Below are 57671 nucleotides of genomic sequence, written 5' to 3'. Positions count from 1 at the left end.
CAGAGTATCACTCACAACGATCGGTAAGGCTCGGCTGGGTCCGGTTATCCCTGTGGGACCGGTTGGACCCGTATCCCCGGTAGCCCCTGAACCAGGACCTGTAGGTCCCGTCACGCCCCTTGCTCCCGTCGTCCCTGTCGGTCCCTGCGGACCATATCCGGTCATCCCGGTGGCTCCAATTCCAGTCATTCCGGTTGCACCTGTGGGCCCTACCCCGTCAGGTCCTGTAACACCCGTTGCCCCCGTTACGCTCCCCGCTCCAGTTGCCACAACCACACCAGTCGGTCCAGTGGGGCCCTTAGGACCCTTCACCCCTTGTATGCCAGGACCAGTTGTTCCTGTCGGTCCAGTGCTGCCAGTCGGACCTTTAGGTCCCTTCGTACCCCGTGGACCTTGCGTACCCGTTGGCCCTGTCGGACCCACCTCCTCCTCGTCCGCCGCCACTCCTTGGACGGAGACTGCTGGGCGTCCGGCCAGCGGATTCGCCGCAATATTCTGTGAAGACAGAATCTGCAGCTCCAATTCAAAGAACTGCCCGCCCTGGCCGAAGCTGCCTGTAATCCTTGCATTCACATCCGCAATGAGTGCTTCCCCAGCATTGCCGCTGCCGATAAAGGGCTCGGTAAGGGTATAAATGATCTTTCCGTCTTTCAGCACCGATAGCCCGACGATCAAATGATAATTACCGGGCGCGGCGGGCTGGAACGACAGAGGCACACTAAAATCAATTTGGAAGAACGGATGACTCTCCTCCAGCAATATCGGACTTGCCATCCGGATTGCCGGTCCCGGACTTCCCAGTTGCACTGGAATTAATGATGACATATGGACACAACCCTTCTTTCACTTTATATTTGCTTGCCATTTGCGAACGGCAGTACTATTTAAACAACACCCCCAATACCAGTTTATGCTGCCTATAGATTGTCCAAGTCCATGATATGCAGAATATTTCATAGACCTCTCGGAGATCTGGCAACACCTAATATTCTATGCTTGTGAATCAGTCTGGCTTGGACAATTATCCTAATATTTCCAAAGAGGCCAATCCTCTCTCTGTTCTGAAACTTTTAGACGCGTCAAAGCGCCAGAATTCATTCTGGCGCTCGTTATACATTGATATTTTAATTAATCCTGATCAGTTGAATATTGGCAGAGAAGGTACCGTTTTCTCCTACAGGTTCAGTAGCATTTTCATTAACTAATCCCACAAACTGTGGTATACCTGTAGTTCCAATGATACCGCCCCCTGCCACAGTTGCAATTGTGCCTGCGCCCAATGCCGAAGTTGCTTGTGAACCAGGAACAGGAGCAATAAGAGCTTCACCTGCATCATAGGTGTACAATTGGAAGCTCATTGGTTCAGCGAAAACTTTCCCGCCAGTGACAAAGTATTGGACCAGAACTGTAGAATTGAGAGGTAGTGGAAAGTACTGATTTGAATCTGGATTCAAAATAATACTTCCGTCACTCGGCCCAGTAGAGGTCCAAGTCACCGCTTCGGGAAAAGCGCCAACTTGATCTGCTGTAGATCCAGCAGAAGCAAACTCTGCGAAGAAGGCCAGACCGGTTAAGCCAGTCATACCAGTCATACCAGTCATGCCGGTCATCCCGGTTAGACCGGTTACCCCAGTCAATCCAGTCAGACCCGTTAAACCGGTCAGACCCGTCATCCCGGTCTCTCCCGTCTCTCCAGTTAGACCGGTTACTCCCGTCATCCCGGTCTCTCCCGTTAAACCGGTCATCCCGGTCTCTCCCGTCTCTCCGGTTAGACCGGTTACTCCGGTCATCCCGGTCTCCCCCGTTAAGCCGGTCATCCCGGTCTCTCCCGTCTCTCCGGTTAGCCCCGTTAGACCGGTTACCCCAGTCAATCCGGTCAGACCCGTTAAGCCAGTCTCTCCCGTTTGACCGGTTATTCCCATTGCACCTTGGAGGCCCTGAATTCCCTGATCGCCTTGAGGACCTGGAGGCCCCCCGGGATTACCCGTAGCCCCTGTTGCGCCAGTAGGCCCTACCATTATGGAGGCATTGAGGACTGTCTCCAGCTTGTTGGTGAGAATGAATTCCTTCTTGACAATGTCCCGCATCATATTTCTTACACTATCGTTCATAGCTAATACATCGCCTATAGTCGCTTCAGGAGCTGTAATTCCAGGTAATGTACCCAGGATATATTGCAGCTTCTCCCCTTCGGCATTGATAATGTGGCTGAGTCCCAATTCTTCCATCGCAATGGAGGACAGCAGCAGGTTAACAGCATCATCCCTGGCAATGCTTATGGTTGGGGTGATGTTTGGCAGGTTCGCCTGAGACATGAGATCAACTCCTCTATTTTAGGTTGGGTTAGAGCAATTTAATAATGGATATCGAGCCTGTAATATCGCTAATTTCAGCGGGACCAGCATTAAACAAGAGTAGAGAATTAACTGTGGAAGCAGTAACGGTCGGAAAAATACTGCCCCCCACTGCCAGATTTGAAGTAGCTCCAACAGGCACCGAATTATTGGATATCGCTTCACTTGCTGGAATCGTGACACCGTTAAGAGCAAGGGCAATGCTCATACTTGCCCCTGTCGCAGCAATAGCATTTACTGCATAATGAACATAGTATGTGGCCGGTTCCAGACTAGCTCCAGCACCGTTATTCTGCAGAAAGTAACCGCCACCTGGGTTGATGGAGATAGCTGTTCCAGTGAAATAACCATTATCATTAAAGAGTATTGGACCACGTGCTCCTATCGGACCTGCTTCAGCACCATTGAAATAAGCCAACCACCGGTCATGAGCAGGCTCTCCTGTACCCCCGGTTGCTCCGGTCATTCCAGTCAATCCGGTCACTCCAGTTAGACCCGTGAGGCCAGTTAATCCTGTCTCTCCGGTTTGCCCTGTAACACCAGTTACCCCTGTAACTCCAGTCAGACCTGTGAGGCCAGTCAATCCTGCCTCTCCGGTTTGCCCTGTCATACCAGTTACCCCTGTAACTCCAGTCAGGCCCGTGAGGCCAGTTGCTCCCGTCTCTCCGGTTTGCCCGGTAACACCCGTTACCCCTGTCACTCCAGTCAGGCCTGTGAGGCCAGTTGCTCCCGTCTCTCCTGTAACTCCTGTTATGCCCGTAATACCACTAATTCCAGTGAAGCCGGTTGGACCATCGTCTCCAGTCTCGCCTGCTGGACCCGGCAGTCCTCGTGGACCTATCGGTCCCTCGTCTGGTCCTGTTACGCCTGTGGCTCCAGTACCGCCATAATCAACCGGTGCGGCAAGCAGACTCTCTAACTGGCTGGTCTGCAGCCAGGCGCTTTTGACCGTTTCCCCCAGCATACTACGGATACTATCAGTGATATCCTGAATATTAGAGATATTCACCACCGGAGCAGTTACTCCAGGAAGAGTGCCAAGCGCGTATTGCATCTTCTCCCCTTCTGCATTAATTACATGGCTAAGCCCTAACTCTTCCATGGCGATGGCTGCCATCATCATGTTGATGGCATCGCTACGGGTGAGTGTAATGGTAGGTGTAATGTTAGGCAGATTAGCTTGAGACAAATCAATCCTCTCCTTCCTTGATTAGAATAGTCCATCATATGCCGCTTTGAATGATTGGTTCAGCAATTCGTCCTGACTATGTAAGAAAAAACAATCTTTTTTTGCTCTACACATACACATGCATGAAGACCAGCCTGCAGCAGGCTGGTCTTCATGGGAGGCAAAAAATTAATGATCACAATTTATAAAAAGATCATAACAACTGGACTATGGTAACTTTAGCTACGTAGAACCCGCCTTCTTGTACTCCAATAATATTAGTAGTTACAGAAGTGCCTTCGTACATAAGTGCCAGTTGAATCGTCGCCGGCACAAAAGTCGCTAAAATATGAGTTCCATACAGATAAGTGGCAACCGTATTTATTGAAGCGAAAACTTGTGTTACATTGTCAAATGCACCATTAACAATCAATTCCAGACCGGCTGCTTTGGTATCAGTGGATTTAACATTAGCTTGATACAGAATCAAGTAGCTTCCGGGCTCTACCGTGAACACATCTGTATCATCAGATTGTGGTCCTATAGAATTCCCAGTAGTGGATTGTAAATCTATAGTAAAGTTCGGGATCGGGAAATGATCACTTGTTGCTTCAATACCCGCTCCATAGTACAAAAACTGAGCGTAGCTCTCGGATAAAACACCAGTCGCTCCCGTCTGACCTGTTGCTCCCGTTAACCCAGTGAGTCCTGTTACTCCTGTAACACCGGTGACACCGGTTACTCCAGTCACTCCTGTCTGACCTGTTGCTCCCGTTTCCCCCGTAAGTCCCGTCGCTCCGGTCAGACCTGTCACACCTGTCTGCCCTGTATCCCCCGGTCTACCTGAACCTCCTCGTATTCCTCCGCTGCCTTGAGGACCTCTTGCACCCGTTGTTCCCGTTGGGCCAGTTGTTCCTGTTTGACCTGTCGGACCTGTTAACCCTGTTTGGCCTATAACTGTACCAGTAAGCCCTGGTGGACCAGTCGTACCTGTAAGACCCGTCGCACCCGTCCCACCTGTCAGTCCCGTCGCTCCAGTTTCACCAGTCAGACCTGTTGCTCCGGTCTCTCCTGTGAGTCCCGTCGCTCCAGTCTCTCCGGTCAGACCTGTTGCTCCAGTTTCTCCCGTGAGTCCTGTCGCTCCGGTTTCTCCCGTGAGTCCTGTTGCTCCCGTCTCACCAGTCAGACCTGTGGCTCCAGTTTCTCCTGTCAGACCTGTCGCTCCCGTTTCTCCGGTCAGCCCCGTCGCTCCGGTCTCTCCTGTCAGACCCGTCGCTCCCGTTTCACCTGTCAGTCCTGTCGCTCCGGTCTCTCCCGTCAGCCCTGTTGCTCCCGTCTCACCAGTCAGACCTGTGGCTCCGGTCTCTCCTGTCAGACCCGTTGCTCCGGTCTCTCCTGTCAGACCCGTCGCTCCCGTCTCACCTGTGAGCCCCGTCGCTCCGGTCTCTCCGGTGAGTCCCGTTGCTCCGGTCTCTCCTGTAAGCCCTGTCGCTCCCGTGGCTCCCGTTTCTCCGGTCAGTCCTGTCGCTCCAGTCTCTCCAGTCAGACCTGTTGCTCCGGTTTCTCCCGTGAGACCTGTTGCTCCGGTCTCTCCGGTGAGTCCCGTTGCTCCCGTCTCTCCTGTGAGCCCTGTCGCTCCAGTTTCTCCGGTCAGTCCCGTTGCTCCCGTCTCACCTGTGAGTCCCGTGGCTCCCGTCTCACCCGTGAGTCCTGTCGCTCCCGTCTCTCCGGTTAGCCCTGTCGCTCCGGTCTCTCCCGTGAGCCCTGTTGCTCCAGTCTCTCCCGTGAGCCCTGTTGCTCCAGTCTCTCCGGTCAGACCTGTTGCTCCGGTCTCTCCTGTCAGACCCGTCGCTCCCGTCTCACCAGTCAGCCCTGTTGCTCCCGTTTCCCCAGTCAGCCCTGTTGCTCCCGTCTCACCTGTGAGACCCGTTGCTCCAGTCTCTCCGGTCAGACCTGTCGCTCCGGTTTCTCCCGTGAGACCTGTTGCCCCGGTCTCTCCGGTGAGTCCCGTTGCTCCCGTCTCTCCTGTGAGCCCTGTCGCTCCAGTTTCTCCGGTCAGTCCCGTTGCTCCCGTCTCACCTGTGAGTCCCGTGGCTCCCGTCTCACCCGTGAGTCCTGTCGCTCCAGTCTCTCCGGTTAGCCCTGTCGCTCCGGTCTCTCCCGTGAGCCCTGTTGCTCCAGTCTCTCCCGTGAGCCCTGTTGCTCCAGTCTCTCCGGTCAGACCTGTTGCTCCCGTTTCGCCCGTCAGCCCTGTCGCTCCGGTTTCACCCGTGAGCCCCGTCGCTCCCGTCTCTCCCGTCAGTCCCGTCGCTCCAGTCTCTCCCGTCAGACCCGTCAGACCCGTCGCTCCCGTTTCTCCCGTGAGCCCTGTTGCTCCCGTTTCTCCCGTGAGCCCTGTTGCTCCCGTCTCTCCCGTCAGCCCTGTCGCTCCAGTTTCTCCCGTCAGTCCCGTAGCTCCGGTCTCTCCCGTCAGACCCGTCGCTCCAGTCTCTCCGGTCAGACCCGTCGCTCCCGTTTCTCCCGTGAGCCCCGTCGCTCCAGTCTCTCCGGTCAGCCCTGTCGCTCCCGTCTCACCCGTAAGCCCCGTCGCTCCGGTTTCTCCGGTCAGCCCTGTCGCTCCGGTCTCTCCCGTGAGCCCTGTTGCTCCCGTCTCTCCTGTCAGTCCTGTTGCGCCCGTCTCTCCTGTCAGCCCTGTTGCGCCCGTCTCTCCTGTCAGCCCTGTTGCGCCCGTTTCGCCTGTCAGTCCTGTCGCTCCAGTCTCTCCGGTCAGCCCTGTCGCTCCAGTCTCTCCCGTGAGCCCTGTTGCTCCCGTCTCTCCAGTCAGCCCCGTCGCTCCGGTTTCTCCGGTCAGTCCTGTCGCTCCGGTCTCTCCGGTCAGACCCGTGGCTCCCGTCTCTCCTGTCAGTCCTGTTGCGCCCGTTTCGCCTGTCAGTCCTGTCGCTCCCGTCTCTCCGGTCAGACCCGTGGCTCCAGTCTCTCCCGTCAGACCCGTCGCTCCGGTCCCTCCCGTCAGACCCGTCGCTCCCGTTTCACCGGTGAGTCCTGTCGCTCCCGTCTCTCCGGTCAGACCCGTCGCTCCCGTTTCTCCCGTGAGCCCTGTTGCTCCCGTCTCTCCAGTCAGCCCTGTCGCTCCAGTTTCTCCCGTCAGTCCCGTGGCTCCGGTCTCTCCCGTCAGACCCGTGGCTCCAGTCTCTCCCGTCAGACCCGTCGCTCCAGTTTCTCCCGTGAGCCCCGTCGCTCCCGTTTCTCCCGTGAGCCCCGTCGCTCCAGTCTCTCCGGTCAGCCCTGTCGCTCCCGTCTCTCCCGTGAGCCCTGTCGCTCCCGTCTCACCCGTAAGCCCTGTCGCTCCGGTCTCTCCCGTGAGCCCCGTCGCTCCGGTTTCTCCGGTCAGCCCTGTCGCTCCCGTCTCACCCGTAAGCCCAGTCGCTCCGGTTTCTCCGGTCAGCCCTGTCGCTCCGGTCTCTCCCGTGAGCCCTGTTGCTCCCGTCTCTCCTGTCAGTCCTGTTGCGCCCGTCTCTCCCGTCAGACCCGTTGCGCCCGTTTCGCCTGTGAGTCCCGTTGCTCCAGTCTCTCCCGTCAGTCCTGTCGCTCCAGTCTCTCCCGTCAGACCCGTCGCTCCAGTTTCTCCCGTGAGCCCTGTCGCTCCAGTCTCTCCCGTGAGCCCTGTCGCTCCCGTCTCTCCCGTGAGCCCTGTTGCGCCCGTTTCTCCTGTCAGACCTGTTGCTCCGGTTTCTCCCGTAAGTCCCGTTGCTCCGGTCTCTCCCGTCAGACCCGTCGCTCCGGTCTCTCCCGTCAGCCCCGTCGCTCCGGTCTCTCCCGTCAGACCCGTCGCTCCGGTCTCTCCCGTCAGACCTGTTGCTCCAGTCTCTCCTGTCAGACCTGTTGCTCCAGTCTCTCCCGTGAGCCCTGTTGCTCCGGTTTCTCCCGTAAGTCCCGTCGCTCCAGTCTCTCCGGTCAGCCCTGTCGCTCCAGTCTCTCCAGTGAGCCCTGTTGCTCCCGTCTCCCCCGTGAGCCCTGTTGCTCCCGTCTCTCCCGTGAGCCCTGTTGCTCCGGTTTCTCCGGTCAGCCCTGTCGCTCCGGTCTCTCCGGTCAGACCCGTTGCTCCCGTCTCTCCCGTGAGCCCTGTCGCTCCGGTCTCTCCGGTCAGACCCGTTGCTCCCGTCTCTCCAGTCAGACCCGTTGCTCCGGTTTCACCCGTCAGCCCTGTTGCGCCCGTTTCCCCGGTCAGCCCTGTCACTCCGGTTTCTCCCGTCAGCCCCGTTGCTCCCGTCTCTCCGGTCAGCCCCGTTGCTCCCGTCTCACCTGTGAGCCCCGTCGCTCCGGTCTCTCCGGTGAGTCCCGTTGCTCCCGTTTCACCGGTCAGCCCCGTTGCTCCCGTCTCTCCAGTCAGACCCGTTGCTCCGGTTTCACCCGTCAGCCCTGTTGCGCCCGTTTCTCCCGTGAGGCCTGTTGCTCCAGTCTCTCCCGTGAGTCCCGTAGCCCCAGTCTCTCCGGTGAGTCCCGTTGCTCCCGTCTCTCCTGTGAGCCCTGTTGCTCCAGTCTCTCCGGTCAGACCTGTTGCTCCGGTCTCTCCTGTCAGACCCGTCGCTCCCGTCTCACCAGTCAGCCCTGTTGCTCCCGTTTCCCCAGTCAGCCCTGTTGCTCCCGTCTCACCTGTGAGACCCGTTGCTCCAGTCTCTCCCGTCAGACCCGTCGCTCCCGTCTCTCCCGTCAGCCCCGTCGCTCCGGTCTCTCCCGTCAGACCCGTCGCTCCAGTCTCTCCAGTGAGCCCTGTTGCTCCCGTCTCTCCCGTGAGCCCTGTTGCTCCCGTCTCTCCCGTAAGCCCCGTCGCTCCGGTTTCTCCGGTCAGCCCTGTCGCTCCAGTCTCTCCGGTCAGCCCCGTCGCTCCGGTTTCACCCGTGAGCCCTGTTGCCCCAGTCTCACCCGTGAGTCCTGTTGCTCCCGTCTCTCCCGTAAGTCCCGTTGCTCCCGTCTCTCCTGTCAGCCCTGTCGCTCCCGTTTCGCCCGTCAGCCCTGTCGCTCCGGTTTCACCCGTGAGCCCCGTCGCTCCCGTTTCTCCCGTAAGCCCCGTCGCTCCGGTCTCTCCCGTCAGACCCGTCGCTCCGGTCTCTCCCGTCAGACCCGTCGCTCCGGTCTCTCCGGTGAGCCCTGTCGCTCCCGTTTCTCCCGTGAGCCCTGTTGCTCCAGTCTCTCCCGTGAGTCCTGTCGCTCCCGTCTCTCCCGTGAGCCCTGTTGCTCCGGTTTCTCCCGTAAGCCCCGTAGCTCCAGTCTCTCCTGTCAGACCCGTGGCTCCGGTTTCTCCCGTGAGCCCTGTTGCTCCAGTCTCTCCCGTGAGTCCTGTCGCTCCCGTCTCTCCCGTGAGCCCTGTTGCTCCCGTCTCTCCGGTCAGACCCGTCGCTCCAGTCTCTCCCGTCAGACCCGTGGCTCCCGTTTCACCGGTGAGTCCTGTCGCTCCCGTTTCTCCGGTCAGACCCGTCGCTCCCGTTTCTCCGGTCAGCCCTGTCGCTCCGGTCTCTCCGGTCAGACCCGTCGCTCCCGTTTCTCCGGTCAGACCCGTCGCTCCCGTTTCTCCCGTGAGCCCTGTTGCTCCCGTCTCTCCGGTCAGCCCTGTCGCTCCCGTCTCACCCGTGAGTCCTGTCGCTCCCGTCTCTCCGGTTAGCCCTGTCGCTCCGGTCTCTCCCGTGAGCCCTGTTGCTCCAGTCTCTCCGGTCAGACCTGTTGCTCCGGTCTCTCCTGTCAGACCCGTCGCTCCAGTCTCTCCGGTGAGTCCCGTCGCTCCGGTTTCACCCGTGAGCCCTGTTGCCCCAGTCTCACCCGTGAGCCCTGTTGCCCCAGTCTCACCCGTGAATCCTGTTGCTCCCGTCTCTCCCGTAAGTCCCGTTGCTCCCGTCTCTCCTGTCAGCCCTGTCGCTCCCGTTTCGCCCGTCAGCCCTGTCGCTCCGGTTTCACCCGTGAGCCCCGTCGCTCCCGTTTCTCCCGTAAGCCCCGTCGCTCCGGTCTCTCCCGTCAGACCCGTCGCTCCGGTCTCTCCGGTCAGACCCGTCGCTCCCGTTTCTCCCGTGAGCCCTGTTGCTCCCGTCTCTCCGGTCTCTCCCGTGAGCCCCGTCGCTCCGGTTTCTCCGGTCAGCCCTGTCGCTCCCGTTTCTCCCGTGAGCCCTGTTGCTCCCGTCTCTCCTGTCAGCCCTGTTGCGCCCGTTTCTCCTGTCAGACCTGTTGCTCCAGTCTCTCCCGTGAGCCCTGTTGCTCCCGTCTCACCCGTAAGCCCCGTCGCTCCGGTTTCTCCGGTCAGCCCCGTTGCTCCGGTCTCTCCCGTCAGACCCGTAGCTCCAGTCTCTCCGGTCAGACCCGTCGCTCCCGTTTCTCCCGTGAGCCCTGTTGCTCCCGTCTCTCCGGTCTCTCCCGTGAGCCCCGTCGCTCCGGTTTCTCCGGTCAGCCCTGTCGCTCCCGTTTCTCCCGTGAGCCCTGTTGCTCCCGTCTCTCCTGTCAGCCCTGTTGCGCCCGTTTCTCCTGTCAGACCTGTTGCTCCAGTCTCTCCCGTGAGCCCTGTTGCTCCCGTCTCACCCGTAAGCCCCGTCGCTCCGGTTTCTCCGGTCAGCCCCGTTGCTCCGGTCTCTCCCGTCAGACCCGTAGCTCCAGTCTCTCCGGTCAGCCCTGTCGCTCCCGTCTCTCCCGTGAGCCCTGTTGCTCCCGTCTCTCCGGTCAGACCCGTCGCTCCGGTTTCTCCCGTAAGTCCCGTGGCTCCAGTCTCTCCCGTCAGTCCCGTTGCTCCGGTCTCTCCTGTCAGCCCCGTTGCTCCAGTCTCTCCGGTGAGCCCTGTCGCTCCCGTCTCACCCGTCAGACCCGTCGCTCCCGTCTCACCCGTGAGTCCCGTCGCTCCCGTCTCTCCGGTCAGACCCGTCGCTCCGGTCTCTCCCGTCAGCCCCGTGGCTCCAGTCTCTCCCGTCAGACCTGTGGCTCCCGTTTCCCCGGTCAGCCCTGTGGCTCCGGTCTCTCCCGTGAGACCTGTTGCTCCAGTCTCTCCGGTCAGGCCTGTTGCCCCGGTCTCTCCCGTCAGCCCCGTCGCTCCGGTCAGTCCTGTGGCTCCGGTCTCTCCCGTCAGCCCTGTTGCCCCAGTCTCTCCCGTGAGTCCTGTGGCTCCGGTTTCTCCCGTGAGTCCTGTTGCTCCCGTCTCACCAGTCAGACCCGTTGCCCCAGTCTCTCCCGTGAGTCCTGTGGCTCCCGTTTCCCCGGTCAGTCCTGTGGCTCCGGTCTCTCCCGTGAGTCCCGTTGCCCCGGTCTCTCCCGTCAGCCCCGTCGATCCCGTTTCACCCGTGAGCCCCGTCTCTCCGGTCAGTCCTGTTGCGCCCGTTTCCCCGGTCAGCCCCGTTGCTCCCGTCTCTCCCGTGAGTCCTGTTGCTCCCGTTTCACCGGTCAGCCCCGTTGCTCCAGTCTCTCCAGTCAGACCCGTTGCTCCGGTCTCTCCGGTCAGCCCCGTCGCTCCGGTCTCTCCCGTCAGACCTGTCTCTCCAGTTTCCCCGGTCAGCCCTGTGGCTCCCGTCTCTCCCGTCAGCCCTGTCTCTCCTGTCAGACCTGTTGCCCCAGTCTCTCCCGTGAGTCCTGTTGCTCCAGTCTCTCCGGTCAGCCCTGTCGCTCCAGTCTCTCCCGTCAGACCCGTGGCTCCGGTCTCTCCGGTCAGACCTGTTGCTCCCGTTTCCCCGGTCAGCCCCGTCGCTCCGGTCTCTCCCGTCAGACCTGTCGCTCCAGTTTCCCCGGTCAGCCCTGTGGCTCCCGTCTCTCCCGTCAGCCCTGTCTCTCCTGTCAGACCTGTTGCCCCAGTCTCTCCCGTGAGTCCTGTTGCTCCAGTCTCTCCTGTCAGTCCTGTGGCTCCGGTCTCTCCAGTCAGTCCCGTCGCTCCGGTTTCTCCGGTCAGCCCTGTCGCTCCAGTCTCTCCCGTCAGACCCGTGGCTCCGGTCTCTCCGGTCAGCCCTGTTGCTCCCGTTTCCCCGGTCAGCCCTGTTGCTCCCGTTTCCCCGGTCAGCCCTGTTGCTCCCGTTTCCCCGGTCAGCCCTGTTGCCCCGGTTTCTCCCGTCAGCCCTGTTGCTCCAGTCTCTCCCGTAAGCCCTGTCGCTCCCGTCTCACCCGTGAGCCCTGTTGCTCCGGTCACTCCTGTCAGTCCCGTTACTCCCGTTTCACCAGTGAGCCCCGTTGCTCCCGTTAGTCCAGTCGATCCGGTACCTCCTGAAAATCCCACGTTACCTCTACTACCCTGATTCCCTCTAGCGCCAGTTGTACCTGTAGGCCCTGTAGCCCCGGTTGTTCCTGTTGGTCCTGTACCCATTAGTTGTCAACTCCTCGCTGTTACGGAAATGCAATTCACAAAAAACCTAATATTATCCATTTTTATCAAGAAATTAAGAAACGGGTACTCATCCTCAGACAAGGAAGGTATCCGTTTCTTAATTTTATTTAATTGAGCGGGAGTAGATTTTTATAATTAGTTCAAGGCAAAAATAGTTACTTGACCCCAAATATTACCACCGGCCGGGGCATTTGGAATATCCGCTGTTACATTAGTACCAGCTCCAAGAAGCCATAACTGCATATATACATTTCCGTAACCACTGGTATCTACAAGCAACACTGCAGACACTGGACTCACAGGATTAGTTGTATCAGGCACCTCAACTCCAACATAATAATTAAAAGAATCAACAGAATAGCTGCTAGGATCATCGTAACTTAGTGCTACTCCAATCGCCGGTGCAGCACTACTCGTATAGGCAACATTAATGTTGAATGAGATATGGTAGAAATGCCCTCCAGGCAAAGTAAATGTATTGTTATCACTAGGGTCAGGGCCAAGCGTAATCGAATTTTCCGGATCAACATGTTGCGCGTTGAAATATCCGATAGGAGTATCAGGATTATCACCATACGTGTCTCCATTGATTACATATGTTCCGAAAATAGAAGTGATTGATCCTGTAATTCCAGTCATACCTGTCATACCTGTAATTCCTGTAAGCCCCGTGACCCCTGTAAGACCAGTATGTCCTGTGTGTCCCGTTAACCCTGTATGTCCAGTAAACCCTGCTCCTGTTGTTCCCGTGACTCCTGTCATACCCGTTAATCCCGTACTGCCTGCACCCGTCGTTCCCGTGACCCCTGTCATGCCCGTGAATCCCGTACTGCCTGCTCCCGTTGTTCCCGTCACCCCTGTCATGCCCGTGAATCCCGTACTGCCTGCTCCCGTTGTTCCGGTTACTCCCGTCATCCCTGTTAATCCCGTATTCCCCGGGGTACTTGCTCCCGTCGTTCCCGTCACCCCTGTCATGCCCGTTAATCCCGTATTCCCTGTGTTGCCTGCTCCCGTCGTTCCCGTAACTCCTGTCAGACCCGTATATCCTGTCGGACCTGTTGTTCCTGGTGCACCAGGCAACCCTCGAGTACCTGGACCCCCTCTTACTCCCCCGGTCCCTGGATTGCCCTTTGGCCCCGTTGTTCCCGTTGGTCCTGTCGGTCCAGTTGTTCCTGTTGGTCCTACTGGCATGATTATTTATCCCCTTTCAGCACTTAATTTCAATTTTCTTCTATTCTTGAAGGCTTCCGAAGCACAAGGGCAATCTCGCTGTTCTCCTTGAAGCTTTCAGGGAACGCGATAAACTCTCCGCTGATTGGATTACACCCAAGAATCGTCTCCTGTGCTGCCAGACGATTTCTCTTAACCTTCCAGTATGCCTGTTCTACTTCACCTTCTTGTAAGCATAGATTAAGAGACAGCATAGAATGCAGACTGGCTTGTGAACTCTTCATTGCAGCTAATGCTTCCCAGTCCTCTCCATCCAGTTCCTCGTAGGGATTCAGCCAAAGTACATAAGGGGATGTCAATAGCTCTTCTATCCTCGCCCAGAGCTTAGACGGTTCTTCCTCAGAGGGGAGAGTAAGAACCGTCGCCCCCAATTCACCAGCAAGCTTATTAGCGTCCTCTTCTATTCCAGCGTCGATCACAATCCACTGATCTGCGAACGGCTGCCAGTTGGCTGCCCACTTCCGCACAGCCGAGAACGGACCATCTTCCTTGCATAGCAATGTGATTACAGACCAGGAATTCTCCGGAGTTGTGTTGCAACGAAGGGAGCTTTTCTGCGGAGAAAGTGAAGAAATACTACAGTTACCCGAAGTAACATCTCCCACCGCCCGTAATTCTTCTTCCAGTTGCGATAGCTTCTCCGCCGCTTCTGTGAATGAAGGGGAATACTCCAGCGCCCTGCGGTACCAGATGCCGGCTTCACCGGACATACCGCGCAGCTCATAACAATTCCCGATATAATAGCAGGGGTAGAAGGTTCCCGCACCTTTGAGAACCATATAATGAAGAGCATTCTCTCCAAGCGTCAGACAATGCTCGAAAGCGGAGATCGCAGCCTCTACCTGGCCGATATGCATTAGAATGCAGCCCTTATACAGATGCAGGTCCACATAATCCGGGTAGAGGCTGATGGCCTTGTCAATGCCGGGCCAACCTTCCTTGAAGCTGCCCATCGCCACCAGACAGCCATACTTGAGCTTGTAAAAAAGCGACGGCGGCAATCTTGTCTGCCCCAGCGAAGCGGCAATGGCCAGATTAACCTGCTGGAAGGCCAGTGCATACTTCCCCACCCGCTGATATTCACTTGCTATATGGTAAAGACTCCACGGATCGGGGTTCGGATTATCTGTCACGGCCTCCTGCAGCAGCTTCAGATTGCGTTCATGTTTGGACTTCAGGGACGTTACGGATTGCAGATAGCCATAATGGAACAGCCGGACCGGAAGCTGGAACGGAGTGCTGGTATCTTCCCGGGTATACGTCTCGGGCCAACTTAATTGTTCATGAATGCCCCCAGTGAAGTGAACTCCCTCTCCGTTACGGAACAGACGGCACTGGGACAGCCGGTAAGCTTCATCTGCCTGAGGCCGGAACGGACCATTGAAATGGATCGTTTCCACAGAGGCCAGCTTGTGTTCCTGAAGAGTGCTCACCATTCGAAGCTTCAGCGCATCATTCACAGCGAGCTCTTCATCTGCATCCATCCACAGTATCCATTCCCCTGTTGCATGACGGAGGCTATAATTGCGGGCTTCCGCGAAGCTCTCCTTCCAGGGAAATTGAAGAATGGTTGCGCCGAAGCCGCAGGCAATGTCCATCGTCCTGTCACGGGAGCCTGTATCCACGACAATGATCTCATCTACCCCTTCGCGCACACTCGACAGGCAGCGCGCGATCCAGGGTTCTTCATCTTTGACGATCATGCACAGGGAGATCAGTGGGACGCTCGCCCTCGCTGTGTTCTGCCATAACGGGACTGCCTCCTTCCATAATGGATTTACCGGACTATGCGGACGAATCCGGTCAGGTGATTATACACATTGATTGACATCACCTCTTAACCTTATGACGGTTTCTGCCCGCATAGAACATTGTCGGATAAAGTCGGACAATCTAAATATGAAATCCTTGGGCGTTATCGGCATCAATCGCCGGGAATGTATTCCTTCCGTTTTTCATGGTCCGACGCTGGAAGCAAATGCTTCAGATGATCTGCAGCATCTTTACGGGCAACCAGAATGCCCCCGGGACCCGCCGCTACGATCACATCATCCAGCCCGACAAGTATGACCGGAACATCCAGCTCGTTGACAATCTGGCAATTCAAGGAGTCCGCACTGATGTGGCCCCATCCCAGAACCGAGGAGGCCAATTCTTCAGAGAGCGTGTTCCAGGTCCCCAAGTCCTTCCATCCGTCGTGATAGGGAACACAGATCAGACGGCTGTTGCCTTCCAGCACCTCCACATCGAAGCTGCTCTTGGGAAGGCGATGGTATTGCCTCTGCAGCTCTGCATAATCCATCGGGAAGCCAGCTGCTTCCAGCCGATTGAGCTGGTCTCTTAGCCGGAATGCGAAGATGCCGCAATTCCACATCGCCTGCTGCTCTAGCAGTGCCTCTGCCTCCTGCCTGTCTGGCTTCTCCACGAAGCAATCGACCTGTACATAGGCCGGATTTTCCAGCTTCCCTGGTGTAGCAGCGGTGGGAAGAGCCGGAACAATATACCCGTATTTTCCTGACGGACCATCCGGCTTTGCTCCAAGCAAGGCGATTTCCGCACCGGATTGCCGGAGTGCCTGATCGAGCTCTGTCAACTTGAAGAAGAAATCGTCGTTCACGTAAGCATCCACGGGCAGCACAATGACCGTCTCCTCCGGGGAAATCTTCTCCACCGAGTATAGATAGGCCGAAGCGAGGCTCACTGCCGGAAAGGTATCTCTGCGCCGTGGTTCAATGATGACCTTCGGAGCCGTTCGGAGCTGCTTGCGGATTAGCGTCTCTTGTCCGCTTGACGTTGCAATATAGACTTCATGACCGAGTCCCGCAGCTGATAACTGCCGCCAGATCCGCTGAAGCATGGACTCTCGTCCGCCTCCCGGAGCAGGCAGCACCTGAAGGAACTGCTTGCTCCGGATACTGCTGGAGAGCGGCCATAGCCGTGTGCCGGAACCGCCGGATAGAAGCACCAGCTTCATGGTTCATTCCTCCCTTCCTTTACTGGAAGTCGTCTGCAGTAAGATTGACTGCATTGAATTGCTCTTCGGTATCGCAAAAGGTCAACTTTCCGTTCTTTGTACGAGTATCCAGATATTGAGGTATTCCCGCTTTTCTCAAGCCGTCGCTCATGATGACATATTCATAGCGGTCGGTGCCATCGTCATACCGAACATGCTCCAGAATTTCACGACGCATCAGATAGGTGCAATGAATGACGTCAACCTGTACCAGACCTTTCACGTTCTGATACAAGTAATAGAAATACAAATCGTTGCTCTTGAAGTAACCATCTTCGTGCACCATATTATGATAGTTGGAATACAGACTGAGCGGAGCCTCTGCCACAGCAAGCAGTGGCCCGACAACTGGAAGATTCGTAGATAGCAGGCTCTCCATCGTATCTGAAGCAATAAAATTGTCGCAATCTGCAACAAAATAATGGGTGTTTCTTGATTTAGCCCATTCGATGGACTCTTGACGCAGCCTGCCGATTACTCTTAAGCGTTCATAAGTCCATTCATGCGGAGCATAGTCCTGTACAGGCTCTTCCACATCGCTGGTATTCAGATACACCTCATTGTATCTCTCGCCCACCCGTTCGACCCATTCTCTAAGAATCTCTTCGGTCCGGTCATTGTTGTTGTTGGTCCGAATGTACAATTTGATCCTTGAAGCCGGATAGGTCTGCCGCTCTATAAGTTCCAGATAGAGCGGCAGCACATGCGCCTTGTCCTTAGCTAATATAGCAACCGTTACCAGATCGTGTTCCATGATATCCCTCCAGTTAATAATGTTCTTTGCCGCCTTATATTTCTATTGCCTGGACGCAGCAGTCTCACGATCTCCGGCTGTTAACCGGGTGCTGATGGTAGCTTGGCTGATAATTCCGAAGAATGGACTTTGTCTTGGCTGCTCAATATCCTCCGGGTAGAGCCTTCCGCTATCCTGTCTGATCATATAACGGGCACCTTCTCCACAGCGCAGAGAGACCACTTGATATTGATGGAATAAGGACAGCTTCAGCCCATTGAATCTCCGGCGCTCATCCGCCGTGAGGATATCGCCTTCCTGCAGCCAGAGAATATAGGGCTCGGTTGCCATATGACAGATCCATTCCCGCAGCATTCGCACATCAGGCTCCCCTTTTACAGTGTAGACCTGCCGTGTATAGCGGGCTGCAGTTTGTGCAATGCGTTCATTGCCGGATGGGTTCAACACAATCATTTGTTCCGTTCCCCCTGCAAATGAAGCCAGCGTCTCTTCCAGTGCAGCCTCGTCGCCGGATGCAATAATTCCTGCGCATACCCCCACGGGTGGAGCGTAGATAATGCTATGGATATCCACCCCCCATTTCCGGAAAGCTTTCTGCTTGTTCTGCTGAAGAAGTGTAGTAAGATCGAAGGAAGGATCCTGCCCCATACTGGCATGACCGATATGGTGAATGAAGGAATCCAAGGCAACCAGCAGCTTATAGCCATGCTGGAGTGCCCGCAGGCATAGATCGTCATCTTCATAATTCCCCTGGCCATACCGTTCATCGAACCAGCCAATCTCAGACAGAACACTGCGTTTAACCAGCAAACAGAAGCCGATCAGGCGCCTGACCTCTTGCACTTGACCGCGCTTCGACTCACAGTACTCTGCCGCGAATGCCTCCATATCCTTGAGTTCACTATAAGTTACTGGTACAAGCTGATGTCCGCTAATGTAATTCGTAACAGGTCCTGCCATACCTACACTGCTATCGCTATTCAATGCATGAAGCATAGGCGCCAGCCATCCGGGAGGAACTACGGTATCATTGTTAAGGAACAGAATCGTTTCGCCTTCCGCCAACTCTCCTCCCTGATTGCAGCCTTTGGCAAATCCCAGGTTCTCCTGATTCTCAATCAGCTTCAGTTCAGGATAATGCGCCTTCAGGAATTGCACCGTATCATCACTAGAGCCGTTGTCAACGATAATGATCTCATGCTCCTCGGGTGTATTTCGCTTGATGCTCTCCAGACATTGAATCGTTAAGGGCAACTGATTAAGGGTGAGAATAATAATACTAGTCTTCACTGGACCAACTCCTTTTGTTCTTCAGGGACGTAGACATTAACCTCTACATGTTTATCCCCCAGCAACTTCGTATAGTAATCCCGGTTATATATGGCACTTGGATTCTCCGGATAGTGTCCGAAAGAAATTTCATTGCAAAAGTCAGCATAGGTGTGGTCACCCAGCTTATCGTAGCAGACACAGAGCTGCAGATTCGGAAGCCACGTACTTGCAGAATAAATCTCCGTTCCCGGTTCACTGATCTTAGGGAGAGATGGAGCAAGCTTGAACCAGTAGACTGCTTGTTCGTATTGCTCTAATTCCATGTAATAAAAGCCTATTCTACAGCACACATCCGGGCGGGGGAGATTGTAGTCAAACGTACGGCACAGGGCCAGGAGCTGCTCCTGCTTGTTCCCCAGCGCCCCATGGCCGTCTGCCAGCCTCAAGCAGGCCTGAATATTATCCTCTATCCAACCCTCGCCTTCGGACAAGAAGCGCTCATAGTTCTCCACCGCCTCACGATAGAAGCCATGATCGTATAGTTCATTGGAGTAATAGATCCGGTCTCTGGCAGTGAACGGCCTGCCTTCAGCTATCATTTTGCGGTAGATATCAAGGTTACGCTGCGTATATTCCTTGTCTTTCTTATGTGTAACACTTACATCACTCTCAAGCACCGGGGGTGTGACTTCGATATATTCATGAACAGCCCCGGTCCACCGGAACCCGCAGTCGCGTCTGATCAGACGGTTGCGTCTGAAGCTGTAGAGCGACTTCCCATGCTCATCCGTTATGAGAATATAAGACATGGATACGGCATGATATTCAGAAGTCATTGTAGCCTTCAGCGTCTTGAACCGCTCCCGGTCGATCTCCTCAATGACATCATCTGCATCCAGCCACATGATATACTCACAGGCTGCTTGGGCGAATGCATAATTGCGGGCGGCTGCGAAATCATCGATCCACTCGAAATCATAGATTGTGGCGCCATATTCAGCCGCTATCTCTTTGGTACGGTCTGTCGAGCCGGTATCCACGATGATGATCTCATCCATAATATCCGCGACCGATGACAGGCATCGTCCCAGGCTCTTCTCTTCATTGCGAACAATCATACACAAGCTGATGGTCGGCAAGTCTTCTCCTCCTTATTGCAGATTCTGAATATCCGGACTTACCGGATTTCTCGTATATATATATGCCGGTCATGCCGGATCATTCGGCCAGATTTGCCCGCATGAATTCCATTCCGGTTCATAAGCTAGTACAGACACCCCTGCAAAGGATCTTGTGACCAAGATTGAAGGAGGAGCATATGCATACGATCCCCCCCTCGCTATACTATCGTTTTTACCGTTATGGCCGCGGCTGCAGGATTGCCTCAGACGGTGTGTTATCGTTGCCAGAGCAGACGGCAATCGGCACTGGCGTAATGGTGCGGGAGGGCTACCGGTGGGAGATTCCCTCTCCCTCCAAGGACGGCTCACCCCGCATCTTAATCGGAGACCACTGTGAATGCAGCCGGTTCCTGACGATCACTGCAACGAACAAGGTAGAGCTGAAAGCGGATGTGATCACAGGTCCGCATGTGTATATTAATGACGCCAGGAAAAATTGGGAGAAGGGAGGTAACCCTTCTGACACGTTAATAATCGGTGAAGGCTCATGGATCGGAGCACACTCCTCTATTCTGGGCCCTGTGAAGATTGGCAAAGGCTGTGTAGTCGGTGCAGGCAGCGTAGTTCTTCGGGATGTGCCGGATTACTGTGTTGTTGCCGGCAACCCTGCTGAATTTCGCCGCATCTATGAGCCGTCCAGCGGAGAGTGGATCAGGGTAGATAGCGAGGCGGAGGCCCGAAGGGTATTGGAACGCAGAAGCAGGGAACCACTGCTATCCATTTGCATACCCGGACGGAATCAGGCTGTAGAGCTAAGACGCTGTCTGGAGTCGATTTATGCACAGATGGATGATGATGGATTAATCGAGGTCTGCGTCCTGGACGATGCTTCGTCCGAGGAGACCGCAGAGGTGGGGCACCACTATGGACAACTGTACCGAAGCTTCCGGTATCACCGCGACCCAGATCTTGCAGCAGGAGGCTCTCTTGCAAGTCAAGCTGCTGATAGGGGGCGCGGGAAATTCATTATGCTGCATGAGCCGGGAGACTCCTTCATGCCTAACACTCTTCTTCCTTTTCTGAACGTGCTGCATACTCATCCTGACTGTGCGATCATCCTGATTCAGCCCGTGTTCATCCGCAGCACTCCACAGCCTGAACAGCTGAAGGGACTATCTGAATTTGTCAGGCTTACATCATCCTATTCGTCCCCTCCTCTCCCTGTTGTTCTGAACCGAAAGGATTGGGAGCGTACTGCCGATTCTGTACAAGCCACAAATTTTCTGGACCCATGGGTATCCCGGCAACATGCACTATTGCAATTGAATCCGCAGTTCTGCCTGTGCCGGTATACCATGACCGAAGCCGGGCGGCACATCGGATCAGCTCCGTAATTACGGCTATTGCCAAAAAAAATGATCTTTGACCATTCACTGAATATATATAGACTAGGAACAGGCAGAGATCTCAAGTGTAAACTTCGGGTCCATGAAGTCCGGTAAATGAAAGGGACGCCTGGTACTGAGGACAAAGGAGAGGATGTCAGCGACATGGATGAACGTAAAATTTGTTTTATCATGTGTGTGAATAATGAGGAATTAGCGGAACGCAGCCAAAAAAATCTTAAGCAACTACTCAAACCGGATGGATTCACCGTAGATCTGCAAATCGTCAGGAATGCCTCCGGCCTGGCAGCGGGGTACGATCAGGCCATGCGCCAGTCAGATGCCAAGTATAAGGTGTATATTCATCAGGATGTCCATATCCTAAATCCCCATTTTCTTGAAGACATCGTCCGGCTGTTCTCCCGTTATCCGTCACTCGGCATGTTAGGAACCGTTGGCGCTAAGACGCTTCCGTCTTCCGGTATATGGCAGGACGCCTCACAGAAGTTCGGTAAAGTGATTGATAGCCATACAGGCGCACTTCAGCCTCTTGAACTGATGCAGCCAGCGGACGAATATGAAACGGTGGAGACACTCAGCGGACTGCTGATGGCAACACAGTACGACCTTCCTTGGCGCAAGGATTTGTTCACCGGTTGGCACTTCTATGACGCTTCACACAGTCAGGAATTCATCAGCAGCGGCTATGAAGTAGGGGTTCCCAAGCAGCCTCTGCCCTGGTGTCTGCATAACTGCGGTATCCCGGACCGAACCCCTGCTATTGAGAAGGCCCGGCACATTTTCCTTGAATATTACGGCTACGGCAAACACCATGGCCAGCACCGGTTCCACCGGCTCGGCAGCGGCTGCAGCATTCATCCATCCTGCGAATTGTCGGGTACGGTCGGAATTGCTCTGGGCAATGAAGTCAAGCTGCAGGCAGATTGCTGTCTTACGCTCCCTTACAATAATATTGTCAGCGAACCGCGCATCCAGATTGGTGCCGGAAGCGAGATCGGACGCCGGTGCAGCCTGTCCGCAGTCAACCGGTTAGTTATTGGCGCCCAGGTCGCCATATCAACTAATGTGCATATATCCGATCACAATCCTGCTTATGAGAATATTCATCTGCCCGTCATGAAGCAGGGGGTGAGCTCCTGGAGTCATACTGTGACCATCGGCTCCGGAAGCTGGATTGGAGCGAACACCATCATTGCCGGTCAGGTATCCATCGGTAAGGGCTGTGTCATAGGCGCGGGGTCAGTCGTTGTATCCGGCACGGTAATTCCTGACTACTGTGTAGCTGCGGGTACACCTGCCAGAGTAATCAAGCAATTTGATCCCGACTCCCGGAAGTGGCTGAAGACTAATGGATCGCCCAGCGAGGAAGCTGAGCGTCACGCTATAGAGACTGTTTCGCAACCGCTTATAAGTATTTGTATCCCTGCCTATAACTGCGAACAAGAGCTCGATCTTTGCCTGAAGAGTATTTACAGCCAGAATGCCAGAACGGAAGATTTCGAGGTCATTATATCTGATGATGCTTCCACAGATAACACGGAAGAACTGGTGCGGAAGGGTCAGGAAATTTATTCCAACCTCCGCTATTACCGTAATGACAAGCACGAAGGGGCAGACAGCAATATCCTGAAATGTGCCGGTTATGCCAGGGGAGAATTCATCAAGCTGCATAGCGGCGAGGATTACTGGCTTCAAGGCTCACTGGAAGACTTATGCAACCTGATCGAACAGAACCGGGACTGCAGTCTGCTCTTCCTTGATATCCTTAGTAACACCGGATCCGTGAACCGGGGAACAGGAATCAGCAAGTATATTGAACACGTCTCAATCTACAGTACATTTTTATCGGGAATCATTATGCGCAGGAAGGAATTTGAAGAGATTGCCGCGCCTGAGCTTTTCATTCGTTCGAATCTGATTCAGGTCCATCTGGAGCTCTCCATTCTGGAGATTAACCCGGATTATTGTGTGTATCACCGCAAGCTGCTGGCCAGCAGCGACAAAGTCGCAGGAGGATACAGCTTCGCCCAGACCTTCATTAATACTTACCTGGATATTCTTAATTACTTCCTTGACAAGGGATTGGATGCAGCCGTACTGGCAGCCGAGAAGAAGCACATCGCCCATACCTTTCTGCTCTGGTGGTACAACTATATGCTAGAGAAGAATCTTGAGCAGCTACAGCCCGGAGATTTCGCTCAGATCTTTGTTGCAGCGTATCAGGATGAATCCTATTATCCTGAACTTCATGAGCGGTTGCACCGGATTCAGAGCAAGCATCTGAAAATTTGAAGCAAGTTGAAACGGCTTTGTCGTCCTTTTAAAGGACAATACCGTTTCAGTAAAAATTCTTATTTTTCAATATAACCGCCGGGCAAGCCGCCTCAGACTTGTCCGGTCCATCAGAAAGGAGACATCAGGACATGGAAAGCATCAGCTCCGAATTTCAACAACGCTTCAGTACCTTCGGACCCGGCAGTCTGATCGTGCTTAAGACCGATATCAACTGTCCGGAGAAAGTCGCTATCGGCCGTAATGTGCTTATTCAGGAGAATAGCTGGTTCACGGTTGTTCATCCCGGCCAGGGGGAGCCGCCCGCCATTTCCATTGGGGACGGCTGCAGTTGCAGCCGCAATCTGATCATTACTGCTGCGAACAGTGTCATTCTTGAAGAGAATGTCATCGTCGGTCCCGATGTCTACATTGCCGACACTGACCATCAGTACCGCCAAGTCGGTATTCCCATCCGTGACCAGTGGATTACCTCCAGCAGCCAGCAGGTGCGAATCGGTGCCGGCAGTGAGCTCGGCGCCCACTGCGTCATTGTGGGCAACGTGACGATTGGCAGGGGCTGCAGAGTCACACCTAACAGTGTAATCACGCGTGATTTGCCGGACTTCTGTATCGCAGCGGGCAATCCCGCCAGAGTGGTGGATGCCTATGATCCCGAAGCGGGAATATGGAAACTTCCCGAAGAGGGCAGACGTTGAAGGCGGTTGCGTCTCATATACTATAGTTGATATAAAAGTGAATTTCGTTCGCCAGCAAATGCACATTATCCAATTATTTTCTGTACCTTACAGGGAACGCTTAAGGTTGGACGAGGTTCTAATCCCCACATAGTCAACGGGCGGCTGTATATTCATAGTTTGCATACTCTTCGGCTGCCGTTCTACCGCCTTCTTGGGTTGCTGCCGCTCCACTGCCTTCTTCGGCTGCTGCCGCTCCACTGCCTTCTTCGGCTGCGGCGGCTCCACTGCCTTCTTCAGCTGCGGCGGCTCCACTGCCTTCTTCGGCTGCGGCTGAAGCGCAGGCTTCAGTTGTTGCCGCTGCTGCCGCTTGCGTTCGCTGGCTGCGCGTACTCCTACTGTCTGCCCACGCTTCTTGTGGGACGTCCGTTTGCGCGTGGCCTGCGCGGAACGCCGCTGGATGAACCGGACGGACTTACCTGTATTATAGAGATACTTGCCCCCGGATACGTATGCATCCGCAGGACGAATGGTCTGCTTGATAACGGTGGAAACCGGCTCCCTATGCTCTGGTTCTTGCCTTTCAGTCTCCTGGCCTGTGGACTGAGCCCGTTCAAGCAGCCGTTCTGTCTCACGCATGAACAGCGCCAGTTCATCGTCCGCATTGACTGAGAGCCGCAGACAAGCCTGCTTCAGCTGCTCCATCTGTCCCATTGTTTTATGAATCGCCTGCACCAATAGCTCATCCTCCGATTTCCTGGCTTCAGCCTTCATACCCGTTCACCTCTCGCACCAGCCGTCTGCTGGTTTCCAGTGTCCGGCAGATCATGGCCTGATGCTGGGCCAGGGCCGTGATGATTCTGGTCACCGCCTCCTGCAGGGCGTCAAGCCCCCCCATCTCTAATTCTTCCTCCCAGCCGTACTCATCGTCATACATATATTCCAGCTTGCGGATTTCAACCGCGATCAGAGCCGAGACCGCTTCTTCCTCCAGCGCCGCAGCCAGAATAATCGCTTTGGTCAACCGTTCCCGCTGTAGCATAGCTTCATCCCCCCGCTTTGATTTAGTTACTGTTATATATATGTGCTTTTGAGTTGTCCCTATCACCATGCGTCCCAGGTATATCGGATTTGGCGGATTTCAGAGAATTAACAGGAATAGGACAATCTGTGCCTGAAGTATACATAGCTATGACCAGACAATAAAGCGCAAAGCAACCTTTCATGTTTTGGAGGAGATCTGCATGTCAATGCCCCACATCCCCAATATAACCCCCGATATCTCGCTTACGCGGGAGGAAAGCATCTCTCTCCTGCTCACCTCCATCGCGATCAACGAGATGTCCTTGTCTCATATTATCAATGCAGAAGCGGAAGCGATGCAGGCCTTCGTGCTATCTAATCCCGGGAACATGAACTTTCTCAACATGATCCAGTTAAATAATACAACCGCCAGATTGCTCGAAGAGATTACCAAAGGCCAGTGGCTTAGTCTAAGCAAAATGGACCGGATTCTGCGTTTGTTGAGTGACTCTGGTGCCTTGTCGGCACGATTACTGGAAGAAGAACTAACTACTGAGATTGAGGAAGATGAGGAATAGCAGGTAACTGCCATTCTTCAGCAAGACCGGACACAACAACATATTGAGGGTAGCGGCACAGCCGGAAGGAACCTGATGCTATGTACAAGGCAATGTCATGTTTGCTGCTTGTTCTGGCAGCTGAAACCCTCAATCTAATCAGATACAACAGATACGCTGGCGCATAGAGATGGACAAGCCCTGGTCATATCAGGTGCCGCCCCCCCTAGTCTCCCTGCCTTTTCCTACTGCACCTTCCAGTGATTCAAATGATCCGCAATCCGGATCAGCTCATTGGCAAGCGAGGAGAGGGAAGCCACAAGCTGCTGCTGTCTGTCTGGCTCCTGGGCCTCGGCCATACCGCTTTCCATTCGCTCTGGTACGGGAAGCTCTTGTTCACTTTTGCTGTACATGGGGAATCCCTCCTCGATCAGCAGGCGCACAATGGTGCTTAGATGATAGCGTTCCATGCGCAGCTCACTGATTCTTTTTAACAGTTTCAGAGTTTCATAGGGATAGAGCACCTGATCTCCTTGCCGGGTCCCCGGTACGAAGTAAGAGAAATATTCCAGCCATCTCTTGACTGTAGTCGGAGGCAATTTCGATAAATTAATGATTTCCAGTTGGGTGTAATGGCGTACCATAACATCGCTCCTCTATTTTAGGTGGACTTATTTACTTTAATGGTATTCATGTGCCTCGCAATAAATGTGTAAAAATACCTATTTCTATAATTATCGTCCCGCAAAATAAATAGACAGGCCCGTTCCGGAGAACGTTGCCTGTCTATTATGCTGCCTTGAAGGCGGCAGATTGCCTGCTTAAGAAACTTTAAACAATTCGCTGAAGGAATCGCCAAGCAGCTCTTTATAATATTTCCGGTTATGCAGCATACTTGGGTGTGTAGGATAATAGAATAGAGCTGTCTCATTATGGTAATTAGCCTTCATGTACTGACCCAGACGGTCATAGCATACACATAATTGCAGATGCGGCACCCAGGTGGTAGAGGTCATATCCTGCAGCCCCAGGGTAGCCCGCCGCGGCAGTGAAATCGCCTGTTCGAACCAGTAGATGGCCCGCTGATAATCGCCGTCCTGCAGAAATTCCTCACCCAGCCGGCAGCAGAATTCGGAACGGGGGATATCATAATTAAGGGTACGGTAGAGTGCCTTCCTCTTTTCTTCCTTGTTCTTCAGATGTCCGTGGCATTCCGCCATCTTCAGACAGGCCTGATAGTTATCCTCAACCCAGCCCTGGCCGGTCTGCAGGAACTTCTCGTAGTATTCCAGCGCTTCTTCGTAAATGGCATGATCCCGGAGCTCATTCGCGAAATAGTAGAGATCGCGCGGCGAGAAGTTTTCTCCCTTGGCCAGACGTCCACGGTAGATGTTCAGGTTGCGGTCTGTATGAACCTTATCCTTCTTATGGGTAACGCAGACCTCACTGTCAAAGGTATATCCGGCAACCGCCAGGTACTCATGCACCGGTCCGATCCACTGGAAGCCGCAGTCCCGGCGGACCAGCCGGTTGCGTCTAAGACTTGAGGTCACTTTGCCTTCGCTGTCGAAGGCCAGATTGTAGGGCATGGTCACAGACTGATACTGCGGCGACAATGTCTCCTTCAGCTTCTTGAAGCGTACCCGGTCGATTTCCTCAATGGTATCGTCCGCGTCCAGCCAGAGAATATACTCCTTCGTTGCCTTGCTGAAGGCTTCGTTACGGGCTGCCGCGAAATTGTCAATCCATTCAAAATCATAGATTACTGCACCATATTCTGCAGCAATCTCCTTGGTCCGGTCCGTGGAGCCCGTATCGACAATGACAATTTCGTCGACAATATCCTTCACACAATCCAGGCAGCGGCCCAGACCATTCTCTTCATTGCGCACGATCATACATAGACTGATTGTTATCATTAGTGCCCTCCTATAAGTTCAGTGTCATATATTCGCTAATCTGCTGCTCGCTGATGTTCCGCATATCCTGCCCTGCATCCAGCGCTTTGTGCCAATCCACCGTCTTCTGCAGAGCCTGCTCAACACTCCAGCGGGAGCGCCAGCCCAGCAGACGGCGGGCCTTGGTACTGTCAAGCTGCAGTTCACCAGCCTCATGCAGTCCGGAGATACCAGCGATATCAATGCCTGCTCCCTCTCCCCAGAGCGCTGCAAGACGGACGGCCACCTTCTCGACACTATGGACGCTCTGCTCCTCCGGGCCGAAATTCCAGGCGGCGGCATACTCCGCCCCCTCCTGCACCAGCTTCTCGGCCAGTAGCAGATAGCCGCTAAGCGGCTCCAGCACATGCTGCCAGGGGCGCGTCGCCGCCGGGTTGCGCAGCAGCGGCCTCAAGCCAGCAGCGAATGACCGCAGGCAGTCCGGTACCAGCCGGTCCAGGGAATCATCGCCGCCCCCGATGACATTGCCTGCCCTGGCGGTAGCGACAGCAACGCCATGCTCGGCGTAGCGGGCCGGATGGAAATAGCTGTTGCGGTAAGCCTGTGTCACCAATTCAGAACATGCCTTGCTGGATGAGTAAGGATCATAACCGCCCAGCGGATCAGTCTCACGGTAGCCCCAGATCCATTCCCGGTTGTCATAGCATTTATCTGTTGTAACATTGACGACGGCTTTGACTGAGATGCCGGAATCAACTGCACTTGCGACCGCCTCCAGCAAATTCACCGTTCCCATGACGTTCACCTCGAAGGTGTCGGCAGGGAACTGGTAAGAGGTACGAACCAGCGGCTGGGCAGCCAGATGGAAGACCACCTCCGGGGCCGCTTCCCGCAGCGCCGCATCCAAACGCTGCCGGTTCCGCACATCCCCCCAGACCGTATGAACTTCCGGCGCAGCTCCGATCAGCGGGAAGAGCTTAGGTTCATCCCGGTCCCAGGCATAACCGCTCACACTTGCGCCCAGCATCGTCAGCCACTTGGTGATCCAGCTTCCCTTGAAGCCGGTATGCCCGGTCACGAAGACATGCCGCCCTTTCCAGAATGCTGCCCCTGTCAGTTCGCGCTCATCCATGGGAGACCTCCCTCCCGCCACAGCTCCTCCAGATAACGCTTGTCACGGAGCGTATCCATTGGCTGCCAGAAACCGTGGTGCTTGTAGGCCCTCAACTCATCCCTCGCGGCCAGCTCGCGGAGCGGCTCCTGCTCCCAGATCGTGCTGTCGCCCTCAATCAGGGAGAACACCTCTGGCTGAAGAATGAAGAAGCCGCCATTCACCCAACCTTCGTCGCCTTTGGGCTTCTCCACGAAGCCGATTACTCTGTCATCCTCTGTAATATCCAATGCTCCGAAACGGCCTACCGGCTGTACAGCGGTAACTGTCGCTAATTTTCCGTGAGAGCGGTGGAAGTCCAGCAACTCCTGTATGTTGACATCCGCAATACCGTCTCCATAAGTCAGCATGAACGGTTCATTGCCGGTGTATTTGTGGACTTGCCGGATTCTTCCGCCAGTCATCGCCTCCCTGCCCGTATCCGCGAGTGTTACCTTCCAATTCCGCTGCTGACGGTTATGGCGGGTCATTTGATTGCCGTTGCCGAAATCGAACGAAACATCGGAGCTCTGCAGGTAGAAATCGGCAAAATATTTCTTGATGACATGCCCCAAATACCCCAAACAAATAACAAAATCATCGAAGCCGTATGAGGCATAATGCTCCATAATATGCACAAGCAGCGGCTTATCGCCGATCTCAATCATCGGCTTGGGCTTCACATCAGTCTCTTCACTGATACGGGTCCCGTAGCCCCCGGCCAGAATGACTACCTTCATCTTTTTACCTCCTTACCTTTCAGCAAGCCCAGCAATACCTCCGCAGTATAATCCAGCATCTCCGTCGAAAGTCCCGGATAGATTCCCACCCAGAACGTATCGTTCATGATCCGGTCCGTCTGGGTCAACGGTGCGGCCAAGCGGTGCGCTACAGCGGAATACGCAGGCTGCTTGAGCAGGTTACCGGCGAACAAGAGCCGGGTGCCAATCCGTGCTTCCTCCAGCTTGCGTACAAGTTCATTGCGTGAGAGGGGGGACTCCTCCCTCACGGTCAGCGGGAAGCCGAACCAGCTCGGATCACTGCGCGGCGTTGCCTGCGGGAGAATAAGCCATTCCTCCGCAGGCTTCAGCGCAGCCTTCAGATAGTCAAAGTTACGTCTGCGTGCCGTATGGAACCCCTCCAGCTTATCCAGTTGGGACACTCCAATGGCTGCCTGCATATCGGTAGCTTTCAGATTGTAGCCGATGTGGCTATACGTATATTTGTGGTCGTATCCGGCAGGCAGCTCGCCCTTGGTCCAGTCAAACCGCTTGCCGCAGGTATTGTCGGTTCCCGGCTGGCACCAGCAGTCCCTGCCCCAGTCACGGAGCGATTCGACAATTTTCTTCAAGCGGGCACCCGAGGTCAGCACTGCGCCTCCCTCTCCCATGGTTAAATGATGCGCCGGAAAAAAACTGACCGTAGCCAGATCGCCGAAGGAACCGGCCGGCCTACCTTCATACATGGACCCGACAGCATCACAGGTGTCCTCAATCAGCCACAGCCCATGCCGGTCCGTAAATGCCTTAACACTGGCCAGATCGAAGGGATTACCAAGTGTATGTGCCAGCATGACCGCTCTGGTACGCGGACTCAGTGCCTCATCGAGCTGTGCCGTATTTATATTGTAGGTAGGCAGCTCCACATCCACGAACACCGGAATCAGGCCATGCTGAATCAACGGATTGACCGTGGTCGGAAAGCCTGCGGCTACTGTGATTACCTCATCGCCCGGCCGTAGCCGCCGTTCACCGAGCAGCGGCGAGGTAAGTGCTGCGACGGCAAGCAGATTCGCACTGGACCCCGAGTTAACCAGCAGGGTATGCTTCCTCTCCATAATCTGAGAGAACCTCCGCTCGAATTCGCCAGTATATCTGCCGGCAGTCAGGTGGAAATCAAGTGAAGCATCCACCAGACTGATCAATTCTTCGCCATCGAACACCTTGCCGCTGACCGGCACGTAATCGCGTCCAGGCACAAAGGACCGGCCGGGCCAACGGATATCGTAATATTCTCCTGTCAGCTTCAGAATTTGCTCACGCAAGGTTGCAGCTTCTGTGGGCAAAAGCTCCCCTCCTTTACACAAATGGTTTTCATTTAGGTGGATTTGTCGGACTTGGTACATCATTTATATGCAGCCGGGTGGGTAAATACGATTAGAATTAAATGGAATTTAAATTCCATTTTTGTTCAGTTCTTGTCTATGAGGGTTCTCTATAATGGGCTTGACTTGAAATGAACCGTTATGGAGGGATGCACATATGGGAAGACTGAGAGCCGTCAACGAAAGAAAATGCACGAAAGAGGACTGCAACAGACGGCATTATGCGAAAGGGTTATGCAAGCAGCACTATTGGCCCGCCTGGAAAGCAGGACAAAAGAACGAGACGGAATCACAGCCCCGGCGCCAGAATCTTTCGTGAATTTTTCGCACAGACCTCTGTTAATCGTTCAATAATTTATTTAATTTTTATGCAGGTGCTTCCTCGCCTCTGTCGAAATCTTTAATTTATGATGAATAAAAATTCCAGATATTATCTAAAACATCTGACCTTAGTGGTTATATATATCTCCCTGCTGTTAGGTATGCAAAGGGTCTGGCAGCAGATTTTTGCATTGCCGGAGCAGCCCAGTGCGGATGCAGGCGTGCTTGATCTGCGCGGCTGGACCTTCAAGCATGCCCATTCGCTTGTCCTTGACGGGACATGGGACTTCTATCCGAACCGTCTGGTCAGCGAAAGGGATATCCGCTCCGGCACGGCTGGGGCTGCCGTGCCTGTAGAGGTACCCGGCAACTGGAAGGAAACGATGTCTGGTTCCTCCCTGGGCTATGGTACTTATGCCCTGCGGATTCTGGTCGATCAGCCACTGGATGAACCCTATAGCTTCTGGACCCAGCAGATTCAGGCCTCATCCCGGATTGAGGTCAACGGCCGTGTCCTGCAGACCATGGGACAGCCGGCTGCTGACAAGGAGCTGTATCTGCCCAAGGCAGTTCCCTCTACCGTTCACTACCTCTTGCCTGAAGGGACACAAGAGATGTTTGTTCTGGTTCAAGCCGCCAATTTCGATCATAAGGAGAAAGGCGGAATCTCCTATTCCATCCGTCTCGGCGCGCAATCCTCCATTATCAAAGAGCGGTGGTATTCCTCTGCTTTTCAATTGACCACCATTGTTATTCTCCTCCTTCATGCGCTGTACGTCTTCATTCTGTATCTGCTGTCCCAGAAGAACTGGCCCCTGCTGCTGTTTGCCCTTATGCTGGTCGCAATCGCTGTCTCTGTTGGCACAGATAATGATCTTCTGTTATATATTGTGCTGCCGCTTGGCTATAGCTGGGGGATCAAGCTCAAGATGCTGTCTTATCTATGGATGGTCTATTTCATGCTGCTGCTGACTTACAGGTTCTATGGAACCCCGGCGTCCGGCCGCGTATTTAAGATGTATAGCTTCCTTCTTGCGCTGTACACGCTTGTCCTGTCTGTATTGCCTATACACATCGCCTTAACCCATGCCTTACTATTCTTCAATCTGCTATATATGATTCCGCCCTGCTGGATGTTCGTTGTCTTCGCAAGGATGGTCTATGAGCGCAAAAAAGATGTCGCCTTCCTGACCTTCACCGCCTGCTGTCTAATCTCGGGTGTGGTCTGGGGAGCTACCGTGAATAATTATCACAAGAACCTTCCGTTCTATCCGATTGATATTCTTGCTGCAATCATTGGATTCTCCTCCTATGCCCTGAAGCAATATATCCGGCAGTCCAACGAGAATAGGCTGCTCTATGAACAGCTGCTGCAAGCGGACAAGCAGAAGGACCGGTTCCTGATGAATACCTCGCATGAGCTGCGGACTCCGCTGCACGGCATGATGAGCATTGCCCAATCGGAATACGACAAGAAGCGGGCAGCCTCTCCGGAAGAAGACCCCGGAGACCTGGAGCTAATGGTACGGATCGGGCGCCAAATGTCACAGCTGCTGGATGATCTGCTGGATCTCACTCTGCTGCGGGAGAACCGGATGATCCTCCATCCTGCCCCGCTGTCCATTCATACCATCGCCGCCGGAGTGATGGACATGCTCCGTTACTTAACGGACGGCAAGAAGCTGACACTTCATGTAAGCGCATCCGCTTCGCTGCCGCGTGTGTGGGCCGATGAGAAGCGGCTGATTCAGATCCTCTTCAATTTGGTACATAATGCAGTGAAGTGGACAGAGAACGGCAGCATCCTTGTGACTGCCGAAGAAACGGACGGGCAGCTGCAGGTCAGCGTGGCCGACACCGGTGCGGGGATGGAGGAAGAAGCTCTCGCACGCATCTTCCTCCCCTACGAACAGACTGGCGGACAGGACAATGGCGGCCTGGGTCTGGGTCTTAGCATTACCCGGCAGCTGGTGGAGCTGCACGGAGGCAGCCTGACCGTGGAGTCCAGGCTCGGGGAAGGCTCGGTCTTCCGCTTCTCCCTGCCGCTGGCGCACGAAGCCTTCTGTATAGATGAGCGGTTCGGCAGAGCAGAAGCAGTGGACACAGTGGAAGCCCTGGTTACTGCATCCACCGACTGGAGTATCCGTCTGCGTAATAAGGAAGAAGAGCCATTCCTGGCGGGGGTACCGCCGTCCCCCTCCGGCTTCGATACGGATGAAGCCGTACTGAAGATTCTGGCCGTTGACGATGATCCCGTTAATCTGCGGGTGCTCTCGACCATTTTGCATGAAGATATCTATCAGCTTACCTCTGTGTTAAGCGGGCAGGAAGCCTTGATCCGGCTGGAGGAAGAATCGTGGGATCTCTTGATTACCGATGTGATGATGCCCGGGATGTCCGGCTATGAGCTGACCCGCCGGGTAAGGGAGCGGTTTCCGGCGTCGGAGCTGCCAGTGCTGCTGCTGACGGCGCGGGCTATGCGTGAGGAGATCTACTACGGATTTCAGCAGGGGGCGAATGATTATGTGACCAAGCCGGTAGACAGCCTGGAACTCAAATACCGGGTGACCGGGCTGGCGCGGCTGAAGCAGACCATCTACCACAGCCTGCGGCTGGAGATCGCTTACCTTCAAGCGCAGATCCGTCCTCACTTCCTGTTCAATGCCCTGAACTCCATCGCCACACTCAGCACCATTGATATCTGCCAGATGCAGCAGATGATCGAGGCCTTCTCCGCCTATCTGCGTTCAAGCTTCGACCTGATGAATACCGGCACATTGGTTCATTTGAAGCAGGAGCTGTCGTTAGTGGAAGCCTATTTATACATTGAGCAGGTGCGGTTCGGCGAGCGGCTGGAGGTCAAGTGGGAGCGGAATGATACCGGACTGCTGCGGGTTCCCCCGCTGATCTTGCAGCCGCTGGTCGAGAATGCCGTCCGTCACGGGCTGCTCAGTCTTATAGAAGGCGGCATACTGACTATCCGCATTGAAGAGGAGGAAGAGCAGGTCCGGCTTACGGTGCAGGACAATGGCAAAGGTATGGAGCAGGCGCAGATTGACCGCTTGCTGACGAAACACAAAGACAAACACTCCGGTATCGGAATATGGAACACGAACCGGAGGCTGATTGAACGCTACGGGCGAGGCTTGTCCATTCAGAGCCGCCCCGGCTTTGGAACCACCGTCTCCTTCATAATTCCCGTCCGGCGTGCGGAGTGACCCCCTTGCTCCAGCCGCTATAACTTGTACAAGGAGGTGCTACAATGCTTCGGGTAGTGCTGATCGATGATGAACGACTCGCCCTGATTCAGCTGGAAGCAACGCTCAAGGCGCTGGGCTCGACCATTGTAACGGCAACCTATACCAATCCCCTGCGGGCCTTAAGCGAAGCGTCCGGCTGGGAGGCAGATATTATCTTTCTCGATATTGATATGCCGGGAATGAACGGCATGGAGGTTGCGAAGCAGCTTGAGGAGTGCTGTCCCGGCTCAGCCGTTGTATTCGTCTCCGCCCATAACAGCTTCGCGCTGGAAGCCTTCGAGGTCAGTGCGCAGGATTACCTGCTGAAGCCGGTCCCCAGGGAACGGCTGAGCCGGACCCTTCAGCGGATAAGCAGCCGGAAAGTCAACCAGGAGCAGACGGACAAGCTAGACACACTGCTGATCCGCTGCTTCAATGCCATCCAGTTCGAACGGGGAGGCGTTCCAATCCGTGATTTCCGCTGGCGGACCTCCAAAGCCCAGGAGCTGTTCGCCTTCCTGCTCTATCATCATGACCGGATCGTCGTCAAAGACAAGCTGGTCGAGCTGCTCTGGCCCGAGGCCTCGTTCAAGCGTGCCTCTACCCACCTGTATACGGCCATCTACCAGATCAGGCAATCGCTAAAACGGGCGGACATCGGCCTTGTAATCAGCAATGCAAGCGTGGGCGAAGGGTATATGCTGGAGACCGGCGACGCACAGATCGATGCGGTGCTGTGGGAGGAAGGTGTCGTCTCACTGGACCCGGTGAATGATTATAACGCCGCGGAGCATGAGGAGCTGCTGAAGCTCTATACCGGTGATTACCTGGGGGATTATGAATATCTGTGGGCCGAGAGTGAGCGGCAGCGGCTGAGGAACCTCTCCCTGCAGCATGCCACGGAGCTGGCCGATTATTATACCGTCAAGGATAACATCACCAAGGCGGTTAACACCTATCAGCGGATTGTGGAGCTGCATCCCTACCACGAGCCGGCTTACCTGGCGCTCATGGAATTCTATAACCGGCTGGGCGAGCTGAGCATTGTACAGGAGCAATATGAGAAGCTCCGCAGCCTGCTCTGGCGGGACCTGAAGCTCACCCCGTCCGCGAAGGTTGAGCGCTGGTATGCAAACTGGAAGCGTTTATACACTTGATTCCGTGCCGGAACTTCGGCGATAACAGAATCCATACAAAAACGGTATGCCGCCCCCCGGTCAGGGGTTAGGCATACCGTTTCTTGTTGCACCCGCAGCTTCCATTATAGCGGCAGGACCTGCGCATGCACGCTGTCCCGTCCTTTCAGTGAAAAGCTGCAGGATATGCGAATCCGCTGACATAACCGGTGTACACTGATTCTCGTGCAGTAGCTACCCATGCCAAACGGACCCTCACTCTTTCAATGTACCCGTTATAAAAAAGTTAAAACGCTCTGGCGCAAGGTTTAGAAATTCATGTAGACCACTGTGTAATCGGGAAAACCCTCCATCCATTTCACTATAGTCTTCGGCAACTTGCTGGTGCCCGGAACATTGGTATAGAACCGCACGAAGGTCTCGGGAACCTCATCCGAATCCGAGGCTTCATCCGAATCGAGCGCAGCCGCCCAGAAATGTCCCTGCTTATCATACATGATAATGGCTTCCGTAAGGGTGAACAGCCCTCTTACGCCGCCCTCTACCACTTTTGCCCCCTTACCGTCGAGATCCTTCGGCTCATTCAGCAGCTGCATGCTGTACAGGAACAGATCATAATCTTCCCCTACCAGCTTACGGAAGGCCTTATCATCTGCGGCTGTCTTGAAGACACCGGTATCCCGCAGCGTGTAGACGGTCTCTTGAGGGTCTCTTGTATAGTGGCCGGTATAGGTTACATTCGCCCCGGCGGAATATACCGGTGAAGGGCTGGTAACATACAAATTGCCGTTCAGCAGATAGAAAAAGACCACGGAACCGTCCTCTTCCTTGTAGACGGCCATCCGTTTGCGGACTACTGCCGACTCTTCATACAGCTGGCCGGAATGAGCTCCATCATAGGCATCCACCGAGAAGACCAGCTTGTCGCTCTTCACGTTGCTGAATTCAACATAAGATCCGAAGAAGGGCGAATAAGACTCCATATACCATTCCCCGCTCCAGTCCGCTGCGGCCGGCACCTTGGCGCTGGCTGCGGCGGTAGCCGTCAATGCCTCTACCGGAAGCTGGCGGGTGCCGTCCGGGTTACTCCACACTCCGGCGAAGCCGGTGCCGGGAATCCACCAGCCCTCGAAATGGCCGGTTTCCTTACCCTTCGCATCATATTCATACATATTTGCGTATTTGCCGCTGACTGTACCGGTGAGCCTGATGGTCTTCTTGTATTTATCATAATAATAACTTCCGGTCAGCTTCCCGCCGCTCTCCACCTTAATGGACATATGAATCGGCAGATTACCGTTGATGGCGCCGGTCAGCGGCACCAGCCCGTTCGTGGCCAGACTCTGGGCGGGTGAAGCCGCAGCGGCTACCGTCCCGGACGGCGCAGCCTTCGCCCCGGCGGGTGCAGCCGGTGCCCCCTGCGGCATCAGAATGGCAGGCAGCAGCAGCGCAGCCGCCAGCAGGGTACTGATTTTACGGATAATTCTCACTATAACCCCTCCCTTTCGCAACCATCTATAACAGCTATGTTACACTGTATGCCATCAATTACCCTTTTACAAGCAGGTAGAAAATAGCCCCGCTATATTTATTGCACGTATAATTTCCCCAATCACAGGCTGAGGATATCACATACCCGTCTCATTCGCGCAGCAGGCATTCTGATGCTGTAGGCGCTGGAACGATAGTAACTGCATTTTGTACAATGGAATGCTGTAAAAAAGGCTTCAAAATAGAATCTATTGTATTCGGTACAATTGAATGTTGAACAAAGGCCTTTTTTCAGCCAAAACACAACATTCCACTGTATGAAATACAATAGAATCTCATTTTGCAGTCAGATATGCCTTTTCTATTGCAGGAAATACAATCAGTTACTTAAATTTAAAAGTAGAAGTCGGCTACGGATGCGGTATCAGCTTAATATTAGCTCAACGTTCATGCTCAGCTTTAACATCCCTGAGGTTCAATATTATAGTTTTAAAGCTATTTTCAGAAGATACATTACCAACCTTAGGGTAATTCTATATATACCAAAATTCACGTAGGAGATGATCCGTATGTCAGAACACAATTCGGTAAGCCGTGAGCCGGACGAATCTATAATGAAGCTCAGCTTCCAGGCTGATGGCCTGCTGCCGAACAACCCGGAGCTTCCGGTCCTGCTGTATAAAGGTGTTCTCCGGGACCACCCGGAAGACACCGAACAGATCTTCAATGCCAACGGCTGGCTGAACAGCTGGGTGAATGGCGTCTTCCCCTACCACCATTATCACAGCAACGCGCATGAAGTGCTGGGCGTGATCTCCGGCAGCGCCAGCCTCCAGCTTGGCGGAGATGCCGGATACACCGCCAGCGTGGAGGCCGGTGACGTTGTGGTGCTGCCTGCCGGGACAGCACACAAGAAGCTCACGGCTTCTCCGGACTTCCGCATCGCCGGCGCTTATCCCGGCGGCATGGACTATAACACCCGCCGGGCGGACCCGGATGACTTCGCTGCGGCGCTCCCCGAGATCCGCGAAGTTCCGCTGCCGGAGCGTGATCCCGTATACGGCGAGGCTGGGCCGCTGCTGCGGCTGTGGAAGTAGCAGCAGTGCAGTGCCTGAGCCATATGCTTAAACAGCGGAGCGGGCGGAACGACCCGCGTACAAGCGTAGCGTTCGCCTTGGTCTCCGGATGTTCACCGCTCCGCTTTTGCCGTCCAGGGATTAACTTATGCGTTTGGCTCCTGATCCGCTCATTCCGCTGGACAATACTATATAATGTTGTGTACAAATATCTGCTTAGGCATGGAGCCGGAAGTGAAGGGGGACTCTTGGATGTATCGGGTAGCGGTATGCGAGGATGAAGAACAGCAGCGGGAGCTGGTGAAGAGGATACTGGTCGGCTTATCCGTCAAGACGGATACCGAATTTGAAATCGAGCTGTTTCCTTCGGGAGAGGACTTAATCTCCCACTATGGACGGGGCGGAGCCCCCTTCCATATCCTGATTCTGGATGTGGAGATGGGCGGCATGAACGGGATTCAGACGGCGCACCGGCTGAGAAGCCGGAAGCATTTTGACGAACAGATTATCTTCCTGACCAGCTACCCTGAATATATGGTGGAGAGCTTCGACGTGATTACCTTCCAGTATCTGATCAAGCCCGTCGCCCCGCAGCTCCTGGAGGAGAAAATTCTGAAGCTCTGTGATTACTTCCAGGCCCAGGATAAGAAGTTCATGGTCATTAAGTCCGGGTATGAGGAGGTCGTCTTGCGGCATGATGATATCATCGGCATTGAGGCGGCCAAGAGTCTGACCGTCAAGAGCAAGCTGAATGTAATTACCACCACGGGAATCTATGAGACCAGAGGAATTATTGCAGAGTACGCTTCAGCACTGCGGGACAGCCATTTCCTGCACATCCACCGTTCGATTATTATCAATCTGCTGCATGTCCACAAGTTCGCAGGCGGCTCCGTGCTGATGTCGGGCGGGCAGGAGTTCCCCATCGGCCGGTCCAAAATCAAAGAGGTTAAGGACTTCTACACCAAATTCATGATCATGAAGGGCAGCTCCTATGACTCACTATAATCTGACCCTTGTCGTCTGTGTGGTGCTGGTGATGTGCTTTCAGACCCAATTCTTCTTTGCCTCCGTATTTGATAAGTCCGCCAGGAAGCCTAACCGGATCATTTATTTCCTCATCTACGGGGTGCTCTGCTTCCTCTACCTGGTAAGCCCGCTGTCCCCTCTATTCTCCTCCGGCGTAGCCCTGCTGATGATCTTCAGTATGGCGCAAGCCTATAAGGTGGAGATGAAGACGCAGGTGATCTTCTCCATGCTGTACGCTGTGCTGATGACGGTGGTCAGCTTTATGTCGCTGTATATTTTCTCAATGATAGATTCGGTAGATTACACCAGCATGGACGGGGGTACGGGGATTGACCGGCCGGCCTTCATCAAGGGGCTGATCCTGAGCTGCATTATTATGTTCCCGGTGATTCAGATCATCCGGCTGATCTCCAAACGCCGAAGCGTCTCCCTGCCCTACCGGTATTATGTGATGTTCCTGCTCGTCCCGCTCATCAGCACCTATCAGATCAACGTTCTTACCGTTAACAGCACGAAGGATTTCTACTACTTTTTTGCGATTCTCGGCTTCCTGTTCCTGAATGTGATGATTGTCTATATCTTCGATACTATTACCGACAAGTTCCAGTTCATGCATGAGAACGCCCAGCTCCAGCACCAGATGAACTATCAGGACGCCAACTATGAGAAGACGGTGCACAGCTTCAAGTCGATTAAAAGAATCATCCACGATACCCATCAGCAGTTCCTCTACATTGAAGAGTGTATCCGGCGGGATGATCCGGCGGCCGCTCTTGCGCATATCAAGCTTACGCAGAATAAAGTAGAGGATGCCTACCAGCGGGTCAACACCGGCCATCTGGCGGTGGATGCGCTGGTCACGAACACACTGAATATCGGACAAGCGAACGGCATCCGCATCGATACCCGGCTCAAGCTGCTGCCTGGTGAGCTTCACATCGACCGTTATGACCTGTGCGTCGTGCTGGGCAACATGCTGGACAATGCCATTGAAGCCTCCAAAAAAGTACGGCTGGCCGAGGACCGCTACATTCTGATCCAGATGCACTCCAGTGAATCCGCGCTGTTCATCCGCATCCTGAATCATACCGCCCCGGAGACTACCTCTTTGCAGAGCCGGAAGCCGGACCCGGAATACCATGGTATCGGTCTAACCAATATCTCCAGAATCTGCGAGAAGTACGGCGGCAATATGACGATTGAGGCCGGGCATCGGGAATTCAACAATATGGTGGTCCTCCCCTTCTCGCGCGAAGTTTCTATATAAAATGCGCTTAAGGGATCGTAATCCGCGTTTCAGGGTTATTCGGGCCACGCTCCTCTCTTCTGCCTGTATGATAACTTCAGGAAGATTACCTAAGAGACACAAGAGGAGGAATTCAAGATGAACAAGTTAACTTCAGTCGTAATTGCTGCCATGTTAGTAATCCCCGCAGCCCCGGCTGCCGCTCAGGAGAAGGAGAGCCCGGTGCAGGAAACGGCCCGTCTGCTGGGCTCGAAGATCGTATCCGATTACGGGGTAAGCGGCATGCAGTATGCGATTAGGGATCAAGGTGCCATTACGGTATCGGGAGGCTTCGGTGTATCTGATAAGGCAGCCGGGACTCCCATCACGAAGGATACCATGTTCGGCATCGGCTCCGTCAGCAAAATGCATGTCTCCGCAGCCACGATGATGCTTGCCGAAGATCAGGTCATTGACATCGATAAGCCGCTGACTACGTATCTGCCGCAATTCAAAATGGCCGATGAGCGCTATAAGAAGATTACGCCGCGCATGTTAATGAACCATTCCTCGGGCCTGTACGGCAGCCACTACGGGAACAGTATTCTGATGGATGATGCCGATACTCAGAATCATGATGACCTGCTGACAAGGCTTCAGTCTGAGCGGCTCAAATCTGATCCCGGCGCCTATTCCGTATATTGCAATGACGGCTTTCAACTGCTGGAGCTGATGATTGAGCAGGTGACCGGCAGCAGCTATACTGAGTTCCTGGATCAGCACATGAGCACTCCGCTGAAGCTAAGCTCCACCAAGACGCCGCTGGACACCTTTAACCGGCAGCAGCTCGCCAAGACCTACTTCCCTGGTCTAACGCAGGCAATGCCTGCCGAGAATGCCAATATCCTTGGAGCAGGCGGCCTCTATTCCACAGCCGAAGATCTGACCACATTCGCCGAGATGCTCAGCGGCAAGCACCCGGATGTTCTGTCGAAAGCCTCCGCTACAGCGATGCAGCAGCCTGAATACAAGAATGGGCTCTGGGTGCCTGAAGAGAGAAACAGCTTCAATTACGGTCTGGGCTGGGATGCCGTAGATCTGGCACCATTCGGTGATTACGGAATCAAGGCCTTATCCAAAGGCGGAGATACCATCATGTATCACGCTGACCTGATTACCCTGCCGGAATCCGATATATCCATCGCGGTGCTCTCGTCGGGCGGAAGCTCAATCTATAACACCATTTTCGCTACCAATGTGCTGCTGGCCTACCTGAAGGACACCGGGAAGATTAATAAGATTCTGCCGGAAGCCACCTTCACTTCTCCGGTCAAAGCGGCTATGCCTGCCGAGCTGGGAGCCTATTCGGGATTATACGGTACTGTCGGCGCAACCACTGCCATAACCATTAAGGACGGAGCGCTCAACCTGCCTGAGCTGGAGGGCGGACTCATTCCTGCGCAGAAGTATATTTATACCGGCAAGGGACAGTTCACGAGCCCGGACGGCAGTGCAGCCGTAAGCTTCGATAAGCAGAAGAACGGCAAAACCTATCTGAAGCTGAACACGCACTTGACTATCCCCGGTATCGGTCAAATGCTGATGGTCACATATGAGTACCAGAAGCTGGATGCAAATCCCCTGAATGCTTCTACGAAGCAGGCCTGGGCGCAGAGAGACGGGAAGCATTACTACGCTGTGGATGAGAAAATTAATTCCTTCTTCTACCTCTCCCCTTCCATCTTGACGAAGACTGTTAAGGTTGAACAGGGCTACGCCACCGGAACGCGGATTGTGGACGAGAACACTGCCGTCAATGCGGCTGAAATTCCGGTTATGAACGGCAGAGACGCCTTCGATTTGACCTTTTCCAAGCAGAACGGTGCCGAATATTTAACCATCGACGGCAATGCTTATATCAGCGGCGATGCCGTGAAGCCGATCTATGGAGGACCGGCCTCGACCAGCACCGTTCCTGCGGGCGGCCAGAGCGTATGGTTCAAGATCGACAAGAAGGCCGCCGGCAAAACCATGACCGTTACGGCTCCCCCAAGCGGCGGATACGTTGTCTATGATGCGGACGGAATGATCGTAAGCCACTCAAAAGTTAGAAAAACCCCTTCAGTCAAGTTGCCGCAAGGCGGAATGGCCGTCTTCGGCGGGCAGGCGGGCGATGTGTTCAGGATTGAACTGAGATAACGCTTTCAACTTTTCATCCACCATTTCTCTCTTTTCCCAAACTTGCTTAATGGTATACAGGTGTGTTTTAATGTTATCAAATTGAATAATACTCTTATCCAGAGTTCGGTGGAGGGCTTCGCCCGATGATACCGCTGTGACCGTCATGCCAGAAGCATATTAGGCACAGCACTAGAGGCATCCCGGATGCCTTGCAAAGATGAGAGGGTGCTGACAGTTGATGAGACTGCCCCCTTTAAATAGGGGGCTTTTTGTTTGAGAAGGGAGAGAAACGCATGACAGAATGGATTACGGAGTTTATACTTTTTTTCAAAGATTTGTCGTATGCCGGAATCATGATCGCCTTATCCTTTGAATTTGTGCCTGCTGAAATCGTGCTTCCGCTTGCCGGATATTGGGTGTATCTGGGGGATATGAAGCTTCTGCTGACCATTCTGGCCGGTACGGTCGGTGGCACCCTCGGTCCGCTAACATTGTATGCCCTTGGCCGGTTCGGCGGAAGACCCATGGTGGACAAGTACGGGAAGTACCTGTTCATCCGCCCGCATCACCTGGAAGCATCTGACCGTTTTTTTGAGAAATACGGCAGCGGTGTGGCCTTCTACGGGCGCTTCATTCCGGGCGTAAGAACTCTCATCTCCATCCCCTGCGGGATCGCCAAGATGAATGTGTTCAAATTCAGTCTCTATACGTTCCTGGCCATGCTGCCGATTACGGCAATCTATGTCTATTTGGGCTACAAGCTGGGTTCGCAGTGGGAGCATGTGGATGAGATCGTCAAGCCTTACATTCTGCCGTTGGCCACTCTGTTCCTGTTAGGGTTCGGGCTGTACGTCCTGTCCAAGCGGTACCGCAGACGGCAGGCTTAATCCACATTATTTGCAGTTCAAATTCAGGAGGAAATCATGGAAAACTGGTACAATTGGCTAAAATACTTACTGTTAGGCCTCGTACAGGGGGTGACGGAACCGATTCCCGTCTCCTCCAGCGGGCATTTAATCATTGCCCAGCGGCTGCTTGGCGTGAAGCAGAATGGACTCTCTTTTGAAATCTTAACCAATACGGCCTCATTGATCGCCATCTGTTTTATTTTCCGCAAAGATATCATGGACTTAATCACAGGGTTCTTCCGTTATCTGAAGACGCGCGATACGAAGTACCGGTCCGAATTCATGTTCTGCATCTACATCGTTATCGGCACAATCCCTGCAGCGGTTGCTGCCGTATTCTTCAAGGATACGATCGAACGCGTCTTCACCTCTGTACATACCGTATCCATCAGCTTACTTGTTACAGGGGTTGCCCTCTGGCTGATCCGCAATCTGCGCGGCCAGAAAAGAGACGGCAACCTCAAAATGAAGGATGCCATTATCGTCGGGCTGGCTCAGGCCGTAGCACTGATTCCCGGGATCAGCCGTTCCGGCTCAACCGTGATTGCCTCGATTGCCGTCGGGATGAAGCAGGAGACCGCACTCAAATTCTCCTTCATGCTGTACATTCCCATCAGTATCGGAGGCCTGATTCTCGGCGCATCCGATATCGCGAATGATCCGAACCGTTCAGCGCTGGCGATGCCTTACCTGATCGCCTTCCTCACCACGCTGGTCGCCACTTACTTCGCCATGCGCTGGTTCATCGGTATTATGGCGAAGGGCAATCTGATCTACTTTTCATACTATTGCTTCGTGGTTGGTACGCTGCTGCTGATCTTCTTGTAACAGGAACATGCCGGGGAGATGAAGGAGCTGGAAGGTACCGCCTCCCTGCTCCTTCATCTCCCCTTCTCATTTAACGGATTCCCTTACTGTTTGCTCCAAGGCAACAGAATGGGATGTTCATCAAGAATGGACTGATATTGCTCCTTCCAGCCGTACTTGCCGTCCGGGTCCAGTTGCATATACCGTATATACTTCTCCAGCCGGAATTCCAGCTTTGACCAGCCAAGATGCTTCAGGCGCAGGTTGCTCAGCTGATGGGGCAATTCCCAAATATTCTCTGGCAGCCGCCCGGAGTGTTGCGGGAGATTATTCCAGAGGTAGGTGAAGTCTTTGCGGTAGCGGACCAGGAACGGCCGGTATCTCAGGTGGGCCCGCCAGTACTTATCCTCGCGGTAATGGTTGTCATCCCAGAAATCGTAAAGGCGGAAGCAGAATAGGTCGCAGTTCTCCGTTCTCAGCAAGGAGTCCACTTCTTCGGCAAAGCCGGGTTCAAATATCTCATCCCCATCCAGATTAAGAATCCATTCCGGCCCAGTCGCAACCACCGCCTCCCACTGCTGTTTACGCAGCTCGGATTCATTGTTGAAGCGGGAGACCGGATTATGAATCAGCTTAAGCGGAATTCCCTTAAGAACCTCCTTGACTAATTCCGCTGTGTCATCTGTGCTGCCATCATCGATAATAACGGCCTCGTCGATATATTTGCGGTGCTCCTCCAGAATCTGCCGCAGGAACCTTGTGGCTTCATTCTTAACTATCATCGTTAGAGTCAGCTTGGGCCGGCGCGAGGCCGCTGCCGGGGTGACAACATGTTCCGCATCGCTCCGCTCTGGCTCTCCATCATTCCTTTTCCCAATATGCTCACTTGGCTCCGTCTCAGGCATTGCCGTTGACTGCCGTACGAACTCCTCAACTTTATCAAGATCACTGTCTCTGTATATATGCAAAGCCGGATAATGGGTATCTACGAAGAGAGGAATATCAAGTGCCGCTGCACGGATACAGAAATGGCGATCCTCTCCCCAATACGAGAGATTACGGATTTTCTTGTAACTAACACCAGACTTGATGGCCTGGATGCTGATTAAGGTGCAGGCGCCAAGTCCACCGACTTCATAAATTCCCGGTTCCTCCATCTTCAGCAGAAATGTATGAAGGCGGCGCTTGATCTCTTCAGGTGAGAGTTTTTCTCCCGGTAACGCTTCCCATTGGTTATACTCATCATGCATCCATACCTGCGGCTGGGACAATTTGCCCGGCTCCCATTGGGTCCAGAACACTTCAGAGATAATGTCCTTGCCTGAACTAAGCAACTGCTCCAGTGTACTCGGATGAAGAATGAGATCGGAATCAATCAGAAACAGATAATCATAGCCGAAAGCTTCCGCATGCCGGATCATCTGATTTTTGAACTCGGCCACCTTCCAGACAAGGCTAATACGCCAGGCATGGGCATTGTCATCGCGTATATAGTCATCATGGTAGCCAGAGGATTCCAGAATGACTGTTCTCCCGCTTTGGGCGAACTGCTGCAGAAGTTCACTGGAGGCTTCATCCCGATTATCATCAATCAGATAGTAATGCAATTCAATATTGTTAAGGTTCAGGCGCTGCAAAGAATTCAGAAAATGCTGCAAAATTTCCGGTTTTTGATGGATCGGACTGCCCAGCAAGACCCGTTTTATCTTCTGATTCATTTAGGCTCACCCCAGAATAATAGCAACATTAATAGAACACCCCTTAGATTTGAAAATAATTGATATAACTTAATGTATTAAGTGAAGTATCTAGATAAGCCTATTTTCCTTAAAAACAACCTTCAGAGCAGCCGGGTAACACGACAAAAACACCCCTTAGAATCAATTGATCCTAAGGGGTGTTCTCCGTTAAGCCTATTATTTAGTGCCCATCAGTATCTTCGCATACGGCGAATCGATCGGGATCATGATGACCGGCTCATTCTTCAGCGTGGTCACATAACTCTGCAATGTGCGGTAGAAGCTATAGAACTCAGGAGATTTGCCATAGGCCAGGTTGTAGATTTTGGCGGCTTCCCCTTCGCCTTCGGCGATAATCTTCTTAGAGTCGGCTTCCGCCTGGGCCATCAGCTCCCGGGAGGCGCGGTCCGCCTTGGAGGTGATTTTCTTGGACTCCTCATCCCCTTCAGACAGGTAACGCGCAGCAATAGACTGGCGGTCCGAGATCATCCGGTTGTACACGCTCTGCTTGTTCTCTTCCGGCAGGTCGGTACGCTTGATCCGTACGTCAATGACTTCAATGCCGTAGTTATCACGGGACAACGCGTCACTTACATCCTTGGTAATCTCATCGTTAATATTACCCCGGCCGGTATCCTCACTGATGATATTCTCATAATTGATCTCCGACAGCTTGCGTCGCACCGAGTTATAGACGGCTTCATCGATACGCTGGACCCCGCCGCTGACCGATTGAACGGTTCTCAGGAACTGCGAGGCGTTGGTGATTCTCCAGACGGTATAATTATCGACCACAATCGGCTTCTGGTCCTTGGTCAGAATGCTGGTCGGCGAGCTCTCGTACGTCATCTGATACTTGGGCAGCTCCGAGACATTCTCGACAAAAGGCAGCTTGAACTTCAGCCCCGGCTCCTCCACCGCACGCATCGCTTCACCGAAACGCAGGACAACCTTATATTCCCCTTCCTTCACAATATACATAGAGCCGGCCAGCAGAATAATCAGGACGATAGAGGAAATTAATAGGATGATCGGGTTTCTTTTCACTTGGCATCTCCTCCTTGCGGTGCGGGTGAGGCAGGCGGATTCGTCGCGGCTGGAGCTGAGGTGTTCTCCTTGGAACTGCGCATCAGCTCATTCAGCGGCAGATAGTTCACCGTATCACTGTTCGAGTTGGTAATGAAGATCTTGGCGTTAGGCAGAATCGTCTCCAGGGTCTCCAGAACCAGCCGGCTCTCGGTGACACTCTTATTATTCGCATATTCGGCAAAAATCGCATTAAACCGCGCCACATCCCCCTGCGCATTCAGGATACGCGACTTCTTCTCGCCTTCGGCCCGCTCCAGCAGGGCCTGCGCTTCACCGCGCGCCTTCGGAATGATATCGTTCTCATACTTCTTAGCGTTGTTGATCTTCGTATTCTTCTCTTCACGGGCGTTCGTCACCTCGCGGAAAGCTTCCTCCACCTGGCCGCTTGGCGGCTCAATATCCTGGAACTTGATATCGATGATCTGAATGCCGGTGTTGTATTTCTTCTGCAGATCCACCAGCAGCACACGGACCTTATCCTGAATGACCGTCTTTCCGTCGGTAATCGCATAGTCCAGCTTCTCGGAACCAATGACCGCACGGATCGAGGAGCTGGCCGAGTTGCGCAAGAATTGCTCAGGGTCATCAATGTTATACAGATAATCACGGATATTGCTGATCTTCCACTGGACTACAGCGTCGGCAGAGACGATGTTCTCATCACCTGTAATCATCATGGCTTCTTCATCCACGGGCACAGATCCTCCAGCTTCCTGGCGGTACCCGATATGAATCCGCTGGGTCAATTCCGCAGGCACGGTAATTACATCCTGGATGGGATAGGGCCATTTGAAATGAAGCCCGGCTGAGCTCTCACTCGTATACTTGCCGAAGGTCAGAATAGCCGCACGTTCCTGCTCCTGCACCGTATAGAATGAGGTAGCGCCGATATACAAGAGTACAGCTGCTGCGGCTACCCCCACTCCTATCCTCTTGTACATACCCGGCTTCAACTTCGGCAGCTTGAACCCTGGGATATTATCGCCATTCTGGTTCATGAAATTCAAGATGCATCGCTCCTTTTGGCGTATTTTAGTCGTATTAAAGGTATATATACGGATACAAAACAAAAAAGTCGCAAAAATTGCGACTTTAATGAAGGTAGCTGAATATTGCTGCGATTCTCGCGGGTTTGCATGACCCTAGAATATTGTTCACGGTCTCGCGTGAAGTGATTGAACAGATGACGCTGCTCTATGGTTAGACTATAATCAGAAGAATCAAGTGACCACGGGCTCCGTAGACCCTTTGCAATTAGATAATGTCCCAGGAGGTCGGCAGCCATGAACGCCCGTATTGCAAATCGAATCAAAATCGCTCCAGGCTTCTGGACGAGCCTGAGAGGAATCGGGATAGAACCCATTGACGTTGCGCGCCAAGCTGGTCTACCAATGACCGTAATTAACGGACCGGACGTCTCAACCGCTCAATATTATGCCATCTGGCAAGCTTATTCCGAATTATCCGTGGACGTAGCTGCGGGAATAGTCAAGCTAGCGACCTCGTACGAGACAGCACACTATCCGCCAGCCGTCTTGGCGACCTTTCACGCTCTCGACTTCCGGGATGCACTGAACCGGATGGTGCGCTATAAGCAGATGTGCCCTCCAGAAAGCTTGCGCATTCGGGAAGAAGGCAGTCAGTGCTTGATTGAATTAGAGTGGCAGCATCCGGAACAGCCCGGACCTCCGGTGCTTGTCGGCATCACGCTCGCCTATCTGCTTGAGCTTGGGCGCCGGGGAACCGGACATTACCTGAGCGCTTGTTCCGTCGAATTCGTCCATCCCATAGGCGACGTTCAGGCTCTTGAGGATTATTTCGGCTGCCGGGTGAAGACGGGAACGGACCGCAACCGGCTAATATTGAACCGGGACGATCTGAATCGTCCCTTCGTATCGTACAACGAAGAACTTCTCGACATCCTGACTCCCGCCTTGGACCGTTCGCTGGCTGAACATAACGGCAGGCGCACGATTATCGACCATGTCAAATGGATTCTGTTGCGTTGCCTGACGCGAGGACGAATTGACATTCATACCGTTGCCGGTGAGCTGGGGATGAGCGGCCGCACGCTGCAGCGCCGGCTGACAGACGAGGGGGCAAGCTTTACACAACTGATATCGCAGACCCGGCACGAGCAAGCGCTTGTCTATCTGGCAGACATGTCGCTAGAGATCAAAGAGGTCGCCTTCCTTGTAGGCTACGAGGACCAGAATTCATTCTATCGTGCGTTCCGCTCATGGGAAGGGGAGACACCTGCCAATTGGCGCACCGCGCAAGAATATCGGCGTCCCCCGCTAGTTACCGATTAGGCGAAATGAGATAATATTATCCCTATCTTAAATACAAGGAGTGCAGACAGATGGATATGGGATTGAAGAATAAGACAGCATTAGTAACAGGTTCTACCAAGGGGATCGGTAAAGCGATAGCTATTGAGCTTGCCAGAGAAGGCGCTCATGTACTCATAAATGGCAGGAACAACGATGACGCTACGCGCACTGCCGCAGAGCTCCAGGCAAAATTCCCGCAGACCCGTCCTCAGCATGCTGCGGCCGATCTCACCGATTCGCAGCAGAGAGAAGCTCTATTCGCGAAATTCCCTCACATCGATATTCTCGTCAACAACATGGGCATCTATGAGATTATGTCTTATGACGACGCAGACGATGCCGTATGGGAGAAATATATCCGCACGAATGTGCTCGCCGCCAACAGCCTTACCAAGTTCTATCTGCCCTCAATGCTGAGCCGCGGATACGGCCGCGTCATCTTTATCGCTAGCGAGGAAGCCGTTATGCCTTCCGGACAGATGCCTCAGTATGCTGTGACCAAATCCATGCTGCTGTCGTTATCCAAGAGCTTGTCCAAGCTGACCCGCGGCACCGAGGTTACCGTCAACACGATCCTGCCGGGTCCGACCCTCTCCGAGAACGTGCGACAGATTATCGGGAGCATTTATCCGGACGAAGAAATGACATTCGAGGCTAAAGAAAAGGACTTTATGGCGAAGAATTTGCCCCAATCCGAAATTGAGCGTTTTATCAGACCTTCCGAGATCGGATGCCTGGCCGCTTTCCTCTGCAGCCCGATGGCCTCAGCGTTCAAGGGCTCTCCCATCCGCATGGACGGAGGAATGGTACCGACCCTATATTAGTATTTTTGAGGCATCGGCTGAAATCATCCCCAATGAAAAACCCCCGGAAGCGAACGCTTCCGAGGGTTTTGATTATGGAACTAATCTGACTTTCCAGATTTGTTGCGGAAATAATTATGCAGAAACTCCTTGGCCCGCTCGGACTTCGGATGGTTGAACACCTGGTCCGGCGTCCCTTCCTCCACGATTTTTCCTTTGTCCAAGAAAAGTACCTTATTCGCTACTTCATATACAAAGCTCATCTCATGCGAGACGAGAATCATCGTCTGACCTGTGGCGGCGGTCTTCTTGATCGTCTGCAGCACCTCGCCGACCAGCTCAGGGTCAAGCGCCGAGGTGGGCTCGTCCAGGAGCAGCAGCTTCGGATTCATCGCCAGGGCGCGGGCAATGCCGACCCGCTGCTGCTGGCCGCCGGACAGATGCTTCGGATAATAATGCGCCCGGTCCGCAAGACCTACCTGCTCCAGCTGCTTCTGTGCAATCTGCGCGGCCTCGCGGTCGTTCATCCGCTTCACAATCTTGAGGCCTTCCTTGACATTATCCAGCGCCGTCCGGTGCTGGAACAGATTAAATTGCTGGAAGACCATCGCCGTCTGCTTCCGCAGCTCCAGCCGCTGCTTGTTCGTGATCGTGCTGAAATCGACCTTGAAGCCTTCGAGATCAAGCATCCCCTGATCCGCCTGCTCCAGGCAGTTGAGCGCACGCAGGAAGGTGGACTTACCTGCACCGGACGAACCGATCAAGGCTACGACATCGCCCTTCTCAATCTCCACCGACAGATCATCCAGAATCAGATTGCCGTGAAAGGACTTGGATAAATGGCTTACCTTAATCATCAGATCTCTCTCCTTCCCCAAGAGAACCAGCCGCGGTTCATGGCCCCGGCAGCGGAGTCCGGAATGGAGAATCTTCGCTCCAGGAATCTCAGAAGCTGCTCAATCAGAATCGTCATGACCCAGTAGATGATCGCCAGCGCAAGATACACCTCGAAGAAGCGGAAGTTGCTGCCGGAGATGATTTTACCCTTGGCTGTCATTTCGATCACACCCGCAACGAAGGCCAGGGAGGTCCCCTTGAGCAGTCCGATCAGGGCATTGCCCAGCGGCGGTATCGCCACCACCAGCGCCTGCGGAACGATGACCCTTCTGAGCACCTGAAGATACGTCATCCCCAGGGATTCAGCGGCCTCAATCTGGCCCTTGTTGACCGATTGCAGCGCAGCACGGATCGTCTCCGAGTTGTACGCCGCTTCATTGAATGCGAAGGTGACCAGTACGAAGATCATCGCCGGAATGGCATTGATATTATAATCCGTCCCGTACTGCTGATTAATGAATTTGAGTAACAACGGAATTCCGTTATAGGTCAGATACAGCTGCACAATGATCGGCGTTCCCCGGATGAACGAGATGAAGACTGTGACTAGCTGGCTTAGCACGGGAATCCGGCGCATACGGATAATGGCGAACAACAGAGCAAACACAAGGCCAACGATCATCGAGATGACCGTAATCTGCAGACTCACAGGAAGGACCTCTAACAGGCGAGGAATCGCTGAGAACACCGCGTGAATATCAAAAATCTCTCCCATGCAGACTTACTTCCTTCCACGTTCAATTTACAGGGCGACGCTCTAACACGGTCTGACAGTCAACCGTCTGCCCTCATAGATAATTTCAGTATGATACCGTTCGTTGCTTACCGCATTAAGCCGCTCCACCAGGGAAGCCGCAGCTTCATCTGAAGCCAGGACCGGAAGCCCGCGCTTCGTCACCGTCTCATGAGTGAGTCTAAGATCAATCGGAATCAGCTCATAGCTGAACCGTTTGTCCTCCAAACTCAGATCGAACATAACCAGGAAGTTCTCCGAGAACTTGCGGTCGCTGTAGAAGCCCTGCCAGTTCCCTTCGCTGTCCTTGGTTCTGTTCTTGTGCAGGGTAGATGGAGCTTCATTCTCGGCATACCCGTAGGCGGTGAACATCTCGGGAGATACAATCGACTCTCCGGCCTCGAACTCCATGAACAGACTGCCTATGTTATAAAAAATAGGCTGGCCCTTATACAGCTCCACCCCTCTAGTGAAGTGGGCTCCATGTCCGAAGACACAGCTCGCCCCGGCATCCACCGCACCCCGCGCGAAGGTCTCAATGAACTCTGCGGGATAATCGGAGTACCAGTTCTCATTCTCCCCTTCATGGGTGTGCAGGCTGACAAAGACATAATCACTGCGCTCCGCCGCATCCTGGATGCTGCGGTAGATTTCCTGCTGATCCTGCTCATGCGCTGCTGTCTTGACACGGGACTGTTCTCCCTTTTCAAAGGTTAAATAGCCTTCAAAAAACGAACCGAATTCATAGTAATTCTCCGATTTGCTCTTGAAGGTCTCAATCCGCTTGCCTTCCTCCATGCTGGAGGCGATGCCGATGCGTTCACTGATCTCCTTCAAGGTGCTGAAGTCCTGATCATTCACGACATACGTCCGCGACCAGCGCAGCGGGTTGACTCCCGGACGGGCCGGAACGCCATTCCCCGGATTCGAAGCAGCGAACACCTCGCTTCTCGTCACATCGATAGTGATGATGGCAATCCGCCCGTCAGGCGTATCCACGAACACCGGCTTACGCGCTTCATGCAGGCTCATGCCCACTCCAAGCGGGGTTAGACCACGGGCTTCCGCCTCTTCGATCGTATCCACAAGACCCTGGGTCCCGTAGTCCCCCGTATGATTATTCGCAAAGCTCACATAACGGATATTGAGCTTCCCGAATTCGTCCAGCGCCTTGGGGCGCACACTGGTCTGGTAGCCGCGGCCTGCCGCCGGAGCGGTATTCAGGCGCGGAGTCACAAACTCTGCATTGGTAAAAGCTTCATCGGCTCCTTGCAGCAAAGTCAGCAGCTCCGGGTCCATCGTCTTATCTAAATTACTGCTGGAGAATAATGCATCTCCCGAGACTAGAAATTTCATGCGCTCACCTTCCTTCGGTTACTCCATTAGCTCTTTCTTAGGCAAATAGTCGCCGCCAAGCTGCTCTTGGCTAATCTTCAGCAGGGTGCCGTCTGCATACATTTCCTTGATTCTCTTGTTAACGGTATCCAGCAGGGAGCTGTCCGCAGACTTGGAGAGCAGGATATAAGACCCTGGATCGCTATTCTCTGTAGAGAAAGCAACTACTTTCAAGTTGGTCAACCCATGCTCCTTGATGGCCTTCTCGGCAGAGACACGGGAAATGATGCGCACATCGTATTTGCCGGCTTCAATACCTTCGAACTGCTTCACGAAATTCTCGTCAGTGTAGATAATCTCTGCTTTGGCATCCGGGTTCGCTTCATTATAATTCTCCAGCAGTGTGGCACCGGAGTTGCCTACTTCTGTTACGGCTTTATAGCCCTTCAGGTCTTCTACCGCCTTAAGGGTGTTATCGTCCTTGCGGACTACGAATACATTCGCATTCTCGATAATCGGGAGAGAGAAATTGTATTTACCGCGTCTCTCGGGGTTGGAGCTGAAATTGTTCGCCCCCAGCTGGAAACGGCCATTATCCAGGCCGGTCAGAATCCCTTCGAATTCAATCGCCTGAACCTCTAGCTTATATTCCGGAAGGTCCTTGAAGATCGCCTTCATTACTTCCACATCGTAGCCTGTCAACTGTCCGTCCTTCTCGTAGCTAAAAGGGTTACTGACACCGCTGGTAGCGGCTGTAATCGTCTTCTGGCCCGCGCTGCCGCTGTTCTGTTCTCCGCTTGCGGCCTCATTCTTGTTCCCGCAGCCCGCAATCAGAGCGCCCAGCATCAAGACAATAATCCCCGACACCCACTTCTTCTTCATTATAATCTCTTCCCCCTCGTCTGATCACGGAACATACATTATGTCCAATAAATCATAGTCATTTAGTCTGGAATTATTATGTCACGGGGTAAATAGAGTGTCAAGGTAAACGGGTAAAGGATTTGACGAATGGTGGCGAATAGAGTCGATTGGAGGCTAAGCCTCCAGCATAATATATGTATCCCCCAGGCGGCTGGGGAGTATTCCCCAGATGTTTCTCACAAATGAAACACGCAGTAGTCATGCGTATCGTCTCTTTCTATTCGGATAGTTGTTTAAAACATCCACAACGTCCAGCAAATCCGGTATTTTTCGGTACACTCATCATACTTTAGGAATCGGCCCCATATGCATTAAAAGACAGCTTAACGGGTACGAAGCCAGACCTGAAGGATGGAAGGAGAATCTGCCTTGACCTTAAATATACCGCTTGAATTCGCTGAGCGATTTGCTCAGCTTGGAAGCAACACTTACATCGGGCAAGGGGGCGTAATTGAGTCTCCAGAGCTAATATCTATAGGCAATAATGTTTCTGTTGAAGCTCCGCACTATATCAAGACAGCAGCTACAGACCAACAGCTTCCTCATGAGGGTCCAGTTATCTGTATAGGAGACGGATGTCAGATAAACAGAGGGGTACAGATCACAGCTTCCCCCAAGATTATCTTAGAGCCAAATGTTCTTATCTATTCCAATGTTCAAATGGAAGGTGAAATCGCCATTGGCGAAGGCTCCTGGATCGGAGCAAACTGCTGCCTATATGGGAGTATACGCATTGGCGCAGGGAGCGTAGTTAAAGCAAACAGCATGGTCATGGACAATGTTCCCGACTACTGCGTGGTTTCAGGTAATCCCGCATCGATTGTGCAGGTCTATGAGACTGCCTCCGGCAGCTGGGTGGATGTGTCTGATCATGACCAAGCCCAGGCCGTTCTTACTGCCCGAAGCCGTCTCCCCCTGTTATCTATCTGCATCCCGACTTACAACCGCGCGCCTTATCTGGACACCTGCCTTCATTCAATTTACTCACAGATCGGGAATAACGAACTGATCGAAGTAGTGGTATCCGATAATGCCTCTACAGATGCCACACCAGATGTCATAGACAAGTATATGGCCCTTTACTCCAATATGAGAGCAGTTCGAAATGACACTAATGTTGGTGCAGACCCTAATATTTATTTTGTTTTAACATTGGGAAGAGGGAAATTTGTGAAAATGCATGGAGATGATGATTATTTTCTCCCCGGCAAGATCATGCCCCTCCTTCATGTACTGCACAGTCATCCGGAATGCGGAGTCATTCATATAAGTATAATAAACGGAAATGGGCCTCCCCGCTTAGACTCTGGGATTAGCAATTTCCTGGCCGCCACCACTCTTTATGCAGCGTTTATCAGTTCAGTTGTTTTAAGGCGTGAGGATTTGGAGAAGATCGAGAATCCCGCACTATTTATAGCTTCTAAATTCAATCAATTATATCTGCAATATTCCATATTAAAGGATAACCCGAACTTCTGCATCATGTACGATAGTATGTTCAGTTATGGCGGTGCTTACAATCCTAAATACAGTTTTGCTGAAGTGTTCTTCAACGGTTATCCATCTATCCTAAGCCACTTCTTGAGCTCTGGCTTAACTGCTGAAGATATTGCCAGAGAGAAAAGACAAACTCTCTATCATTACACCATACCATGGCTACGGAATAATAAAGCAACTGTGACCACTGATGAATTTGAAGGAATCTATACAAAATACTATCACGAAGAACCCTATTATGAGGATGGCTTAGCCATCATGAAAGCAATACGCCAATCATAACTCATATTTCAGAAAGGAAGTTCTTATGTCACACTCCTTAAAGTCTGAAACAGTATCCAGCTTCTATTACTATGGCAACAATACAGAGATCGCTGCCAACGGACAACTCAAGCATCCCGAACTCATTCTGATTGGTGATAGGGTAACCATTAAGGAAGATTACTCCATACAGCCTGAAGCACCAGCTTCTTTGCCTCTACCCAAAATTATTATCGGGGATGATTGCAAATGTGAACAAGGGCTCACTCTTTATGCCATCAACCGTATTGAGATTAAATCTAATGTCACGATAGGCTCTAATGTTAGTATATCGGATGCCAGACAGGAGTACCGCCAGATTGGAATCCCGGTAATGGCACAAGGATGGATGGACAGCGCCGGAGAGGTTATCATCGGGGAAGGAACGCAAATTGGAGAGGGAACGGTTATTGCAGGTAATATCCGAATAGGCAAGCATAGCGTGATCTATCCGGGAAGTGTCATTGAACAAGATCTTCCGGATTATTGTGTGGCAGGAGGGTCCCCCGCACAGATTCAGCAGCATCAACCAATTGTACCCCCTATCTCACCGGATGCTACTCCGCTTCTCTCCATTTGTATTCCAACCTATAACCGTGCAGCCAACCTTGATCTATGCCTTTCCTCCATATTCAGCCAATTACAGGACGATAGCCGGGTTGAAGTCATTGTCTGTGACAATGCCTCTACAGACGCCACCCCTCAGGTGATCGCACGTTATGCCAGCCGCTATCCAAGACTGAAATCATTCAGAAACAGTTCGAATATCGGGGGGGACCGCAATATATATCTTGTAGCTCAATTAGCGAAGGGGACGTTTCTAAAATGGCAGGGCGATGATGATTATTGTGTGGAGCATTCCATCCCCTCCCTGCTTGAGGTCATCCATAATCATACAGAGTGCGGAATTATATATTTGAATGTTCATAATCATGATGGCCAGGTTTATACTGCAAAAGGCGCACCGGCCTATCTTCGAGCCTCAGGTATTATGTGTACTTTTATTTCCGGCATCATTTTGAGAAGAGAGGATTTTGAACAAATCGAAGAACCCTTCCGGTATATCGATTCATCGCTGAATCAAGCTTACATGCAATATGAGATATTAACCAGAAATCCTCACTTTTGCGTGGTTAACCGGAGAGTGTTCGATTTTTCCGAGAATCCTCCTGCAGGATACAATTTCGGTGAAGTCGTTTTTAGTAATTATCAGACAATTTTGAGTCATTTTATTGGCAAAGGTTTGACCGCAGAGGACGTCCGGGAAGAGAAACGAAATTCTCTCTTTAATTACATTCTCGGTTGGTATTGGGGAATCATGCGTGATCACGCCCCTGTTTTTACCGATGACTTTGAGGATCTCTTTAGAGAATTTTATGGAGATGAGTCCTATTTCGAAGATGTCCTGCTGCAAATTGTAAGTATAAAAGCTCTGGCACAAAGCTAAGGAGGGATTTAGTATGCATAAACCGGATACACTTCAGGCAAACCATAAGCCAGATTCACAGGAATCTCAGATGTCCAATTTAATGAATTACGCCAACTTTCTATATAATCAGAAAAATTATGAGAATGCCGCTGTATTTTATGAAAAGTTTCTTTTGGAAGCAAAGACGTTGAATGAAGAAACCTATGAGGCCTACGGGAGACTCTCGGATTGTTACGTTGCTGCCGGGGATGTGAATAAAGCCTTGTTAGCAGCTTTCCAATCCTTTACTTATGGAATTCCCCACCCCGTGATCTGTTACAAAATCGGTGCTGCATTCATGCAGAAAGGTCAAGTGAACCTAGCAATTTTTTGGTTTGATATGGCTACAAAAGAAACGATAGTAAATGGGCACATTAACTATGATGCCTCTTTTGTAAACTGGCTACCCCATTTACAATTGTGTGTATGCTATGAATTGCTCGGTGAACATGAGAAAGCCTATCATCATCACAAATTAGCTCAAAAACATTTTCCCGATCATCCAAGTATAGTGTACAATCAAAAGTATTTTGAATCGTTGTTCTACAGAAGCGAAGATTCCTCTTCGAAGGCTCACCCAGAGGCTGAAGTATTGGGGGGAAACGACACAGATTCCATAGATATCAACTCCGAAATACTGAATACAGAACAAAACGATGTAATTTTCACAGGAGAACGGGTTGTCATTAACGATGCCGTCAAGAAGAATCATGGAGATGTGCTTGAGGAGCACCTGAACAGATACAGATTAGCCCAAAAGTTCGTCAACGATAAACGGGTGCT

42 protein-coding genes (2 of these 42 only partly in view) are annotated in these 57671 nt (G+C 53.2%); 17 read left to right on the top strand and 25 right to left on the bottom strand.

Annotated elements, in window-relative coordinates; genetic code table 11:
• The 10 genes from NST04_RS13400 to NST04_RS13355 form a co-directional block, all read right to left on the bottom strand.
• On the bottom strand, positions 1–774 hold the 5' portion of the coding sequence (locus NST04_RS13400) for a hypothetical protein (RefSeq protein WP_341184638.1). Its footprint begins 408 nt before the window's first position; the window shows 774 of its 1182 coding nt (coding positions 1–774); its start codon is at positions 772–774; its stop codon lies off the left edge, out of view.
• 350 nt (positions 775–1124) lie between these two features.
• Positions 1125–2315, bottom strand: coding sequence for a hypothetical protein (locus tag NST04_RS13395; protein WP_341184637.1), 1191 nt, complete (start codon positions 2313–2315; stop codon positions 1125–1127).
• A gap of 28 nt (positions 2316–2343) precedes the next feature.
• Positions 2344–3543: a collagen-like triple helix repeat-containing protein gene (locus NST04_RS13390; RefSeq protein WP_341184636.1), complete on the bottom strand. Its 1200-nt coding sequence runs from the start codon at positions 3541–3543 to the stop codon at positions 2344–2346.
• Between the two features lie 193 nt (positions 3544–3736).
• The gene (locus NST04_RS13385) at positions 3737–11752 is read right to left on the bottom strand and encodes a hypothetical protein (RefSeq protein ID WP_445667890.1); all 8016 of its coding nucleotides are present in this window, start codon (positions 11750–11752) and stop codon (positions 3737–3739) included.
• Positions 11753–11995: 243 nt separating this feature from the next.
• Positions 11996–12622, bottom strand: a complete 627-nt coding sequence (locus tag NST04_RS34005) for a hypothetical protein (RefSeq protein ID WP_445667889.1) — start codon at positions 12620–12622, stop codon at positions 11996–11998.
• Between the two features lie 458 nt (positions 12623–13080).
• Positions 13081–14793 carry a glycosyltransferase gene (locus NST04_RS13375; protein ID WP_341184634.1) on the bottom strand — a complete coding sequence of 571 codons (1713 nt, stop codon included), beginning with the start codon at positions 14791–14793 and terminating at the stop codon, positions 13081–13083.
• A gap of 221 nt (positions 14794–15014) precedes the next feature.
• Complete coding sequence (locus tag NST04_RS13370) at positions 15015–16064, bottom strand: sugar phosphate nucleotidyltransferase (protein ID WP_341184633.1); 1050 nt, start codon at positions 16062–16064, stop codon at positions 15015–15017.
• 19 nt (positions 16065–16083) lie between these two features.
• Positions 16084–16857, bottom strand: a complete 774-nt coding sequence (locus tag NST04_RS13365; RefSeq protein ID WP_341184632.1) for a hypothetical protein — start codon at positions 16855–16857, stop codon at positions 16084–16086.
• Between the two features lie 42 nt (positions 16858–16899).
• Positions 16900–18147 (bottom strand): glycosyltransferase family 2 protein, encoded by a 1248-nt coding sequence (locus tag NST04_RS13360; RefSeq protein WP_341184631.1) that lies wholly within the window; start codon positions 18145–18147, stop codon positions 16900–16902.
• The gene (locus tag NST04_RS13355) at positions 18144–19268 is read right to left on the bottom strand and encodes a glycosyltransferase family 2 protein (protein ID WP_341184630.1); all 1125 of its coding nucleotides are present in this window, start codon (positions 19266–19268) and stop codon (positions 18144–18146) included. The genes NST04_RS13360 and NST04_RS13355 overlap by 4 nt, the downstream gene beginning before the upstream one ends.
• Before the next feature lie 179 nt (positions 19269–19447).
• Here NST04_RS13355 and NST04_RS13350 point away from each other — a divergent pair, with 179 nt between their 5' ends.
• The 3 genes from NST04_RS13350 to NST04_RS13340 all read left to right on the top strand — a co-directional run bounded on the left by NST04_RS13350 (position 19448) and on the right by NST04_RS13340 (position 23646).
• Entirely contained in the window at positions 19448–20644 is a 1197-nt protein-coding gene (locus tag NST04_RS13350) for a glycosyltransferase (protein ID WP_341184629.1), read from the top strand.
• A gap of 156 nt (positions 20645–20800) precedes the next feature.
• Positions 20801–22948 (top strand): glycosyltransferase, encoded by a 2148-nt coding sequence (locus NST04_RS13345; protein ID WP_341184628.1) that lies wholly within the window; start codon positions 20801–20803, stop codon positions 22946–22948.
• A gap of 131 nt (positions 22949–23079) precedes the next feature.
• Positions 23080–23646, top strand: coding sequence for an acyltransferase (locus NST04_RS13340; RefSeq protein ID WP_341184627.1), 567 nt, complete (start codon positions 23080–23082; stop codon positions 23644–23646).
• An 87-nt stretch (positions 23647–23733) separates the two neighbouring features.
• On the opposite strand, the gene NST04_RS13335 is transcribed toward NST04_RS13340, so the two are convergent.
• Positions 23734–24399, bottom strand: a complete 666-nt coding sequence (locus NST04_RS13335; protein ID WP_341184626.1) for a hypothetical protein — start codon at positions 24397–24399, stop codon at positions 23734–23736.
• Positions 24389–24667, bottom strand: coding sequence for a hypothetical protein (locus tag NST04_RS13330; RefSeq protein ID WP_341184625.1), 279 nt, complete (start codon positions 24665–24667; stop codon positions 24389–24391). Before NST04_RS13330 ends, NST04_RS13335 begins: the two co-directional genes overlap by 11 nt.
• A gap of 202 nt (positions 24668–24869) precedes the next feature.
• Here NST04_RS13330 and NST04_RS13325 point away from each other — a divergent pair, with 202 nt between their 5' ends.
• Positions 24870–25226, top strand: a complete 357-nt coding sequence (locus tag NST04_RS13325) for a hypothetical protein (protein ID WP_209879878.1) — start codon at positions 24870–24872, stop codon at positions 25224–25226.
• A gap of 224 nt (positions 25227–25450) precedes the next feature.
• Here the strand turns inward: NST04_RS13325 and NST04_RS13320 are convergent, their stop codons facing one another.
• From NST04_RS13320 to rfbH, 5 genes are all read right to left on the bottom strand, one after another.
• Positions 25451–25849: a MerR family transcriptional regulator gene (locus NST04_RS13320; protein WP_341184624.1), complete on the bottom strand. Its 399-nt coding sequence runs from the start codon at positions 25847–25849 to the stop codon at positions 25451–25453.
• A gap of 177 nt (positions 25850–26026) precedes the next feature.
• Positions 26027–27124, bottom strand: coding sequence for a glycosyltransferase (locus NST04_RS13315; protein WP_341184623.1), 1098 nt, complete (start codon positions 27122–27124; stop codon positions 26027–26029).
• 10 nt (positions 27125–27134) lie between these two features.
• Entirely contained in the window at positions 27135–28235 is a 1101-nt protein-coding gene (gene rfbG / locus NST04_RS13310; protein WP_341184622.1) for a CDP-glucose 4,6-dehydratase, read from the bottom strand.
• The gene (gene rfbF, locus NST04_RS13305; protein WP_341184621.1) at positions 28217–28993 is read right to left on the bottom strand and encodes a glucose-1-phosphate cytidylyltransferase; all 777 of its coding nucleotides are present in this window, start codon (positions 28991–28993) and stop codon (positions 28217–28219) included. Before rfbF ends, rfbG begins: the two co-directional genes overlap by 19 nt.
• Positions 28990–30318, bottom strand: a complete 1329-nt coding sequence (gene rfbH, locus NST04_RS13300; protein WP_341184620.1) for a lipopolysaccharide biosynthesis protein RfbH — start codon at positions 30316–30318, stop codon at positions 28990–28992. Before rfbH ends, rfbF begins: the two co-directional genes overlap by 4 nt.
• A 521-nt stretch (positions 30319–30839) precedes the next feature.
• Between rfbH and NST04_RS13295 the strand changes: the two genes are divergently transcribed.
• Together NST04_RS13295 and NST04_RS13290 are read left to right on the top strand one after the other, a co-directional pair.
• On the top strand, positions 30840–33896 hold the full coding sequence (locus NST04_RS13295; protein ID WP_341184619.1) for a hybrid sensor histidine kinase/response regulator: 3057 nt from the start codon (positions 30840–30842) through the stop codon (positions 33894–33896).
• Positions 33897–33940: 44 nt separating this feature from the next.
• Positions 33941–35074 (top strand): response regulator, encoded by a 1134-nt coding sequence (locus NST04_RS13290; protein ID WP_341184618.1) that lies wholly within the window; start codon positions 33941–33943, stop codon positions 35072–35074.
• A 287-nt stretch (positions 35075–35361) separates the two neighbouring features.
• Here the strand turns inward: NST04_RS13290 and NST04_RS13285 are convergent, their stop codons facing one another.
• Complete coding sequence (locus tag NST04_RS13285) at positions 35362–36543, bottom strand: hypothetical protein (protein WP_341184617.1); 1182 nt, start codon at positions 36541–36543, stop codon at positions 35362–35364.
• 570 nt (positions 36544–37113) lie between these two features.
• Here NST04_RS13285 and NST04_RS13280 point away from each other — a divergent pair.
• The 6 genes from NST04_RS13280 to NST04_RS13255 all read left to right on the top strand — a co-directional run bounded on the left by NST04_RS13280 (position 37114) and on the right by NST04_RS13255 (position 43791).
• Positions 37114–37641: a cupin domain-containing protein gene (locus tag NST04_RS13280; protein ID WP_445667888.1), complete on the top strand. Its 528-nt coding sequence runs from the start codon at positions 37114–37116 to the stop codon at positions 37639–37641.
• A gap of 231 nt (positions 37642–37872) precedes the next feature.
• Positions 37873–38628: a LytR/AlgR family response regulator transcription factor gene (locus NST04_RS13275; RefSeq protein WP_341184616.1), complete on the top strand. Its 756-nt coding sequence runs from the start codon at positions 37873–37875 to the stop codon at positions 38626–38628.
• Entirely contained in the window at positions 38615–39916 is a 1302-nt protein-coding gene (locus NST04_RS13270) for an ATP-binding protein (protein WP_341184615.1), read from the top strand. The genes NST04_RS13275 and NST04_RS13270 overlap by 14 nt, the downstream gene beginning before the upstream one ends.
• Positions 39917–40033: 117 nt before the next feature.
• Complete coding sequence (locus NST04_RS13265; protein ID WP_341184614.1) at positions 40034–42073, top strand: serine hydrolase domain-containing protein; 2040 nt, start codon at positions 40034–40036, stop codon at positions 42071–42073.
• A gap of 275 nt (positions 42074–42348) precedes the next feature.
• Positions 42349–42942, top strand: a complete 594-nt coding sequence (locus NST04_RS13260) for a DedA family protein (protein ID WP_341184613.1) — start codon at positions 42349–42351, stop codon at positions 42940–42942.
• A 36-nt stretch (positions 42943–42978) separates the two neighbouring features.
• Positions 42979–43791, top strand: coding sequence for an undecaprenyl-diphosphate phosphatase (locus tag NST04_RS13255; protein WP_341184612.1), 813 nt, complete (start codon positions 42979–42981; stop codon positions 43789–43791).
• Between the two features lie 83 nt (positions 43792–43874).
• Here NST04_RS13255 and NST04_RS13250 read toward each other — a convergent pair whose 3' ends face one another.
• The 3 genes from NST04_RS13250 to hflK form a co-directional block, all read right to left on the bottom strand.
• The gene (locus NST04_RS13250) at positions 43875–45488 is read right to left on the bottom strand and encodes a glycosyltransferase family 2 protein (RefSeq protein ID WP_341184611.1); all 1614 of its coding nucleotides are present in this window, start codon (positions 45486–45488) and stop codon (positions 43875–43877) included.
• A 198-nt stretch (positions 45489–45686) separates the two neighbouring features.
• A complete protein-coding gene (gene hflC, locus NST04_RS13245; protein ID WP_341184610.1) occupies positions 45687–46556 on the bottom strand; it encodes a protease modulator HflC in 870 nt (289 codons plus the stop codon).
• Entirely contained in the window at positions 46553–47596 is a 1044-nt protein-coding gene (gene hflK / locus NST04_RS13240) for an FtsH protease activity modulator HflK (protein ID WP_341185240.1), read from the bottom strand. Before hflK ends, hflC begins: the two co-directional genes overlap by 4 nt.
• 285 nt (positions 47597–47881) lie before the next feature.
• Here hflK and NST04_RS13235 point away from each other — a divergent pair, with 285 nt between their 5' ends.
• Both NST04_RS13235 and NST04_RS13230 read left to right on the top strand, forming a co-directional pair.
• The gene (locus NST04_RS13235; protein WP_341184609.1) at positions 47882–48910 is read left to right on the top strand and encodes a helix-turn-helix transcriptional regulator; all 1029 of its coding nucleotides are present in this window, start codon (positions 47882–47884) and stop codon (positions 48908–48910) included.
• A 50-nt stretch (positions 48911–48960) separates the two neighbouring features.
• A complete protein-coding gene (locus NST04_RS13230; protein ID WP_341184608.1) occupies positions 48961–49755 on the top strand; it encodes an SDR family NAD(P)-dependent oxidoreductase in 795 nt (264 codons plus the stop codon).
• A gap of 80 nt (positions 49756–49835) precedes the next feature.
• Here NST04_RS13230 and NST04_RS13225 read toward each other — a convergent pair whose 3' ends face one another.
• The 4 genes from NST04_RS13225 to NST04_RS13210 are packed head-to-tail and all read right to left on the bottom strand — an operon-like array spanning position 49836 to position 53581.
• Entirely contained in the window at positions 49836–50591 is a 756-nt protein-coding gene (locus NST04_RS13225) for an amino acid ABC transporter ATP-binding protein (RefSeq protein ID WP_341184607.1), read from the bottom strand.
• Positions 50591–51346, bottom strand: a complete 756-nt coding sequence (locus tag NST04_RS13220) for an amino acid ABC transporter permease (protein ID WP_341184606.1) — start codon at positions 51344–51346, stop codon at positions 50591–50593. The genes NST04_RS13225 and NST04_RS13220 overlap by 1 nt, the downstream gene beginning before the upstream one ends.
• A gap of 42 nt (positions 51347–51388) precedes the next feature.
• Complete coding sequence (locus tag NST04_RS13215; RefSeq protein WP_341184605.1) at positions 51389–52720, bottom strand: CapA family protein; 1332 nt, start codon at positions 52718–52720, stop codon at positions 51389–51391.
• A gap of 18 nt (positions 52721–52738) precedes the next feature.
• A complete protein-coding gene (locus NST04_RS13210; RefSeq protein ID WP_341184604.1) occupies positions 52739–53581 on the bottom strand; it encodes a transporter substrate-binding domain-containing protein in 843 nt (280 codons plus the stop codon).
• A 411-nt stretch (positions 53582–53992) separates the two neighbouring features.
• Here NST04_RS13210 and NST04_RS13205 point away from each other — a divergent pair, with 411 nt between their 5' ends.
• The 3 genes in view from NST04_RS13205 to NST04_RS13195 are tightly spaced (at most 25 nt apart) and all read left to right on the top strand, a layout consistent with a single transcriptional unit that may run on beyond the window.
• A complete protein-coding gene (locus tag NST04_RS13205; protein ID WP_341184603.1) occupies positions 53993–55402 on the top strand; it encodes a glycosyltransferase in 1410 nt (469 codons plus the stop codon).
• 25 nt (positions 55403–55427) lie between these two features.
• Positions 55428–56867 (top strand): glycosyltransferase, encoded by a 1440-nt coding sequence (locus NST04_RS13200; protein ID WP_341184602.1) that lies wholly within the window; start codon positions 55428–55430, stop codon positions 56865–56867.
• Positions 56868–56880: 13 nt separating this feature from the next.
• A protein-coding gene (locus NST04_RS13195) for a class I SAM-dependent methyltransferase (RefSeq protein WP_341184601.1) crosses the window boundary here: on the top strand, positions 56881–57671 show its 5' portion. Its footprint extends 622 nt past the window's final position; only the first 791 of its 1413 coding nucleotides appear in the window; its start codon is at positions 56881–56883; the stop codon falls past the right edge of the window.

This window comes from Paenibacillus sp. FSL H7-0756, from assembly GCF_038006765.1.
GTDB lineage: Bacteria > Bacillota > Bacilli > Paenibacillales > Paenibacillaceae > Paenibacillus_AQ.
This window is presented reverse-complemented; position numbering and strand designations above follow the sequence as displayed.

Coding starts and splice junctions, on each gene's coding strand:
- NST04_RS13255 (WP_341184612.1), top strand. CDS start 42,979: ATGGAAAACTGGTACAATTGGCTAAAATACTTACTGTTAGGCCTCGTA.
- NST04_RS13325 (WP_209879878.1), top strand. CDS start 24,870: ATGTCAATGCCCCACATCCCCAATATAACCCCCGATATCTCGCTTACG.
- NST04_RS13215 (WP_341184605.1), bottom strand. CDS start 52,720: ATGAAATTTCTAGTCTCGGGAGATGCATTATTCTCCAGCAGTAATTTA.
- NST04_RS13345 (WP_341184628.1), top strand. CDS start 20,801: ATGGATGAACGTAAAATTTGTTTTATCATGTGTGTGAATAATGAGGAA.
- NST04_RS13330 (WP_341184625.1), bottom strand. CDS start 24,667: ATGCTACAGCGGGAACGGTTGACCAAAGCGATTATTCTGGCTGCGGCG.
- NST04_RS13320 (WP_341184624.1), bottom strand. CDS start 25,849: ATGGTACGCCATTACACCCAACTGGAAATCATTAATTTATCGAAATTG.
- NST04_RS13365 (WP_341184632.1), bottom strand. CDS start 16,857: ATGGAACACGATCTGGTAACGGTTGCTATATTAGCTAAGGACAAGGCG.
- NST04_RS13220 (WP_341184606.1), bottom strand. CDS start 51,346: ATGGGAGAGATTTTTGATATTCACGCGGTGTTCTCAGCGATTCCTCGC.
- NST04_RS13315 (WP_341184623.1), bottom strand. CDS start 27,124: ATGATAACAATCAGTCTATGTATGATCGTGCGCAATGAAGAGAATGGT.
- NST04_RS13275 (WP_341184616.1), top strand. CDS start 37,873: ATGTATCGGGTAGCGGTATGCGAGGATGAAGAACAGCAGCGGGAGCTG.
- rfbF (WP_341184621.1), bottom strand. CDS start 28,993: ATGAAGGTAGTCATTCTGGCCGGGGGCTACGGGACCCGTATCAGTGAA.
- NST04_RS13250 (WP_341184611.1), bottom strand. CDS start 45,488: ATGAATCAGAAGATAAAACGGGTCTTGCTGGGCAGTCCGATCCATCAA.
- NST04_RS13235 (WP_341184609.1), top strand. CDS start 47,882: ATGAACGCCCGTATTGCAAATCGAATCAAAATCGCTCCAGGCTTCTGG.
- NST04_RS13370 (WP_341184633.1), bottom strand. CDS start 16,064: ATGAAGCTGGTGCTTCTATCCGGCGGTTCCGGCACACGGCTATGGCCG.
- NST04_RS13265 (WP_341184614.1), top strand. CDS start 40,034: ATGAACAAGTTAACTTCAGTCGTAATTGCTGCCATGTTAGTAATCCCC.
- NST04_RS13375 (WP_341184634.1), bottom strand. CDS start 14,793: ATGATCGTCAAAGATGAAGAACCCTGGATCGCGCGCTGCCTGTCGAGT.
- NST04_RS13335 (WP_341184626.1), bottom strand. CDS start 24,399: ATGAAGGCTGAAGCCAGGAAATCGGAGGATGAGCTATTGGTGCAGGCG.
- NST04_RS13200 (WP_341184602.1), top strand. CDS start 55,428: ATGTCACACTCCTTAAAGTCTGAAACAGTATCCAGCTTCTATTACTAT.
- NST04_RS13350 (WP_341184629.1), top strand. CDS start 19,448: ATGCATACGATCCCCCCCTCGCTATACTATCGTTTTTACCGTTATGGC.
- NST04_RS13210 (WP_341184604.1), bottom strand. CDS start 53,581: ATGAAGAAGAAGTGGGTGTCGGGGATTATTGTCTTGATGCTGGGCGCT.
- NST04_RS13280 (WP_445667888.1), top strand. CDS start 37,114: ATGTCAGAACACAATTCGGTAAGCCGTGAGCCGGACGAATCTATAATG.
- NST04_RS34005 (WP_445667889.1), bottom strand. CDS start 12,622: ATGACAGGAGTCACGGGAACAACAGGAGCAGGGTTTACTGGACATACA.
- NST04_RS13290 (WP_341184618.1), top strand. CDS start 33,941: ATGCTTCGGGTAGTGCTGATCGATGATGAACGACTCGCCCTGATTCAG.
- NST04_RS13230 (WP_341184608.1), top strand. CDS start 48,961: ATGGATATGGGATTGAAGAATAAGACAGCATTAGTAACAGGTTCTACC.
- NST04_RS13340 (WP_341184627.1), top strand. CDS start 23,080: ATGGAAAGCATCAGCTCCGAATTTCAACAACGCTTCAGTACCTTCGGA.
- NST04_RS13295 (WP_341184619.1), top strand. CDS start 30,840: ATGCAAAGGGTCTGGCAGCAGATTTTTGCATTGCCGGAGCAGCCCAGT.
- hflK (WP_341185240.1), bottom strand. CDS start 47,596: ATGAACCAGAATGGCGATAATATCCCAGGGTTCAAGCTGCCGAAGTTG.
- NST04_RS13225 (WP_341184607.1), bottom strand. CDS start 50,591: ATGATTAAGGTAAGCCATTTATCCAAGTCCTTTCACGGCAATCTGATT.
- NST04_RS13395 (WP_341184637.1), bottom strand. CDS start 2,315: ATGTCTCAGGCGAACCTGCCAAACATCACCCCAACCATAAGCATTGCC.
- NST04_RS13270 (WP_341184615.1), top strand. CDS start 38,615: ATGACTCACTATAATCTGACCCTTGTCGTCTGTGTGGTGCTGGTGATG.
- NST04_RS13260 (WP_341184613.1), top strand. CDS start 42,349: ATGACAGAATGGATTACGGAGTTTATACTTTTTTTCAAAGATTTGTCG.
- rfbG (WP_341184622.1), bottom strand. CDS start 28,235: ATGGATGAGCGCGAACTGACAGGGGCAGCATTCTGGAAAGGGCGGCAT.